The sequence below is a fragment of the Methylobacterium sp. Leaf104 genome, assembly GCF_001422885.1.
Taxonomy (GTDB): Bacteria; Pseudomonadota; Alphaproteobacteria; order Rhizobiales; family Beijerinckiaceae; genus Methylobacterium.
This window is the reverse complement of record NZ_LMMZ01000038.1, coordinates 228,567-273,684: the sequence shown is the minus strand read 5'-3', so window position 1 is coordinate 273,684 and position 45,118 is coordinate 228,567. Positions and strand designations below refer to the sequence as shown.

Sequence of the window (45,118 nt, the reverse complement as noted above, 5' to 3'; positions counted from 1 at the left end):
GAGGCGGTGATGTTCAGGGCGCCCGTGCCGGCCGCCGAGGCGGTGTAGGCGGTGCCGGCCTTGAAGGCGACGGTGTCACCGGCCTGAAGCTTGAGCTTGTTGACCGCCTCCAGGCTGGTCAGGGGCGCGTCGGCCGACAGGCCGCTCCTGTTCGATCCGCCGGTGAAGGAGGAGTCGACGTAGTAGATCGTCATCGCGCTTTTCGCTCTGGATTAGGAAAATATCGGATGACCTGGAATTAGCGGCGATAAATTGAACTCCGGTCATGGGAATCACTAAACTTTGAAAGGTTAATAGAGGTTTGATTAACCATCGAATTCTAATTTAACATTTGTGATCGCGTAGGATCCATTACGGATAGAAATCCCCGCCGGCATTGCGCGCGGCGAGGGCGCGCGAAACCCGCGCGGCGCGGCGGCGAAATCGACAAATCCTTCCTGGGAAAGAGACATTCTGCGCGCCGACCGGATCTCGGACCCGCGACGGTGCCGGCAGGAGCGCGGTGCGATCGCGAACTCGGCGCAAGACCGCAATCCTGTGGATATCGCGATCACCCCGCGGCGCGCCGCCGGCCGCCGTCAGCATCGCATCGGCCTCGGTCTATTGATTGCCGATCGATGGACCGCCCGCGGCGCCGCCGGTGCCGGGGGGACCGCTGGTCGGCGTACCGCCGATGTTCACGCCCGGCGAGGAACCGGGGACGGAAGCGGGGCTCGGGTTGCCCGGAATGGCGGGCGCCGGGCGCGACGTCGGGCCGCCGGTCTCCGGAATCTCGCCGGGTCCGCGTCCCGGGGCCGTGACGCCCGTGTTGCCGGCGCCCCCCGTCGGCGCGAGGGGCTCGGCGTGAACGGGACCGCAGAGGCACAGCCCCAAGGCTGCCGCACGGATTCGGGTCCAAGAGGTCATCGATCCATCCGTTCCGTCGCGCTTCGTGACCCAACCGCCGAGAGCCGCGGAAGTTCACGACCTCGACAAGCGCTCGTGGTCGACCGAGCGCGTCGGGACAGGACGGTAGCGCCTCAGGCGGGGCGCGGCCCGTGCGGTCCGTCGCCCGACGGCCGCTTCAGGTGATGGGTCAGGATCGCGGGATCCGCGACCACGCCGTTGGCTTCGAGATCGCCGCGGACGCGTTCCACGAGGTCCTGCTGCGGGACCCCTTGGATCACCGCGGCCAACAGTTCGTCCGCATAGGCGGTGGCGCTGTGCTGGTCGACGCCGAGCGCCTCGGCGGCATAGCCCGCCAGAGACCGGACGCCCTGGCAATGCGTCAGGAACCGGGACTCCTCGGCGCGGACAAACAGCATTTCGGCCGCGCGTTCCCGCTCCTCGAAAAATCGGGCCATGTCCGCCTCCTCCCTCTGCATGAGCTGCCAAGCTTTGTTCGTCGAATATTGGAGCTAGAATTACGATCGCGACAGTCGATCCGCTTTCACAAAGATCAAGATCCAGCTTAGTCGCAGCGAAATCCTTCGAACACCCGGGAGATGCGCCGTTTTGGGAACCGAATGCCGGCGGCAGCGGCTCCATCATCGGCGAGGACGCCATGGGCCGGCGCGCGGTCCCTGGCCGCAAAATCCGGTTGCCCCAGCTTGGTGCTCGGGCGGACCTTGGCGTATGGCCCGGGGGGATCGCGGAGCGGGAGCGGCGTTGGAACAGGCATTGCTCTCATGGATCGGCGCCCTGACGTCGATCCGGACCGAGGTCTTCTGGGTGCTCGGCGCCACCCTTTCGGGCCTCGTCAGCATCCACGTCCTCCTGCGCAAACGCGAAGTCGGGGCGGCCATCGGCTGGATCGGCCTGGTCTGGCTGGCGCCCCTGTTCGGCAGCGCGCTCTACGCCCTGTTCGGCGTCAACCGGGTCACCCGCCGGGCGCAGAAACTCCGCATCAAGCCGTCCCAGGCAAGCCCGCGACGCGAGGAGAACGAGGCGCCCGCGCCCGTCCTGCCGGAGCGGTTCCAGCCCCTGGACCAGGCGGTGCGGCGCATCACGGCCCTTCCCCTCGAGGCGGGCAACCGGATCGCGCCGTTGCGCAACGGCGATGCGGTCTATCCCGCGATGCTGGAGGCCATCGGGAAGGCCCGGCACTCGGTCGCCCTGTCGAGCTACATCTTCCGCAAGGACGAGATCGGTCGCACCTTCCTCGATGCCCTGGAGGCGGCCCATCATCGGGGCGTCGCCGTCCGGGTCCTCGTGGACGGCATCGGCAGCGGCTACTTCTTCGCCTCGGTCTATGGCGGCCTTCGACGCCGGGGCGTGCCGGTGGGCCGCTTCATGCACTCGGTGCTGCCGTGGCGGATGCCCTTCCTGAACCTGCGCACCCACAAGAAGCTGCTCATCATCGACGGCGCGCTCGCCTTCACGGGCGGCATCAACATCGCCGACGAGAACCAGGTGGCGGCCCGTCCGCCCGAGCCGGTGCGCGACGTCCATTTCCGCATCGAGGGGCCGGTGGTCGCCCAGCTCGCGGCGGCCTTCGCGAGCGATTGGGCCTTCGTGATGGACCAGGAGCTGGAAGGCCCGGCCTGGTTCCCGCCGCTGCCCGTCCGCGGCGAGACGCAGGCCCGCGTCGTCACCTCGGGCCCGGACGCGGACCTGCGCAAGATCGAGCTCGTGGTGCTCGAGGCGATCACCTGCGCCCGGACCAGCATCCGCCTGATGACCCCCTATTTCCTGCCGAGCGAGGTGTTGGTGAGCGCCCTCTCGCTGGCGGCCCTGCGCGGCCTGACAGTGGACGTCATCATCCCGATGGACAGCGACCATGCGGTCGTCGACTGGGCGACCCGAGCCCACGTGGACCCGCTCCTGCGCAGCGACGTGCGGATCTGGCTCGACGACCCGCCCTTCGACCACGCCAAGCTCCTCGTCATCGACGATGCCTGGTGCTTCATCGGCAGTGCCAACTGGGACACCCGCAGCTTCCGGCTGAACTTCGAGCTGAACGTCGAGGTCTACGATTCCGGGCTCGCCCGGCACCTCGACGCCTTCATGCGGGAGAAGATGAACGTCCGGCTGACGCGCGAGCACCTGTCCCGGCGCGGTCTCCCCGTCCGGCTGCGCGACGCAGGCGTCCGATTACTCCTGCCATACCTTTGACGCGCTCCGGCTCCTCCGGCTCCCGCCGGATCACCTCGTGGGTGGGGGCGAGATGCACGATGATCGGGCGGTGGTCCGAAGCGCCCCGCGGCAGCACGCTGCGCCCGTGACAGGTCAGCCCGCGCACCAGGCAGCGGTCGAGCCGAAGGGGCACCACCCGCGCCATGGCGTGGGTCGGCAGGCGCGGGCCGACATCGCGGAACCCCGGCAGGAGGGTCGGCCCGACCAAATTGTAGTCGCCGATGACGGCGGCCCGGTCCGGCAGGCTCTGCTCGATGCAGCGCAATTGCCGCCTGTTGAGCATCTGCCCGTGCGAGAGGTGCACGTTGGCGACACCGAACTCGCCGAGATCGATCACCTGGCTCACCCGGTCGAACATCGCCCCCGCGGGCAGTTCGATCGCCTTCGGCGGCGTCGCGAAGGGCATCGGACTCCAGACGGCGAGTCCGTGGATGCGGCCTGGCATCTGCGCCCAGGCGTAATGGCCGCCGACCTTGGCCTGGAGGGCCTCGATATCCTTGGTCGCCTCCTGCATCAGCACGAGGTCGGGTTGCTCGCGCTCGATCAGCGCGGCGATGCCGGCGACGTTCGCGCCGACCCGCCGCAGGAGGTTCCAGCTGACGATCTTGCGAAGCCCGGGGCGGTCATGGCCTGGGCGCCCGTGGGAGTTCTGGAGAGCACGGGCGGTCAGGCGCGCGAGGCGGCGATCGTTCAGCATCGTCCCATAGGTGGGTCAGACACGCCCGGCGGAAAGCCCGGGTGGGAAAGCAGCCATCGGCTCTTGCGCCTCACGACTCCATGAGCACCGCGACATGCGCGGCCGTCGATTCGGCCAGACCCTTCAGGTCGTAGCCGCCCTCCAGAACGGAGACGATGCGCCCGTTGCAGGCCTGCTCCGCGATCTCCATAACCTGGCGCGTCGCCCAGGCGAAGTCCTCCGCTTCCAGCATCAGGTTGGCCAGGGGATCACGCCAATGGGCATCGAAGCCCGCCGAGATGATGATCAGATCGGGTCGGAAATCCTTGAGACGCGGCAGGATACGCGCGGTGAACGCCTCGCGGAAGCGCCCGCCATCGGCGCCGGGCTTCAAGGGCGCATTGACAATCGTGTCGTGATCGCCGGATTCCGAGACTGCTCCGGTGCCGGGATAGAGCGGCATCTGGTGGGTCGAGCAGAACAGCACCGAGGGGTCGGCCCAGAAGATGTCCTGGCTGCCGTTGCCGTGGTGCACGTCCCAGTCGACGATGGCGACGCGATCGACGCCGTGCACTGTCCTGGCATGGCGGGCGGCCACCGCCGCGTTGTTGAACAGGCAGAAGCCCATGGCGCGGGTGCGCTCGGCGTGGTGCCCCGGCGGCCGCATGGCCGAGAAGGCGTTCCGGGCTTGGCCCGTCATCACCGCATCGACCCCCTCGACCGCGGCGCCGACGCCGCGCAACACGCAATCGATGGTACCGGGCGACAGCACCGTGTCGGAATCGACGTGGACCAATCCCTCGCTCGGCGCCGCCGCCACCATCGCCCGCACCCATTCCTCCGGATGGGCCAGCGCCACGGTCTCCAAGCTCGCGGGCTCCGGCGCCCGGCGGTCGAGGGCCGCGAAGGCCTCTGTGCCGAGCGCCTCCTTAACAGCCTGCATCCGCTCGGGCCGCTCCGGATGCCCGTGCGGCGTCCGGTGCCCGAGGGCGGCGTCGTGGCTGAAGAGGATGGTCATGCGGCACTCCGAGCCTTCGTCTCGAGTTGGTATACCAGATGGCTCGCGGGAGGCCAGCGCCGCAATGGACCGATGCGATCGAACCCGCAGCCGGTCGCTTCAAAAGGTCGGCGGGGTGCAGGCGCTCACCACCTCGCAGGCGGTCGGGCCGACGCAGCGGAAGCGGTGCGGGCGGCGGCTCTCGAAGGAATAGGCGTCGCCGGGTCCCAGAATGCGGCGTTCGGCATCCACCGTCACCTCCAGGCGGCCGGACAAGACAATACCGCCCTCCTCGCCCTCATGGACCAAGGGCACCCGGCCCGTATCGGCCCCGGGCTCGTAGCGCTCCTTCAACAGTTGCAGGCCGCGCCCGAACAGGTTGTCCCCCACCTGCCGGTAGGAGATCGGTCCCTTGCCGATCTCGGTGAGTTCATCGGCCCGGTAGAATGCCTTGCGTGGGCGCTCCGGCTCCACGGCGAAGAACTCGGACAGGCCGATGGGAATGCCGTCGAGGATGCGCTTGAGTGCGCCGACCGAGGGGTTCACGCCATTCGATTCGATGAGCGAGATCGTCGAGTTCGGCACACCGGTGCGCTTGGCGAGCGCCCGTTGCGACAGGCCATGCAGCGTGCGGATGGTGCGCAGGCGCGCGCCAAGATCAATGCTCATCGAATCCCCTGGTGTCGCCCTTCGGGCGGGCCGCCCTGTTAGGGATGTTCAAGATTCACCGACATTGCTCCTGGCAGCCCCATCTTTTCAAGGACATCGCGGCGGTAAGAAAAGGACTTGTTCGCCGCGCGCAATCGGCGCCTCCTCCGGGTCCATAGACGTCCCCACGGGAGGATCGCCATGGATCATCACCACGCCGCCAATGCCCCTGGGCTCGACGCCTACTGGATGCCGTTCACGGCCAACCGGCAGTTCAAGGCCGCGCCCCGCCTGCTCGCCTCGGCCAAGGGCATGCACTATACGGCCACGGACGGGCGCAGCGTCCTCGACGGCACCGCAGGCCTCTGGTGCGTGAATGCCGGGCACGGGCGCCAGGGCATCGCGTCCGCCGTGGAGCGCCAGCTCACCACCCTCGATTTCGCGCCCTCCTTCCAGATGGGCCATCCGGCGGCCTTCGACTTCGCCGAGCGCCTCGCCGCCATCGCGCCGGGTGGTCCGGAGGCGGGCCTCGACCGGGTGTTCTTCACCGGTTCCGGCTCAGAGTCGGTGGACACCGCCCTGAAGATCGCGCTCGCCTACCAGCGCGCCATCGGCCAGGGCACGCGCACCAAGCTGATCGGGCGCGAGCGCGGGTATCACGGGGTCGGCTTCGGAGGCATCTCGGTGGGCGGCCTCGTCAACAACCGCCGCGTCTTCCCGCTGTTGCCTGGCGTCGATCACCTCCGCCACACTCACGATCCCGAGCGCAACGCCTTCTCGAAGGGCCTGCCCGCGCACGGAGCAGAACTGGCCGACGACCTCGAGCGCCTCGTCGCCCTGCACGGGGCCGAGACCATCGCGGCCTGCATCGTCGAGCCGGTTGCCGGCTCCACGGGAGTCCTGCTGCCGCCGACGGGCTACCTCGAGCGCCTACGCGCGATCTGCGACCGGCACGGCATCCTGCTGATCTTCGACGAGGTCATCACCGGGTTCGGCCGCCTCGGCACCCCCTTCGCCACCGACTATTTCGGCGTGGTCCCGGACCTCGTCACCACCGCCAAGGGGCTCACCAACGGCACCCTGCCGATGGGCGCGGTCTTCTGCGCGCGGCGCGTCCACGACGCGCTCATGCACGGCCCCGAGGCGGTGATCGAGCTGTTCCACGGCTACACCTATTCGGGACACCCGGTGGCCTGCGCGGCAGGCCTCGCCACCCTCGACATCTATGCCCAGGAGGGCCTGCTCACCCGCGGGGCCGGGCTCGCCGAGGACTGGGCCGGCGCCATGCACGACCTGCGCGGCGCAAAACACGTCATCGATATCCGCACCATCGGCCTCGTCGCCGGCATCGAGTTGGCGCCGCGGCCGGGAGCACCCGGCGCACGCGCCTACGACGTCTTCGTCGACTGCTTCGAGCGCGGCCTGCTCATACGGGTCACCGGTGACATCATCGCCCTGTCGCCGCCGCTCATCGTCGAGCGCGACCAGATCGACACCATGGCGTCGATCCTCGGCGACGCCATCGCCCGCGCCGCCTGAACTCTTTTCGCCTCTCGTCCGTCAGGATCCTCGATGCCCACCGCGATTTCCCACTTCATCGGCGGCCAACTTGTCGCAGGCACCGGCCCGCGCCACGCTCCCGTCTTCAATCCGGCCACCGGAGAGGAGACCGGTCGGGTCGCCCTCGCCGACGCTGCGGACGTGAACACGGCGGTGGCTGCGGCCAAGGCGGTCGCGCGCGACTGGGCCTTGACTCCGCCACTGCGACGCGCCCGCATCCTCAACGCCTTCCTGCGCATCGCCGAAGCACGGACCGACGAGCTCGCCGCCCTCATCACCGCCGAGCACGGCAAGGTGCTCTCCGATGCCCGCGGCGAGATCCAGCGCGGGCTGGAGGTGGTCGAGTTCGCCACGGGCATCCCGCAGCTCCTCAAGGGCGAGGTCACCGAGAACGTCGGCACCCGCGTCGACAGCCATTCCCTGCGCCAGCCTCTCGGCGTGGTCGCCGGCATCACGCCGTTCAACTTCCCCGTCATGGTGCCGATGTGGATGTTCCCTGTCGCGCTGGCCTGCGGCAACTGCTTCGTGCTGAAGCCCTCCGAGCGCGACCCCTCGCCCGCGCTGCTGGTGGCGGCCTGGCTCAAGGAGGCCGGCCTGCCCGACGGCGTCTTCAACGTGGTCCACGGCGACAAGGAGGCGGTCGACGCCCTCCTGCACCATCCCGACATCGCGGCGGTCAGTTTCGTCGGCTCGACGCCGATCGCCCGGTACATCTACGCCACGGCGACGGCCAACGGAAAGCGCGCTCAGTGCCTGGGCGGCGCCAAGAACCACATGATCGTGATGCCGGACGCCGACATGGATCAGGCGGTCGATGCGCTAATGGGCGCGGCCTACGGTTCGGCCGGCGAGCGCTGCATGGCGATCTCGGTGGCCGTGCCGGTGGGCGAGAAGACCGCCGACGCCCTGGTGGCCAGGCTGATCCCGAAAGTGCGGGCACTGAAGGTCGGACCCGGCACCGATCCCGATTCGGAGATGGGTCCTCTCGTGACGCAGGTCCACCGCGACAAGGTCAGCGGCTACATCGATGCCGGCGTGGCCGAGGGCGCTGAGCTCCTCGTGGATGGACGCGGACTGAGCCTGCAGGGCTACGAGGGCGGCTATTTTCTCGGCGGCACCCTGTTCGACCAGGTCACGCCCGAGATGTCGATCTACAAGGAGGAAATCTTCGGACCCGTCCTGGCGATCACCCGGGCGCCGGACTACGCGACCGCCGCCAGGCTCATCAACGAGCACGAATTCGGCAACGGCACCGCAATCTTCACCCGTGACGGCGACGCCGCGCGCGAGTTCGCGCACGGGATCGAGGTCGGCATGGTGGGCATCAACGTGCCGATCCCGGTGCCGATGGCGTTTCACTCCTTCGGCGGCTGGAAGGCGTCGCTGTTCGGCGACCATCACATGCACGGCCCCGAGGGGGTGCGCTTCTACACCCGCCTGAAGACCATCACGACCCGCTGGCCCACCGGCATCCGAGCCGGCGCCGATTTCGTCATGCCCACCATGGAATAGTCGCCCCGGCCCAGGAACCACCCGGCCGTCACGGCCGCGGCGCCTGCGATCCCGGATGCTGCCGCAGCATGAACAGCTTGCTCATCAGAGCGGCCGTCTCGCTCTGGCGGGCCACGCCGAGCTTCTCGAAGACCCGGCGCAGGACTGTGCGGGCGGTGTTCTCCGTAATACCGAGGGTGACCGCCGCATCGGCCAGCGCCGCCCGGATCCGACGAGGGCGGCCAGCCGCGCCTCGCCCAGGGTCAGGTGAAACAGGTCGCGAACGACGGCCGGGTCGAGAACGGGCAGCTCTGCGCCTGATCGGTCACAAGGACGATGACGCTCGCCGTCTGAAGGGCCGGCCCCTCGATCGTCGTCTGGAGCGGGACGATCTGAAGAATCAGGCTTCGATCGCCGTTGGGCAGGATCAGCGCCGGGCCGACACGCCCGTCTCCGGCACCGCCATTCTCGACGCGGCCGAGTTGCTGGGCCAGAGCACGCCGGACCGCCCCGTCGCCGAGTTCGAGCCGCCCCGCCACGATTGAGAGGCCGCCGCCAACGAAGTCCTGCGCCGTCTGGTTGGCGAAGAGAACTTGGCGATCGCCGGCGAGGACGAAGACGCCGCAATCGATCCGGTCCAGCGCCCGCGAGAAGCCGATCCGCTCGGCCTCGGCATCCATGAGCCGGATCGACAGACTCAGGTTATGCTCCACATGCCGGCTGAGCGCGAAGAGCTGCTCCTGCAGTGCATCGGAATAGGCCGGTTTGTCCCGATCCCGCAGCAACGAAAGGATCACGCTCACCTCCGGATAGGGCGAGACCGGCACCGCCATGCCCCAGAGGATTGCCGTGGTGCAGCAGGAGATCCTGGTAGATCGGCAGGGTGGCGATCTCATCGGCGGTGAAGAGCTGATGGTCGGCCTGTACGTCGCGGTGACCGTTGGCAATGGCTTGGAAGACCCGATCGGCGCGGACGTCGAGGTGCTGCCAGCTCTGCTGGTATTCCTGCAGCATCGATGCGAGCGTCGGCGAGACGATCGCTCCGAATCGGTGGTTCCGGTGCTGGTACAGAAGCAGCACGCCTCGTGAATCCAGCAGTTCAGCAATTGCCTGAAGTGCGTCCGGCCAACGGTCTGGCGCGGACGCTGCTGCATAAATGGTTTCGATGACGACATTCCAGGCCGCGAAACACATCGTTCGTCCAGATAAAAAACCTCTCCCGGGAAGCGCCAACTCTCACGCCATTGGGACCAAGAGGATAGATCATACTTTCGACTGAGAGAATTCAACTTTAGTTCCGTGCGGAGCCAATGTTCAGACGCTTTGCACCCGGCAAATCCTGATCGCTCGGGAGCGCTGTCCGTGACGCACGACCGGAGTGGGCACACGGAATGATCTGCGGCAGCCTTCGAGGAAGGTGCGACGCGTCGGCCGAGGCCGGGATCAAACAGGCCCTCGTGATTTGGCATCCTCCGCGGGATGCGGTTTGGTTTGATTCTCGTAGACGAAGCAGCTCGTCCGTGCCGCCATCGCGCGGAACGCACGAAACCGAGATGGAACGCGCGGCGGATGAACCAGGCGTTGGGGATGATGTGTGGGGCCGCTCCCGCGCGCGCCTACGGCGTCGGTAACGTCAACGGAGGGGCGAGGACGGTCCAATCCAGGCGCTTCATATCGAAGTTCGAACTGGTGCCTGCCGGTGTCGGACTTCCCGCCTCGGCAGAGCCGCGTTCTGCGAGCACGATCACGCGCTATTCCGACCAGCCCAAACGCAGCGGGAGCGCTCTGAAATGACCGGCGCGGTGGTGATCGGCGCCTCCGGCGGTATCGGCCGCGCCCTCGTCGATGCGCTCGCGGCCGAAGGGGGGGGCCGGACGGTCTTCGCGTTCTCCCGCTCGGGCTCGTCGTTCTCTCGTCCGATCCACTCGGGGCAGATCGATCTGGCTGACGAGACTTCGATTGCCGCAGCAGCCGAAGCCGTGGCGCGGGTAGGTCCTCCCGATCTCGTCATGATCGCCAGCGGGATCCTCCACCAAACCGGCGTGTCGCCAGAGAAATCACTCAGGAGCCTTGACCCAACGGCCATGGCGACGGTGTTCGCCGTGAACACGATCGGGCCGGCACTCGTGGCCAAGCACTTCTTTCCCCTGATGCCCCGGACCGGCCGAAGTGTCTTCGCGGCCTTGTCGGCGCGCGTCGGGTCGATCGAGGACAATCGCCTGGGAGGCTGGTACACCTATCGCGCATCGAAAGCCGCCTTGAACCAAATCCTGCGCACCCTCGCCATCGAGGCCAGGCGCACGCACCCCGATGCGATCGTCGCCGGACTTCATCCCGGGACGGTGGCGACGGCACTCTCCCGTCCGTTCCGACCAGACACGGATGCGCCGGGGCTGTTCACGCCCGAAGTCAGCGCGTCGCATCTCCTGAGGGTCCTCGCAGACCTGAAACCGGGAGATTCCGGCAGGGTCTTTGCCTGGAACAGGCAGCAGATCTCGGCCTGATACGGAGTGCTGATTTTACCTATCAGTACGGTCCGCAGGGTTATCCCCTGCCCGAAAACGTCCCTGGCCTGCGTCAGCGACCGGGCTGCCCATTCGGAACGACGTGCTTCGTGGATCCGTTGGGATCAGGACAATCCCATTGCGCCCCTCACTCGGTGCGAAAGGACGATATCGTCATGCTGGTCTTTCTTCGCTTCCTGCGCGCATGGACACTTCTGTCCATTCCGGCCGGCATCGTGATGGGAAAACTGCTCAAGGCGAACCGCAGGGCGATGGAACAGCGATCCCGTCGGCCGTGAGCGGCCGGGGCTTCGACTGGCTCCTGTCATTCGAGGAGAGGGTCCGAGAGGGGCTGTGGAGGTCTCCGACCGCAATCCTGTCTCGAACGCCGTTGGGCTATCGGTGCGGTGGCAAGGAAGACCTTACACCTGCAGGCCGCTTGGCTTCATCCAACTCAGTGAGAGTTCGGGAGCATCGCACAAGGCGCTATGGCGATCGCCGCGACTGGAGACCCAGTCTCGCCACATTCAGCCGAAGTTGGCTCGCATCGCTTCGGAAGCCTCGTCGCAAACACCGGACACGCGCCCTGTGTTCACACCCTTCTTGCCGCGTAGACGCCCGAGAAAGCCTAGCGATCCGTGCCGCGCCCAGCCATCATGGATGGGCTTCGGAATGCGCCTTCGCTCGACACCTCTGAATTCGCCGACGGCACTGCGATCCCGCACGCTTGGCAGTAGGCCTGGATCAACTTGGGCACCTGATGGTGCCAGGACAGGCTGTTCACGACACGCTCGCGACCAATCTCGCCCATGGCGGCACGCTTGTCGGGGTCGTCGAGCAGGGAGACAATCTTCTGCGCGAAGTCGATGGGATCATTGGATTTCGCGTAGAGTGACGAGCCTTCCGCGGACCGGCGTCCCTCCGTGACGTCGAACTGAACGATCGGCTTCGCAAGCGCCATGTACTCGATGATCTTGTTCATGGTCGACTTGTCGTTCATCGTGTTTACCCTGTCAGGGTTCACGCAAACATCGGACGTGGAAATGATTTCAAACAGATCCTGATCTGGAATGCGCCCCGTGAACACGACGTAATCTTCGAGACCCATCCTTCGGGCCTGATCCTGCAGAGCCTTCAGGCTCGACCCACCGCCGACGAGACAGAACAGGACGTCCTCTCGCCCCATGGTGAAGATCATGTGCGCTGCGGCTTCTAGCAGGAGGTCGATGCCCTCCTGGTCACCCATGACGCCGAGGTAGCCGACCATATGCTGGCGCCCGCGACGCAGAGCGGCATTTGGGGGAAGCACCTGAAGGCGCCGCAGGTCGGGCCCGCTGCGGACGATGAAGACCCGGTCGGGCGCCATTCGGCCGCGTTCGATCGCAATCTGCTTGTAACTCTCGTTCGTTGCGATCGAGACGTTCGCGCATGCGAAGGTCAATCGCTCGAACAAGATCATCAGGCGCCAGAAAAACCCGCGCCGGCCGAACTTGGCTTCGTAAAGTTCAGGATTGATGTCGTGATGATCGAAAATGAAGGCCTTGCCGAGGACCTTGAATTGCAGGGCGACAAGGAAGATCAAATCCGGTGGATTACAAGCATGGATGACATCGAAGCCATGCTTGAACAGAATCTTCCAGGCCAACCGGCTTTCATGAAACAGGGCAACGCCGTATTCCCGAAGGTAGCCCAAGGCGTTTTCGGCATCGGATGGAAGGTGATGCCGATAGACATGCACGCCCTCGATGCACTCATAGGGCGCCTCGTATCCCTTGCCCATGGGGCTGATGATCGAGACGACCGCTCCTGCCTCGTTGAGCGCACGAGCTTCCTGCCAAACGCGACGATCGAACGGCACTGGCAGGTTTTCGACGACGATGAGGACGCGCTTGCCTTGAAGCTGCATGGCCTTCTCAACTCCCAACCAGATCTCGGATAAGCCTCAGGAGGGACTTATTTCAGTCGACTGATGTCGACGACAATGGGGTCACGGAGCGTTAGATCCGAACCTTTTCCATTCGTGTCGATCACGATATCGAATTGCTCCCGCTCCGCGTATTCACGCGAAACGAGGATATTTGGCAGTTCAGGCAAATAGGAAACGGCATACCCGAGATTCTGACCGACCAAGTTGTTCGGCTTCAGAAAGGGATCGTAGACAGCAAGTTCGTATCCGCCCTGGAGCAGTTTGCGTGCGAGATCGATGTGAGGGCTCTCGCGAAGGTCATCGCTGTCGCTCTTGAAGGCCAATCCCAACATCAGAACCTTCGCACCGGGCCTCAATCCCTGCGTGCAATACGTGAACAGGAAGTGCTTGTGGGCCTCGTTCGACCGGATCAAGGCGTCGACGACAGGCGTGTTCGCGCCAACGTCGCCGGAGATGTACTGAAGGGCTCGCACATCTTTGGGCAGACAGGATCCGCCGAAGGGGCCACCCGGACGGAGATAGTAGGGAGAGATGTTGAGCTTCGTGTCGGACACGAAAATTTTATGCACCAAGCGCGTATCGATGTTCAATTGGACACAGACGCGGCCAATCTCGTTTGCGAATGCGACTTTCAGCGCGTGGAAGGTGTTGTCGACGAACTTCGTGAATTCCGCATCACGGAAGCGCGTGTAAAAAGTCGGCGCGGTGATGCCTTCATTCATCTGTTCGAGGCGTGCGCAGGGTTCGCCGTCCACCGTACCGACCACGATCTTCGGCGGATCGAAGTAATCCTCGATCGCGGTTGACTCACGCAGGAACTCAGGGTTGTAGACGAGCTCGACGGCGTCCGCCTTGTCACCCAGCATGAACTTGAAGATCGGCTGGATCAATTCGTCGATCGTGCCGGGGCGGATGGTGCTCCGGTAGACGACCGTCAAAGGGGCGACCCTTTCGGACCGGAGCGACGTCGCGATCTGGCGAGACACCTCCGCGATGTAGCTCATATTGTGGGATCCGTCCGCGGCACTCGGCGTGCCGACGCAGACGATCGCGATGTCGCACTGATCGAGCTCAGAGCCGACAGCGGTTACGCACTTCAATCGGCCGTCCTTCAGAGCCGCCTGAAGAAGATCTTCGATGCCAGGTTCCAGAATAGGCGATCGCCCTTCATTGATCTGACGCACCTTGTCACTGCTGACATCGATCCCAATAACCTCGTGCCCTTGCCGCGTCAGGCAGGCCGTTGTCGTCAATCCAACGTAGCCAAGTCCAAATACAGCAATACGCATCAGGCCGCTCCAACAATCTTCGAGTCGCAACTCGACATTGCATCAAATCTCGATTTCTTTTCTTTGATCTCGCATCCCATAGGCGAAGGCTCTTGGGAATGCAAAAGACAAATTTCCCTAGCGCAGCATGGACAACCGAGACCTGTTCCTATGGCCTCGGTCACCACTTCCCTATGAGTCTAAAAAGCAGCTTATACGGTATGTCACGTCTGTATCTCCGAACGATGACGTAGCGGTCCTCAACCGGACCGAGGTGGCTCAGCAAAATTCGCGCCAGCACGCCTGAACATCAAAGACAACCCTCAACACAGCATTTGTCGCATGGTATTAGATTATAAATCGATCGATACGCCTCCCGGCGCAGAAACGATACATTGTATTTTCACAGCAGACATGCGAATCTAAGCTGCTTCCTCGATCCTCTACACTTGAGAGGCGAGTCCCTCAGGATGATACACGCCAGTAAAAATCGTCTCGATCGACCAATCTAAGTCCCCCGCCTTCGATAGCTTAGCGACACACCACGGTTGTTTGCCCTGCGCCAGACTCGGAAGGCGCTCATCGAGCTTTCGACGAGGCAAAGACCGAATGGATCTATCCCTCGGAGTCGATGCCCTGCGGGAGGCCCTCATAGATGCGCGGAACGTCTCGCCGCGCTACGATGAGTTGCTTCGCATTCTCAAATCATCGGCATCTATTCAGGATTTCCTTCCCTAAATGCTGATGGGATTTTGCCTTACGGGGTCCGAGATTTGAATGCCGTGTGCGGCTATGCGTCTGCATATTCAGCTAGCAGTTTTTTTTCACTCCGGCAATGCATTTGGTGCGCCGCAACACTTGCCGTCCTGGCATGCCCCTCTTGTCCGGATGACCAGGTGATATTGGGCCTCCGATACGCCTCACTGAATGAGCGTTCGATGCGAACCTCAAATCAGAGGAAGACATCAGACGCTCGGTGCACCGCGACCGTCTCCAGATCATAAAGATTTTTACGGATTAAATTCCGACAGAGTCGCGATGAAGCATCAGTCCGTTGCTTAGGAAATCCTGCCTTCCCCGAGCGTTGTGTTGTGAAGCACGTATCGACACTTCCAAATACCGGGTTGGAATTCGTGATGTCGGCCGTGGCTCGCCGATGGCACCACTGGTAGATCAAATTCGCGCAGGCAAAGTCGTCCGAGCGGCGTCCGCGTCATCGATCGGGACTTCGATTGCGCTGGAGCCGCTCCGTTCTGATTCGGCTCAGCTTGCGATGCTGATGTCGGACCATTCCGATTCCGTGTCCGGTGCTCTGCTTGTGAAAGCTGCTTCGTGCTCACGTCGAACGTACCGGCGGGGCTCGACGCGACCTTACGAGCAATGCGCGGCGACGCCGTAGCCCCGGCAGCAGAGGCGGGTGTCGGTCACTCCCGGTGCTCAACGAACTGGTGAGAAACGCGCGGTATACAGGGCCTGACATACACAGCGCGTTCGTCGAGGTCGCGCCATCCGGACAGGGAGATTGCGGGTGAATGCCGCTCTAGCGTCATCGATCGGGGCCGCGACGCCCACCGACCGGCTGCCTGAGCTGTCGCGGTTGGCCGCCCTCTTCGCGCGGACCGTGCTGGAGGCCCAGATTCAGGGCCGCCCGGTCCCCGACGACCAGATCCGGTTCCTCCTCGACGCGGCCCTGCTCCTGAACGAGTACGGCATGGACCTGCCGTCCCCTCTCGATCAGATCATGCAGGATGCAAGCGCACCGAAGGAGCCGGTCGCCCACAAGCCGGCGCGGACGGAGACTCAGGACGACGATGCCGGCCGCCTCGCCTGGCTGCTGCGCCCGTTTCAGGGTGCGAAGGGCTGAAGGCGCCGGCTCAGGGCAGGCTGTAGCCCGGCTTCTTGAAGAGGGTTTCCGGCCGGCCGACGATCTCGGGGCGGTAGACCTGCGACTCCCAATCGGTCTGGGCCACATCCTCGATCGACACCGAGACGGCCCGCTCGGCGGCGCCGGCGCTGGCCATGAGGGCGGCCGCGAGGGCCTCGGCGATCTCCGCCTTCTGCGCGTCGGTCTTGCCCGGGTACATCTTCACGATCACGTGCGGCATGGGTGCGGTCCTGCAGTCGGATGGCGGGAGGGCCGCCCCGGGCGGCCGCTAGGGTCCATGCCAGGGCCGAATCGGGCCGGCAAGGCGCCCCCGATCATCCCGTCAGGCCACGATACGGACCCTCATCGATGCCGTGCGCGCATCGATCGATCCGCCCTTCGCATTGGACGCCCCCCATCGGCGCCGGTACCCCTCCCGTCAAACGAGTCTTCGCTCGACGAAGTCCGGCATCGATAAAAATCGGGTGGGAACGATGGCGCTGGCTCTACCGCTGGAGGCGCGCGCGCAGGGTCGCGTCCGCTGGGGCATTCTGCTGATGCTGTTCATGACCACGGTCGTGAACTACGCCGATCGCGCCATCATCTCGATCGCCGGCACGCCGATGTCCCAGGAACTCGGCCTGACCCCGGTGACCCTGGGCTACATCCTCTCCGCCTTCAGCTGGTCCTACGTCGCCGCACAGGTGCCCGGCGGCTGGATGCTCGACCGCTACGGCTCCAAGTGGGTCTATGCCGGCGGCATCTTCTTCTGGTCGCTGTTCACCTTGGCTCAGGGTTGGGTCGGCTTCCTCGGCGGCGGCGCCGTGGCCGCGCTCTTCATCTTGCGCTTCCTCGTCGGCATCGCCGAAGCACCGTCCTTCCCCGGCAACGCCCGGATCGTCACCGCCTGGTTCCCCAGCGCCGAGCGCGGCAAGGCCAGCGCGATCTTCAACGCCGCGCAGTACTTCGCCCCGGTGCTGTTCGCGCCCCTGACCGCCTGGGTCACGCACGAATACGGCTGGCGCTACGCCTTCATCGTCATGGGGGTCATCGGCATCGCGCTCGCGGCGATCTGGGTCCGCGTGATCCACGATCCGGCCGACCACCCCACCGTGACGAAGGCCGAGCTCGACCACATCGCCTCCGGCGGCGCGCTCCTGGCCCTCGATGCGGGAAAGCCCGCCGCGCAGAAGGGCTTCGACTGGGGCGTCGTGCGCCAGCTCCTGTCCAACCGGATGCTGGTCGGCATCTACGTGGCGCAGCACTGCATCAACGTGATGACCTACTTCTTCCTGACCTGGTTTCCGATCTACCTGGTCAAGCAGCGCGGGCTGACCGTGCTGCAGGCCGGCTTCGTCGCCTCGCTGCCGGCGCTCTGCGGCTTCCTCGGCGGCGTCCTGGGCGGCGTCATCTCGGACGCGATCCTGAAGCGCACCGGCTCCCTCACCCGGGCCCGCAAGATCCCCATCGTCGCCGGCATGCTGCTCTCGATGTCGATCATCGCCTGCAACTACGTCGACTCGCCGGCCCTCGTCATCGGCTTCATGGCGCTCGCCTTCTTCGGCAAGGGCATCGGGGCGCTGGGCTGGGCGGTGATCTCCGACACCTCGCCCAAGGAGGCGGCGGGCCTCAGCGGCGCGATCTTCAACATGTTCGGCAACACCGCCGGCATCACCACGCCGATCATCATCGGCTACCTCGTCCAGGCCTCGGGCTCGTTCAACGGCGCCCTGGTCTTCGTGGGCTGCAACGCGCTGATCGCGATGATCGCCTACCTCGTCATCGTCGGCGAGATCCGGCGGGTCGAGCTGCGCAAGGCGTGAGGAGAACAACCATGCTCGGTGAACCGGAGACCCCCTCCGACCGGACCGGCGACACGCCCCGGACGCTGCGCCTGCACCCGGACGACAACGTCGCCATCGTGGTCAACGCCTTCGGCCTGCCCGCCGGCACCGTCTTCGAGGACGGGCTGACCCTGGTCGAGTTCGTGCCGCAGGGCCACAAGGTGGCGCTCGTCGACATCCCGCCGGGCGGCAGGGTGGTGCGCTACGGCGAGGTGGTGGGCATCGCCCTGCGCCCGCTGCCGCGCGGGTCCTGGGTCGAGGAATCCAGCGTCGAGACCCCGGTGGCGCCCGACCTCGACGCCCTGGAGAAGGCGACCCGCGTGCCCGCCCCCCTGCCGCCGCTGGAAGGCTATACCTTCGAGGGCTACCGCAACCCGGACGGTTCGGTGGGCACCAAGAACATCCTGGCGATCTCGATCAGCGTGCAATGCGTGGCCGGCACCCTCGACGTCGCCATCCGGCGGATCAAGCAGGAGCTGCTGCCGCGCTTCCCCAACGTCGACGACGTCGTCGGCCTCACCCATGCCTATGGCTGCGGGGTCGCCATCAACGCCCCCGAGGCGGTGATCCCGATCCGCACCCTGCAGAGCCTGGCCCGCAACCCGAATTTCGGCGGCGAGGTCATGGTGGTCGGCCTCGGCTGCGAGAAGCTGGTCTCGGAGCGCCTGCTGCCGGAGGACTCCGCGGCGGCCGACGGCGGCGTGGTGCGCCTGCAGGACGAGCGCCACGAAGGCTTCGGCATGATGCTCGACAGCATCCTGGCCATGGCGGCGGCGCGCCTGGAGGTGCTGAACCGGCGCACCCGCGAGACCTGCCCGGCCTCCGATCTCGTGGTCGGCCTGCAATGCGGCGGCAGCGACGCCTTCTCGGGCGTCACCGCCAACCCAGCGCTGGGCCACGCCGCCGACCTCCTGGTCCGCTGCGGCGCCACCGTGCTGTTCTCCGAGGTGACGGAGGTGCGCGACGCCATCCACCTGCTCACCCCCCGGGCCGCCAGCCCCGCGGTCGCCGATGCGCTGATCCGCGAGATGGCCTGGTACGACGACTACCTCGCCAAGGGCGGGGCCGACCGGCGCGCCAATCCGTCCCCGGGCAACAAGAAGGGCGGCCTCAACAACATCGTCGAGAAGGCGCTGGGCTCGGTGGCCAAGTCCGGCTCCTCGGCCATCGCGGGCGTGCTCGCCCCCGGCGAGCGGGTCCGCGACAAGGGCCTGATCTTCGCCGCGACGCCGGCGAGCGACTTCGTCTGCGGCACGCTCCAGCTCGCTTCCGGCATCACCCTCCAGGTCTTCTCCACCGGGCGCGGCACCCCCTACGGCCTGGCGCATGCCCCGGTGATCAAGGTCGCCACCCGCACCGAGCTGGCGGAGCGCTGGTCCGACCTCATCGACCTCGATGCCGGTCGCATCGCCACGGGCCACTCCACCATCGAGGAGACCGGCCGGGACCTGTTCCACCTCATCCTCGACGTGGCGAGCGGGCGAAAGCGGCCCTGGTCCGATCGCTGGGGCCTGTTCAACGACCTGACGCTGTTCAATCCCGCCCCGATCACCTGAGGCCGAGGTTTCGGGCGCCGTCCCGCTGCCGGGGTGGCCCCTCCCGGCGCCCTGCCGGCGAGCCCGGAGCCGGAGGAGTCCCGCGGCAGGCGGATGCCGGGCCGTCGTCCGAGACGGCGCGGGAGTGGAGGCCGGGGCGCGGATGCTCCGCCTCGCGGTGCCTCCGACGGACGGGCTATGTCTCGGATCGGCCGAGGGCGGCTGCGGCCGGGGCGCCCGATCCGGCCCGGCCGGCGAGGCGGCGCGCGACGTGGCGGCCGCGCGCGATGGCGGGGGCTTCGATCCAGCGATACACCACGGCCGCGACGGCGATGGTCGCGAGGGCGGTCGCGGCGGCGAACAGGTGGATCGGGACGACCGATTCGTATCCGGCCAGGGCGCGCTCGATCACCACCTGAACCACCGGGCCGAACAGGTAGATCGAGTAGCTGATCGCGCCCAGATAGGTGAAGACCCGTCCCTCGATCCGCAGCTTCAGGGCGAGGAGGGCGAAGAGCGCCATCGCGAGCCAGTAGGTGACGACGTACTTCACCCAGTTCTCGTGAAAGCCCATGTCGCGCCCGTAGGCCAGCACCGAGATCACCGGAACCGCGCAGACGAGCACGCTCGTGACCCATGTCAGCGCGGAGCCCCAGCCCGGCCGCTTCTCCAGGACGTGGTAGCGCAGGCACAGACCCCAGAACATCACGGCCAGCGACAGGGGCACCGCCACGGGAAACTTCCGCTCGAAATAGAAGCGCAGGAAGGCCAGCGTGACGGCGGCCGCGATCAGCGCGAGGGCCGAAAGCACGACACCCTCGCGATCGTCGAGGCGGCCGAGCGCGAAGAGACCCACGCAGAGGACGTAGAAGATCAGCTCGATCTGCAGCGTCCAGTACAGGCTGATGACGTTCTCGACGCCGACGAACTGCTGGAGCATCGTGATGTTGGCGGCCACGAGCAGGGCCGGAACGTCCCGCCCCGCCCAGACGAACAGCACGAGCAGGCCGCACGGAATCGACAGCCAGTAGGCGGGATAGAGGCGGAAGAACCGCGAGACGGCGAAGGCCAGGATGGGCCGGTCTCCCGCCTTGAACAGCGAGAAGGGCACCACGAATCCGGACACCGCGAAGAACAGCGTCACGGCGATCTTGCCGATGTCGACGTACTCGGTCAGTCCGGCCAGGGCGACGCGCTCGAAGGAGGACGGCCCGAGCCGCACCTTGAGCCCGAACTCGACGGTATGCGCGTAGATGACCGCCAGGGCGGCCAGACCGCGAATCGAATCGATACAGTGCAGGCGATGCATGGCCGGAGGTGGGTTGCGCCCTCGACGGCGAGGGCCATCCAGGGATTGCAGGGGCGGCCCCATTCGACAAGGCCCTTCGCGGCGTGTGGTAAATGGCCCGGGACGCCGTCGATCCGATCGTTCCGCCGATCCCGGTCGCGGGTCGGAGCGGGAAGTCCCGATCCGGAGCCGACCTCCGGGAGAGGGCCGGCATCCCGACGCTCCCCACGAGGCTCCCGGCATCCTGTCTCGCCCTCCTGCGCCTGGAACGGCGCTCCGGCGCACGGACAGTTGCCGCAAGAGCGGGCGCGGTGCACGGCGCCAGGGGCCGGGACACGCGACCTCCTTCCGGAAGCCGGCAGCGGTGGGGAACCCGGCCGGCCCATCCGCATTACAACCGCAGGTCGTCGTCAGCCCCATCCGGGCCGACCCGCCACCGGAATTCGGGGCCAGATCGGGAGATGCCCATGTTCGGCCGAATCGCTCTCGCAGCCTGCTGCGTACTGCCCGCCCTCGCGGCCACCGGTGCCCGGGCCGGCGAGGAGGAACAGGCCGCCCTGTGCCGCGGCGACGTCATGCGCCTGTGCCTGAGCGCGGTGCCGGACCGCGACCGGATCGTGTCGTGCATGCAGGTGCACCGGGCGAGCCTCAGCCCCGGCTGCCGCACGGCGTTCGACGACGGCACCCGTGCCAAGGGCGGCACCCGTGCCAAGGGCGGCACCCGCGCGGCCGCGCTGCGCTGACCGGGGGCCGCCACGGGGCGCGGACCCGACCCGGTTCCGCCTGCGGCTCGGTTGTGTCCCGGCCCGGTCCTTGTAAAGGAGGGGCCATGCAAGCCCCTGTTCCGCGCCGGCGGCCCTTCTCCGCCTTCCGGTCGATGCTCACCAGCGAGGCCGGCGGCGGGCTCGTCCTGATGGCGAGCGCGGCCCTCGCGCTGGTGGTCGCGAACTCGCCCCTGGCGGCGAGCTACTTCGCGGCCTTGCAGGCCAAGGTCGGGGGCCTGAGCGTCGTGCACTGGATCAACGACGCGCTGATGGCGCTGTTCTTCGTGCTCGTCGGCCTCGAGATCAAGCGCGAGATGCTGGACGGGCGGTTGCGGACCTGGCCGGACCGGATCCTGCCCGGCCTCGCCGCGATCGGCGGCATGGCGGCGCCGGCCCTGGTCTACGTGGCGGTGAACCGGCACTCGCCGGAGACCCTGCGCGGCTGGGCGATTCCCGCCGCCACCGACATCGCCTTCGCCCTCGGCATCCTGGCCCTGCTCGGCTCGCGGGTGCCGGTCTCGCTCAAGGTCTTCCTGACCGCCCTGGCGATCATCGACGACCTCGGCGCGGTGCTCATCATCGCGCTGTTCTACACCGCCGACCTGTCCCTGCCGATGCTGGGCGGGGCGGCCGTGACCCTGGCGGTGCTCTACGGCCTGAACCGGGCCGGCATCCGCCGCCTGTCGCCCTATCTCGTCCTCGGCGCGGTGCTGTGGTTCTTCGTCCTGAAGTCCGGGGTGCACGCCACGGTGGCCGGCGTCCTGCTGGCCCTGACGATTCCCCTGCGGCTCAGCCTCGGCCGGCCGGACGACCCGACCTCGCCCCTGCACCGGCTCGAACACGCCCTGCACCCCTGGTCGGCCTACCTGATCCTGCCGATCTTCGGCTTCGCCAATGCGGGCGTGTCGCTCGCGGGCTTCACGCCGGGGATGCTCCTCGACCCCGTGACCCTCGGGGTCGCCCTCGGCCTCATCGTCGGCAAGCAGATCGGCGTGTTCGGCCTCGTCCTCGCGGCGGTGAAGCTCGGGCTCGCCCAGCGGCCGGCGGGGGCCGGCTGGATGCAGGTCTACGGCGTCTCGCTCCTCTGCGGCATCGGCTTCACCATGAGCCTGTTCATCGGCCTCCTGGCCTTCGCCGACGCGCCCGAGCTCGAATCCGAGACCAAGGTCGGCGTCCTGGCCGGATCGATCGTCTGCATGGCGGCCGGCGCCCTCGTCCTGCTGGTCGCACCCCGCCGGGCGCCGAACCGCGCTGTCCCGTGAGGACCGCCCGACGGCGATTCGGCGACGGCCGACCGAAGCGCGAACATCGAGGACGGGGACGGGGATCGACGAGGGAATGGTGGACGGTGCAGGGATCGAACCTGCGACCTTTCCCGTGTGAAGGGAACGCACTACCGCTGTGCTAACCGTCCTGACCCGCCTTCCGCCGGCTCGGTGAACGTCCGTTCGACCAAGGCCGCGATCGCGGCGAAAGACCGTCCGGCCGGGCTGTGCCGCCGGATCGATGGCCTTCTAGGGCGAGGGGCGCGGCGGCGTCAAGCGCTGATCGGCAGGTTCTGCGCCGGCTTCCGTGCGCGGGGTCCCGAGCCGGAGCAGGATCACCACGGGCACCAGCCCGACCGCGACGATGAGGAGGGCCGCCACGGTTCCGTCCTCGTAGGTGCCGCGGGCGGCCTCGCCGTAGAGGTGGGTCGCCAGGGTCTCGACGTTGAGGGGGCGCAGCAGCAGGGTCGCGGGCAGTTCCTTGACGCAGTCGACGAAGACCAGGAGCGCGCCGCTCAGCACCGCCGGCCAGGCCAGGGGAAACTGGACCCGCCACAGGGTGGCGCCCGGCCCGCGCCCGAGCATCCGCCCGGCATCGGGCAGGCTGCGGGGCACGCGGGCCAGGCCGGCCTCGCAGGTGCCGATGCTGACGGCGAGGAAGCGCACGAGGTAGGCGGTGACGAGGGCGCCCCCGGTGCCGAGGCCGATCAGGGCCGGGGCGACGCCGAAGAGCTTCGTCGTCCCGGCCGAGAGGGCGGTGTCGGCGAGGGCCAGGGGACCGAGGAGGCCGATGGCCAGGATCGCCCCCGGCAGGGCGTAGCCGAGGCTCGCCACCCGGATCAGCGCCTCGCCCCAGCGGCGCGGGACGAGGCGCGGACCCGCCGCCACCACGAAGCCGATGGCGGCGGCGATCACGGTCGCGGCGCCCGCGTAGAGCAGGGTATGGCCGATCTCGGAGAGGATCGTCTCCGGCAGGCCGCTGCGCAGCACCCGTCGGACCGCGGAATGGACGAGGTAGCTCGCCGGAATCGCGAAGCCGATCGCCACGGGCACCAGCCCGAGGGCCAGGGCGGCCACGGCCCGCAGGCCCGTCAGCCGCTGGCGGGCGAGGCGGCGCGGGCGCTGGGCGCCCCCCGAGAACCCGCGTCCGGCCCGGGCCCAGCGCTCCAGGGCCACCAGGGCGACGACGGCCACCAGCATGACGAGGGCGATCTGGGCCGCGCCGGCGAGGTCCGAGCGGTTGACCCAGGTGGCGTAGACCTGGACCGTCAGGGTGCGGACCCCGAGGAATTCCGCCGCGCCGATGTCGTTCAGCGCCTCCATCAGGGCGAGGCTCGCCCCGAGGGCGATGGCCGGGCGTGCCATCGGCAGGGCGACCCGCAGGAAGATCGCCGAGGGCCGGCGCCCAAGCATCCGGGCCGCCTCGATGAGGTTGGCGGCCTGCATCAGGAACAGCGCCCGGGTCGGCAGGTAGACGTAGGGGTAGAGCACGAAGCCGAGGAGCAGGATGCAGCCGGGCAGCGAGCGGATCTCGGGCAGCACGAGATCGCGCGGGCGGGCATAGCCGAGGAGGTCGCGCAGGGTGGTCTGCACCGGGCCGATCGGATGCATCAGGTCGAGATACGCGAAGGCGACGATGTAGGTCGGCACCGCCATCGGCAGCAGCAGCCCCGCCTCGAGGAGGCGCCGGCCGGGAAAGTCGTAGGCCGCCACGAGCCAGGCGGAGCCCGCCCCGAGCACCACCACCAGCACGCCGACGCCGGCCAGCAGCAGGGCGGTGTCGCGCAGGGCCTGCGGCAGCACGTGGGCGACGAGGTGCGGCCACAGCGCCGCGCCCGCCCCGCCCCCGATCCCGTCCCCGGCCGCGACCACGAGGGCGACGACCGGGCTCAGCACCAGGGCGCAGAGCGCCAGGGCGGCCGCGCTCCAGGCGAGTCCGCGGGGTCGGCCGAGGAGCGGCAGGGCGGGGACGGCCGCGGTCACGCGGGTCTCAAGGGCGCATTTCGCAGGACCGGGGCGCAGGCCGCCCTCAGTGATCGAATCCCACCGTGTCGAGGAGGAGGCTCGCCGCCTTGCGGTTGCGGGCGATCTCCACCAGCGGCACGGAATCGATGGTCAGGGGACCCAGCGCCGTGAGGAGCGGATCGATCGGTGCGCCGGCCTTCACCGGGTACTCGTAATCGGCCTTGGCGTAGAGCCCCTGCGCCTCGTCGGAGACGAGGTATTCGAGGAGCTTGACCGCCTCGTCGCGGTTAGGAGCGTTCTTGGCCACCACCGCACCGGAGACGTTCACGTGGGTGCCGCCGCCCGCGAAGGTCGGCATCACCACCTTGATGCCCTCGCCCCACTTCTGCTGCTCGGGGCCGCCGCGGCCGGAGCGCATCAGGCCGACATAGTAGGAATTGCCGAGGCCGATCTCGCAGGTATCCGCGAGGATGTCGCGGGCGACGTCGCGGTCGCCGCCGGCGGGCTTGCGGGCGAGGTTGGCCTTCAGGGCGCGCAGCCAGGCCTCGGTCTTCTCCGGCCCGTGCTTGACGAGGTGATGGGCGATGAGCGCCGTGTTGTAGGGGTGCTGGCCCGAGCGCAGGCAGAGGCCGCCCTTCCATTTCGGATCGGCCAGCCCCTCGTAGGTGATGGCATTGAGGTCGGCGAGGTCCTTGTCGGCGTAGAGCACGCGGGCCCGCATGGAGAGGGCGAACCAGCGCCCCTCGGCATCGCGCAGGGTGGCGGGCACCGCCGCCTCCAGCACGCCCGAGCGCACCGGCTGGGCGAGGTCGCGGTCGACGAGGTCGATGAGGTTGCCGACGTCCACGGTCATCAGCACGTCGGCCTTGGCGCGGGCGCCCTCGGCCGCCACGCGCTCGGCCAGCCCCTTCTCGACGAAGACCGTGTTGACGGTGACGCCGCTCTTGGCGGTGAAGGCGTCGAGCAGGGGCCGGATCAGGCCGGGCTCGCGGGTGGTGTAGAGGTTCACCTCGGCCGCCGAGGCCGTCCCGATCAGGGCTGCCAGCGCGAAGCCCGCCAACCCGATTGCCTTGATCCCACCCGCCATGGTCGACACCCTTCACGTTCGAACGTGGCGGGTGTTCAGAAGCATCGGCGAGAAAAACACAAGCGCGATGTTCTGGAGTTAAAACAATTCAAAACTAAAGCCGCGCACTCAATAGAACTTCACACCCCGTCGATCTTTTAATCCGCCTCCCGGGCAAAAATAAAGCAGCGCTGCGGGTCGAAGGTCAGGCCCACGGTCTCGCCCGCACGATGCGGGTCGTCCGCGCAGACGGGCAGGCGCAGGGGCTCGGGGAGGCCCTCCACCGCCAGGGTCAGGAGGGCGCCCGCTCCGAGGAAGCGGCGCGCACGCACCACGGCCCGCAGGGGCGCGCCCGGCGCATCGAGGCGGATCGCCTCCGGGCGCAGGCCGAGGGTGATGGCGGCGCCCTCCGCCTGGCCCGGCGTCGGGACGGGCCCGAACGGCGTCGCCACGGCGCCGTCGCGGCAGGTGCCGTCGAACTCGACGCAATCGCCGAAGAAGCGGGCCGCGAACCGCGTCGCGGGGCGGAGATACAGGTCCGGTCCGGTGCCGACCTGCACGATCCGTCCCCGCCGCATCAGGGCGATGCGGTCGGCGAATCCCAAGGCCTCCTCTGGGTCGTGGGTGACGAGGAGCGTGGTGGCGCCGCTGGCGCGCAGGACCGCCAGGGTATCGTCGCGGACCCGGTCGCGGGTACGCCGGTCGAGATTCGAGAACGGCTCGTCGAGGAGGAGGACGCGCGGCCCCGGGGCCAGAGCGCGGGCCAGGGCCACGCGCTGGCTCTCGCCGCCCGAGAGCGTGCCGGGATAGCTCCTGGCCCGGTCGGCGAGGCCGACCTGCTCCAGCCGGGCCTGCGCCAGGGCGCGGGCCTCGGCGGCGGGCTTCCCGTGCAGGCCGAAGCGGACGTTCTCGGCCACCGTGAGGTGGGGGAACAGGGCGTAGTCCTGGAACATCAGCCCGACGCCCCGCGCCTCGGGGGCGACGCCGCGGCCGCCCTCGCTCACCAGGGCGCCGTCGAGGCGGACCGTGCCCGTCTCCGGCTGCTCCAGCCCGGCGATGGCCCGCAGCAGCGTGCTCTTGCCGCAACCGGAATCGCCGAGCAGGGCGAGGATCTCGCCGGGCCGGACCTGGAGCGAGACGTCCGCGAGCGCCCGCACCGCGCCGAAGCGCAGCCCGATGCCGTGCAGGTCGAGGCGCGGCAGGTCGAGGCGCGGCAGGTCGAGGGACGGCGGGTCGATCGCTGAGGGCTCGGCAGGACGGGTCATCGGATCCGGGTCGATGCGGGGTTGCGCTGCTTAGGAGCCAATGCGGCTCGGAGGCAATCCACCTGCACCATCGCGTTGAGGCCCGGTTGCACCTATATTCCGGTTATGTTCCGTCAAAGCCCCGCCCGATGCCCTGCGTCGCCGAGATCCTGATCCCGCTGGCGCTGGACAGCGCCTACAGCTACGCCGTGCCGGCCGGGCTCGACCTCTCGGTCGGCGAGGTCGTGCAGATCCCCCTCGGGCCGCGCGAGACCGTGGGGGTGGTCTGGGGCGTGCGCCAGAGCCCCGGCGGCTCGAACCTGCGCCCGGTCACCGGCCGGATCGACGTGCCGGCCCTGCCGGATGCCCTGCGCGAGCTCGTCGACTGGCTCGCCCGCTACACCCTGGCGCCGAAGGGCTCGGCGCTCGCCATGGCCCTGCGCCTGCCCGACGAGGCCGCCCTCACCGAGACCGTGCGGGTCGGTGTCCGGGCCTCCGGCAAGGCCCCGTCCCGGCCGACCGCGGCCCGCACCAAGGTGCTGGCGGTGGCGGCCGACGGGGCGATGCGGGGCAAGAGCGCGCTCGCCAAGGAGGCCGGCGTCTCCCTGAGCGTCGTCGACGGTCTCATCGATGACGGCGCCCTCGAGGCGGTGGCCCTGGCGCCCGAGCCCGTCGCCCTGCCGCCGGACCCGGACCATGCCCGCGTGCCCCTCTCGGAGGCGCAGGAGGCGGCGGTGCGGGACCTCGTCGCGCTGATGAACCCAGGCCCCGACGCGCCGGCGCCCACGGACGCCATCGGCGATCCCCTGCCGGCGCCCGCCGCCGCGGACGGCAAGGTGCCGCCGCCGGGGGCCGAGGCGAAGGCACCCACCGTCCTGCTGGAGGGCGTCACCGGTTCGGGCAAGACGGAGGTGTATTTCGAGGCGGTGGCCGATTGCGTCCGCCGCGGCCATCAGGCCCTGATCCTGATGCCCGAGATCGCCCTGACGGCGCAGTTCCTCGACCGCTTCGCCGAGCGCTTCGGTGCGCGCCCGGCGGCCTGGCACTCGGGCATCGGGGCCAAGCGCCGCGAGCGCATCCGGGCCGGGGTCACGGCGGGCGAGATCGCCGTGGTGGTGGGCGCGCGCTCGGCCCTGTTCCTGCCCTTCGCCGATCTCGGCCTCATCGTCGTCGACGAGGAGCACGAGGCCGCCTACAAGCAGGAGGACGGGGTGCACTACCACGCCCGCGACATGGCGGTGGTGCGCGGGCGGATCGAGAACTGCCCGGTGGTGCTGGCCTCCGCGACCCCTTCCATCGAGACCCGGGTCAATGCCGAGCGGGGCCGCTACCGCCGCATCGCCCTGCCCGAGCGCTTCGGCGGCCGGCGCCTGCCCGACATCGCCGCCATCGACATGCGGGCCGACAAGCCCGAGCGCGGACGCTTCATCGCGCCGGCCCTGGTGGCGGCCGTGCGGGAGACCGTGGACTCGGGCGACCAGGCCCTGCTCTTCCTCAACCGGCGGGGCTATGCGCCGCTGACCCTGTGCCGGGCCTGCGGCCACCGCTACCAGTGCCGCAACTGCTCGACCTGGCTGGTGGAGCACCGCTTCCGCCGGGCGCTCGTCTGCCACCAGTGCGGCTATGCCGAGCGGCGCCCGGATTCCTGCTCGGAATGCGGCACCTTCGACAACCTCACCCCCTGCGGCCCCGGGGTGGAGCGCATCGCCGAGGAGGTGGCCGAGCTCTTCCCGGAGAAGCGCGTCATCGTCCTGTCGAGCGACTTTCCCGGCGGGGCCGAGCGCCTGCGGGCCGAACTCCAGACGGTGGCGGAGGGCGGCTGCGACATCGTCATCGGCACGCAGCTCGTGGCCAAGGGCCACAACTTCCCGCACCTGACCCTGGTCGGCGTCCTCGACGCCGATATCGGCCTGACCTCCGGCGACCCGCGGGCGGCCGAGCGCACCTTCCAGCTGCTGCAGCAGGTGACGGGGCGCGCCGGGCGCGGCGAGAAGCCGGGACGCGCCCTGCTCCAGACCTACCAGCCGGAGCATCCGGTGATCGCCGCGCTGCTCTCGGGGGATTCGGAGCGCTTCTACGAGGAGGAGATCGGCGCCCGCGAGGCCGCCGGCCTGCCGCCCTTCGGGCGCCTGGCCGCCCTCATCGTCTCGGCGAACGAGCGCGAGGTCGCCGAGGCCCACGGGCAGGCCCTGGCCCGGGCCGCCGAGCCGCCGGAGGGCGTGATGGTGCTGGGGCCGGCCGAGGCGCCGCTGGCGCTGATCCGCGGGCGCTATCGCTTCCGGCTGCTGGTGAAGACCGAGCGCGCCGTCGACCTACAGAGCTACCTGCGCGACTGGCTGGCGCGCGGCCCCAAGGTTCGCGGCAACGTGAAGGTCGCCATCGACGTGGACCCGCAGAGTTTCCTATAACGCTGCTTCGACGTTCGCTCGGGTCGCGTTCGACCCTTCAGGAGTGCCACACGTGCTGACCTACACCAAGAAGCCGGATTCGAGCGTCGCCGAGATCGTGGTCGATGGCCAGATCACCGATGCCGAGATGAACACCGTGATCTCGGCCATGCAGGCCGACCTCGACAAGGGCGGCAAGATCAAGCTCCTGGAAGACGTGCGCGATTTCAAGGGCATGGAGCCGGCCGCCTTCTTCAAGGACCCGCGCTTCGGCCTCGCCATGATGAAGGGCGTCAGCCACGTCGCCCTGGTGACCGACGCCTCCTGGCTGCGGATGATCGCCGACACCTTCGGCAAGGTCTCGCCGGCCCAGATCAAGACCTTCGACCGCGCGCATATCGACGAAGCGCGCCAGTGGCTGGCGGCCGCCTGACGAGAAGGGATGCCCAGGGGCCGCGCGGCCGAGGCTCGCTCGCCTCGGGACGCGGTCCCGCCCGGCCCTACTCCGCCTGGGCGGTCCGCGTCGTGTGACGACGGGCCGTCCAGCGGCCCGAGCACAGGGACGAGACCTTCCAGGTGCCGCCGCCGCTCTGGGCCTGGAGCCGGCCCGAGACCGCGCCCGAGGCGGTGCCGTTCGAGACGTTGAGGCCGACCGTGCCGTCCGGCCCGACGCGGCCGTTCAGGGTGGCGCCGGCCGCCGCGGAGGTGAGGCGCACCTGCCCCTCCTGCACCGAGACCCCGTAGGTGTAGCGGCTGTCGCAGACCATGCCGCTCTCGGTGACGAGTTCCACCGACCAGGTCCCGTTGAAGTTTCCGCCGTCTCGGGCGGCGGCCGGGATCATCGCGGGCGAGGACAGGCCGGCTCCGAGCGCCAGAACCACCGCAACTTTGGACATGCATCATCCTTCGGCAATAAGCGTCCGCCCGAGCCGCGGCCGCAGGGCGGCGCAACGGCTGTGCAAGCAGACGATGGAGTGAGAATGCCCTGATCATATCCGCCGAAGCGGCAAGATTATGACAGGCCCCACAATTCGATGATGAGACTTATTGCCGAGGGTGCCTGAACGGGCCATGACCGCGGCAGAGCTTGGCGTTATCGGTCGTAATACGCCTGCAATGCTTGGCGGTAGCGCGTGACCGGCAGGGCGAGCAGCGCCAGGACACGGGCCTTGTCCGGCGTGAGATCGTCGGCGAAGACCGCGCCGGCCGCGCGCAGCGTGCTGCCACCGCCCTTGAAACCGTAGACCGGGAGCGCCCGGCCGTGGGGAACCTGGCTCGCCACCACGACGGTGACGCCGGCGGCGATCGCCTCCACCACCGCGTCGTACAGGGCCTCGTTGACGTTGCCGAAGCCGTAGGCGGCGATCACCACGCCCTCGGCCCCGTCCGCCACGGCGTGGCGGAGCTGGCGCCCGTCGCCGCCGGCCGCCATCGCCACGATCTCGACCCGGGCGAGCCGGTCGGGCAGCGGCAGGGTCTGGCGGCGCAGGGACCTGCGGGCGAACACCACGCGGTCCTCGTCCACGTGGCCGAGGAAGCCGGCCTCGCCGGACTGGAAGGTCTCGACGTTGTTGGTGTGGGACTTGCGCACCTCGCGGGCCGCATTGATGTTGTGGTTGAGCGTCACCGTCACGCCCAGCCCGCGCAGATCTTCGCGCGCGCCCTGGGCCAGGATCTGCCGGACCGCGTTGAGGAGGTTGCGCGCGCCGTCGGCATCCGCCTCGGAGGCGTTGCGCTGGGCGCCCACCATCACCACCGGCTTGTCGCTCGTGAGCGTCAGGTCGAGGAAATAGGCGGTCTGGTCGAGGGTGTCGGTGCCGTGCAGGACGATCGCGCCCGCGATGTCCGAGCGCGCCAGCAGGCCCGCCACCGTGCGGCTGAGGTCCGGCCAGAGGTCCGGGCCCATATAGGCGCTCGGCAGGTTGGCGAATTCCACCACCTCGATCCGCGCGAGGTCGTCGAGCCGCGGCACCGCGGCGGCGAGGTCGGCCCCCGTCAGGGCGGGGACCGGAGCCCCCGTGACGGGATCGTTCTTCATCGCGATGGTGCCGCCGGTGGCGACGATGGCGACGGTCGGGCGATCGGTCATGCCGGCGGACCCGGTCAGTCGGTCAGCGCGCGCGCCTCTTCCGGCAGCATGATCGGGATGCCGTCGCGGATCGGGTAGGCGAGGCGCGCCGAGCGGCTCACCAGTTCCTGGCGGCCGGCATCGTACTCGAGGGTGTCCTTCGTCAGCGGGCAGACGAGGAGTTCGAGGAGCTTGGGGTCGACGCGGGTGGCCTCGACGGGGCTCGGGGTGTCATCGGCCATCTGGGGCGTATCCTTCGCGGAACGGGGTCACTGCAGGGTGGGCTCGGAGCCCGACCCGCGCACCAACTCCATTTCGGTGACCGCAATCAAGACCTCGGCCCGCGTCTTGAGGTCCGCCGCCTCCAGCATGGCCTGCTTCTCGCGGGCGCCGAAGGGGCTCATCATGCAGAGGGCGTTGACGAGCGCCTCGTTGGGCGCCTCCTCGATGCCGGCCCAGTCGACCTTGAGGTCGTTGACCTCGACGAAGTCGCGCAGGGCCTTCAGCACGCCCTCGCGGTTCACCGCCTCCTCCCCCGCCCGCGCCTCGAAATCGGTGGCGAAGTCGTCGTAGGAGACCTGGCAGCGGCGGTAGCGGGTGGTGGTGGCGAGCTCGCTCTCGACCCGGAACCGACTGATGCCGGTGAGCGAGATGAGGTAGCGCCCGTCGCCGGTCTCGGCGAACTGGGTGATCCGCCCGGCGCAGCCGACGCGGAAGAGCTTCGGCGTCATCGGCGACGAGCCCGCCTCCACGTCCGGCTGGATCATGCCGATGATCCGGTCGCTCCGCAGGGCGTCGTCGATCATGGCGAGGTAGCGCGGCTCGAAGATGTTCAGCGGCATCTGTCCGCGCGGCAGCAGCAGCGCACCGGGCAGCGGGAAGACCGGAATCACTCCGGGGCAGTCGGCCGGTCCCTTGTAGCCCGCATGCGTGCTCATCGTGTTCCCCTGCGGTTGGTTCGCGGCCTCACGCAAAGACCAGGGTCGACAGGCGTCGCCGCCCGCGGATCGAGGCCTTGTCCATCAGGCCCCAGGCCTCGAAGAAGGTGAGGAGCTGCTTGCGCGCCGCACCCTCGTTCCAGGTCCGGTCCCGGCGCTCGATCTCGATCAGCTGGTCCACCGCCTCGTCGCGCATGTTGCGGCCGTTGAGGCCGAGCGCGAGGTCGAAGCGGGCCTGGAAATCGTTCGGGTCGGCCTCGATCCGGGCCTGGAAGGTGCCGAGGTCGCCGAGGGCCGCCGCCTGCTCGGCGAGCTCGATCGCCGCGCGCACGCTGGCGAGGCCGGCATGGGAGGCCTTCTCGGGCGGCGCCATGGCGACGAGCTGCTTGGCGTTCTCGAGGTCGCCGAGGTCGAGCTGGATCTTGGCGAGCGCCGCGATGGCGTCGACGTTCTCGGGCTCCTCGGCGAGCACGGCGGCGTAGAGCTGGGCGGCCTGCGCCACGTCACCGACGCCGAGGAGCGCCTCGGCCTCCGACATCGCCTCCTCGATCGGGGTCGGGCCGGCCGGGCCTGCGAGCCGCGCGATGAATTCCTTGATCTGGGCCTCGGGCACCGCCCCCATGAAGCCGTCCACCGGCTGGCCCTTGTCGAAGGCGATCACGGCGGGAATCGACTGGATGCCGAGCTGTCCGGCGATGGAGGGATGCTCGTCGATGTTCATCTTGACGAGCTTCACCTTCCCGGCCGAGCCCTCGACGACCTTCTCCAGCACGGGGGCGAGCTGCTTGCACGGGCCGCACCACGGCGCCCAGAAGTCGACCAGCACGGGCTGCTGCATCGACTCGGCGATCACGTCCTGGCGGAAGCTCGCCGTGGTCACGTCCTTGGTGGTCCCGCCCGGCACCGGCGCATCGTTCAGCATAACGTCCTCAAGGCCTTCGTATGGATCCGTGGGAGGGTCCGGGTCTGGCCACCCGTCCCGTCCTGCGTCAAGAGATGGGAACTCCGCGCGCTCGGACCAGAGCGGACGTCCACACGCGATCGCACCCGTGTCCCGGCCCGGCCCGTCTCCGGCTTCCTCCGGACGGGCTCGGCCCCGCCCGGCGAGGGACCGGCCTCCCTAGCGAGGGGCGCTCCCGCCGGTCCGGCCCGCATCCGGCGCCTTGGCATCCGGCGCCTTGGCATCGGTCACGAAGACCCCCTGATAGGTGCCCTTGGCGGCGTTCGCCTCGCAGGTGATCGCGGTCTTGCCCGGCTCCGGCGTGCTGAAGGCGCAGGACCCGACGGCGACCAGCGGACCCTGGGCCACGCCGTCCTTCGTCGTCTCGCTCGGGATCACGAGGTTGATCGGCTGGAGCGGGTCGGTCTCCTCCGTGCGCTCCTGCTGGGCGCCGTTGCCGCTGAAGCTGAGCGCCCGGCCCTCGGCCGCGAAGTCGAAGCTCGTGCGGTTGCGCGAGACCGTGTTCATCAGCGTGTTCTTGCAGGTGCCCGAGACGTCCTTGCCGGCGATCACGAGCTTCTCGCAGCGGCCCTCGAGCTTGACGGCCGTCTGGGCGAGGGCGGGAGCGGCCGCGAGCAGCGGGGCGGCGGCGAGGACGAGGCGGGCGGGCGAGAGGCGCATCATGGTTCCGATGTAAGGCTGCGGGTCGGTTCGTCGAGGGTCTGCGGACGCGCAGGGTCCCGGGTTCTGGCGGGCCGGGTCCGGCGTTCAGGCCGGGAAGCGCGCGGCGCGGTCGTTCGGGGCCTCGAAGTCGAGGGCCGGCCCGAGGGGCACGATGCGGGTCGGGTTGATGGTCGGGTGGCTCTCGTAATAGTGCCGCTTGATATGGCTGAGGTTCACCGTCCGGGCGACCCCCGGCAGGGCGTAGAGGTCGCGCAGATAGTTCGACAGGTTGGGATAGTCGGCGATGCGCTGCCGATTGCACTTGAAGTGCCCGACATAGACGGCGTCGAACCGCACCAGGGTGGTGAACAGCCGGATGTCCGCCTCCGTCAGCCGGTCGCCGCAGAGGTAGCGCGCCGTGTCGAGGCGGGCCTCCAGGGCGTCGAGCTCGGTAAACAGCGCGGTGAAGGCCTCGGCATAGGCGTCCGGGTCGGTGGCGAAGCCCGCCTTGTAGACCCCGTTGTTCACGGCGTCGTAGACCCGGGCGTTGACCGCGTCGATCGCGTCCGCGAGGTCGGCCGGGTAGAGGTCCGGCCCGGCGCTCCCGAAGGCGCCGTCGAGCATGCGGATGATCTCGGCCGACTCGTTCGACACGATGGCGCCGCGCCGCCTGTCCCACAGCACCGGCACGGTGACGCGGCCGGTGAAGCCGGGATCGTTCTTCAGGTAGACCTCGTACAGGCGGGTCGCGCCGTTGACCGTGTCGGGCGTGGCGCCGGGTGACTCGCCGAAGACCCAGCCCTCCCGGCCCATGTGCGGATCGACCACCGAGACCGAGATCGCCTCCTCCAGGCCCTTCAGGGCGCGCACGATCAGGGTGCGGTGGGCCCAGGGGCAGGCCAGCGAGACGTAGAGGTGGTAGCGCCCGGCCTCGGCCGGAAACCCGCCCTCCCCGCTCGGACCGGGGGATCCGTCGGCGGTGATCCAGTTCCGGAACTTGGCGTCCGTGCGCTTGAAGCGGCCACCGGTCTCCTTGGTGTCGTACCAGGTATCCTGCCAGACGCCGTCGACGAGCAGCCCCATGATACATCCTTCCCGCGATCCCGATGCGCGGAAAGATGGGCGCTCAGGCCTCGGCGGACAGTCCCTCCGGTGCGGCGGCGGGCGCGGCGGCGTCGAGATGGACGCCCTTCTGGTAGGTCGCGATGTCGAAGGTGTCGTCGGGCAGGCGGGTGACGAAGCGCTCGGCCATCTCGAACACGAGGAGATCCGGCCGCACGCGCTCGACGTAGCCCCAGTCGATGCTCGACGACCAGACGAAGTGAACCTCGCGGAAGCTCTCGGCCAGGATGCCGGTGAGCATGATCGGCGCGAAATGCGCGTAGGAATCGCCGAACAGCACCAGGGTGCGCGGATCGACGTCCGGCCGCTCGTTCCGGAAGCAGACATGGGCGCCGACATGCAGGTCCGGGGCGCGGCCGGCGGCCTCGTAGGCGGCCACCAGCGGGCTCGCATAGGTCCGGTGGGCGTCGCGGTCGAGCACCGCGTGGCTCGCCGTCTCGATCGGCTTCTCCGGGATCTTCTCGCCCAGGTCGCGCACCCGGGTGGTCTCGTAGCGCTCGCGGGCGTCGAGATCGGCCGGGGGCACGGCGCCGCAGGCCCGCATCAGCACCCCGTAGGCGAGGCGGCAGCCCTCGTAGTTCCAGTGGGTGTCGGTGCGGTAGTAGAGCGGCACCGCGCCGTCGCGCGCGGCCCGCATCGGCGCCAGCAGGTCGACGTAGTGGGGGTTGTTGATCAGGCGCCGGGCCAGCACCCGGGTGGGCGCCCGGCGCGGATCGAAGCGCAGGTCCTGGGTCCGGTCGTCGTAGACCGACAGCTTCTCTGGCACGACGACGTGGACGTAGCGGATGCCGAGCGCCCGGGCCCGGGCGGCCCGCGCCTCGATGAGCCGGACCCAGCCGCGCAGGCGCCACCACCGGGACAGGGTGGCGCGGTACTGCTCGAGGACACCGTTCGTGCCTCCGATCAGGAAGAGCCAGCCTTCGCGCCCCACATGGACGATTTCCCGGTGTTTGCGCCGCATCGGGGCTCTCTAGCCGGCCCGGGCGGCCCTGAACAGGCCGGGCGGCGGGCCCGAGTCGCGGGTCCGGGTCCTGGACGCGCCTCCCACCCGCGCCATCTCCCCTGCCTCACGCCGGATCGGACCATGACAGACCGCACGCCCACGCCCGACCCGCTGATCCTCACGCTCGCGATGGATCCCGATACCTTCGCGCGGTTCGACGCCCTGCGCCGCCGGCACTTCCCGCAGGCGCTCAACCACATCCCCGCCCACGCGACCCTGTTCCACCACCTGCCCGGTCCCAACGAGCCCGGCATCGTCGAGACCCTGTCGGCGATGACCCGGACCCAGGCGCCCCCCGAGGTCGCGGTCACAGGCCTGCGCTTCATCGGGCGCGGCGTCGCCTTCGTGCTCGCCTCCGACGCCCTCTCGGCCTTCCGGGCGCGGCTCGCCGACGCCTTCGAGACCTCGAGCGAGGGTCTGACCGCGCAGGACCGGCAGGGCTGGCGCCCGCACGTCACGGTGCAGAACAAAGTCGATCCCGCCACCGCCCGCGCGCTCCACGCCGCGCTGGAGGCGGAGTTCGTGCCGTTCCGCTTCACCGCGCCCGGCCTGCTGCTCTGGCGCTACCTCGGCGGCCCCTGGGAGCGACGCGCCAGCTTCGCGTTCGGGTAGTGCCGAGCCCGCTCCGACGAAGGCCGCCCGGATGGAGGCCGCACGGATGGAGACCGCCCCGCCGATCCGCTATGCCGGGCCGATCCGGCTCCCCCAACGACGCATTCGCGAAGACGCCCGCATGAAAGCCCTGCCCTCCGGCTACCGCAACAACCCGCTCGTGACCCGGGCCAATGCCTTGCGCCTGGCCCTGCGCCTCAACGAGGTCGGCCCGGTCCTGGCGCTGCTGGCGGTGAGCCTCCTCGGCTACGGCTTCTTCGCCCTGGCCAACGAGGTCGGCGAGGGCTCGACCGAGGCGCTGGACCGCAAGGTCCTGCTGGCCCTGCGCAACCCGGCCGACCTCTCCGACCCGATCGGACCGCGCTGGCTCGAGGAGACCATGCGCGACATCACCGGACTCGGCAGCGTCTTCACCATCGTGTTCGTGACCACGGCGGCCTGCGCCTACCTGGCGATGACCGGGCGCCGGCGCATCGCCGTGTTCGTGATCGCCGCCATCGGCGGCGGCGAGATCGCCTCGACGGTGCTCAAGCTGTTCTACCACCGGCCCCGCCCCGACCTCGTGCCGCACGGGATGGAGGTGTTCACCGCGAGCTTCCCCAGCGGCCATGCGATGATGTCGGCCATCGCCTACCTCACCCTGGCGAGCCTGATCGCCCGCGTGGACCGGCAGCGCGGGGTGAAGATCCTCGTGCTCACCGTCGGCGTCTCGATGACGCTGCTGGTGGGCATCAGCCGGATCTATCTCGGGGTGCACTGGCCGAGCGACGTGGTCGCCGGCTGGTGCGTCGGGGCCGCCTGGGCCGCCCTGTGCTGGTTCGTGGCCCTCGTCCTGCAGCAGCGCGGGGAGGTCGAGGCCCCGACCCGGCATGGGGAGCCGGAGCGGACGCCTTAACCATAGCGTCGGATTTCGCGGCCCGTGCCGCCTGCGGAAGGGCACCGACCCCTCACAACCATGTTATCGAAGGATACAACCTCCGGAGATGACCCCATGTTTCTGGGACAGCAGGAACGGCGCGCCGGACAGCGGCTGCGGAGCCTCCTCGGCGCCGATATCCGCATCGCTTCCTTCGCTTCCGACACCGCCTGCCTGGTGCGCGACAGCGGTCCGGACGGTCTCCGTCTCGCCTTGAGCGACGGCGTGCCCCTGCCGGAGATCTTCGATCTCCACATCCGCAAGACCCAGGAGACGCGGGCGGTGCGCCTGATCTGGCGCGGCGACGACTGCGTCGGCGTCCGGTTCGTGCCGGACCCGCCCGCCGCGGTGCCGATCCCCATCGGCCTGATGCGCGACCTTCGGGCGGCGCACGCGGAGATCGCGTCGCTGCGGGCCCGCCTGGCCGCGCGGGGCGACGGGGCATGAGCGCCCCAGCGGTCCGGTGGCGCAGGCCCCGGCACCGCCGGAACCGCGTTTCTCGCCGTGACGTTCCCGAGGGAGTAGGCCGTCGGCTCCCCACCCGCGGCCCCTGTCCCGCCGGAACCGACAGCGAGCTTCATGACGGATGAAATCCCCCTCTCCCGCCGCAACCTCCTCCGCACGGGCAGCGCGACCCTGACCGGCCTCGCCCTCGGGGCGACGGGCGCGGGCGCGCAATCGGGGCCGCCGGGGCCCTCGGTCCCGGCCGATACCGGCGCGGTGCAGGGCGGCAAGGTGATGTTCCCGAACTGGCGCGGCCCCGGCGACCGGGCGCCCCCGCCGCCGCCCGCCCCGATGCCGCCGGGCCAGCGCGTCGGCTTCGCCATCGTGGGCCTCGGGCGCCTCAGCCTGGAGGAGATCCTGCCGGCCTTCGGCGAGGCGAAGCGGGCCCGCCCGGTCGCGCTGATGTCGGGCACCCCCGCCAAGGCGAAGCTCGTGGCCGAGCAGTACGGGATCGCGCCGGAGGCGGTCTACGGCTACGACGATTGGGACCGGCTGGCGCAGAACCCGGCGGTCCAGGCGGTCTACGTGGTGACGCCGAACGCGGTGCATCGCGGCGACGTCCTGGCGGCGGCCAAGGCCGGCAAGCACGTGCTCTGCGAGAAGCCGATGGCGGCCTCCTCGGCCGAGGCGCGGGACATGATCGCGGCCTGCGCGGCGGCCAAGGTCAAGCTGATGATCGCCTATCGCTGCCAGTACGAGCCCTACAACCGCGAGGTCGTGCGCCTCGCCCGCTCCGGGGAGGTCGGCCGGATGCGGATGATCCAGGCCTTCAACGGCCAGACCACCGGGCTGCCCCAGCAATGGCGCCTGAAGAAGGCCCTGGCCGGCGGCGGGGCCCTGCCGGATATCGGGCTCTACTGCCTCAACGGCGTGCGCGCGCTCACCGGCGAGGAGCCGGTCTCGGTGGAGGCCCAGATCCACTCGCCCGCGGGCAATCCGAAGTTCGGCGAGGTCGAGGAGACGGTCTCCTTCACCCTGCGCTTCCCCTCTCAGGTCATCGCCCAGTGCATGACGAGCTACGGGGTGCACGAGTCGCGCCGGCTCCAGGTCCACACCGACAGGGCGGACATCGACCTGCAGAACGCCTTCGCCTATCGGGGCCAGCGCCTGGTGGTGGCGCGGCCGGACGGGCAGGCGGAATCGCAGGACACGCGCATCCTGACGCAGAAGAACCAGTTCGCCCTGGAGATCGACCACATGGCCCGCTGCATCCAGGAGGATCGGCGCCCCCGCACCCCCGGCGAGGAGGGCCTGCAGGACCAGGTCCTGATGGAGGCGATCTACGAGGCGGCCCGCAGCGGCCGGCCCGTCACGGTCGGCCCGCCGCCGGACGCGCCGGGCGGCCTCGACGTCACCCGCGGTCCGGAGCTCGACGCCGCCAGCTGATCCCGCGCGCCGGGCAGTTGCCTGGGCGTCACGCAACCCGTCTAGTGTGCCACGGGGGCGGCACGGGACCGCCCTCGGATCGCCCGGACCCTTGACCCCATCGCCCCGCCCCTCTGCCCCGCGACGGCTCGGCGCCGCCGTCCTCGCGCTCATCGGCGTGCCGGCGGGTCCCGCCCTCGCCGAGACCCCGGCCGAGATCGCCGCGCGCCTCGCCCTGGAGGGACGCGCCATCGGCTCGCCGCGGGGTGCGGGCGGCGACCCCCAGACCTCGGTCGCCCAGTCCGTCACCTCGTCGCGTCCGTCCGCCAACCTCGACACCTCGATCCAGGACCAGCTCGGCCCCTTCGGCGACCCCTTCGGCTTCCGGGCCTTCCTGAAGGAACGTGGCGTCACCTACAGCCTGACCTATATCGGCGAGAGCCTCGGCAACGTCTCGGGCGGCCTGCGCCGGCGCGGCATCGCCGAGGGCCTGCTCGACCTCGAGATCGACGTGGACCTCGGTCCCCTCGTCGGCTGGACCGGGGGCGCGCTCCACACCAACCTGTTCCAGATCCACGGCGCCGGCCTGTCGCGCAGCGCGGTGGGCAACCTCATCACGGTCAGCGGCATCGAGGCCCTGCCGGCGTCGCGCATCTACGAGCTGTGGTTCGAGCAGAAGGTCTTCGGCGACCGGTTCGGCCTGAAATTCGGGCAGATCGCCGCCGACACCGAGTTCGCCGTGACCCAGACCGGCACGGTGTTCGTGAATTCCACCTTCGGCTGGCCCAACAACATGGCCGTGGTGATCCCGAGTGGCGGGCCGATCTATCCCCTCGCGGTGCCGGGCATGCGCGCGAAGGTCGTGCCCAACGCCAACCTGTCCTTCCAGGTCGGGCTGTTCGACGGCGATCCGGCCGGGCCGGTGCGCGGCGACGGCGCGTCCGACCCGCAGCGGCGCAACCGCACGGGGACCAACTTCCGCACGAACGACCCGCCCCTGGTGATCGCGGAGGCCTCCTACGCCTACAACATCGCGCCGGGCAGCACGGGCGAGGCCGGGACGGTGACGCTCGGCGGCTGGTACCATCTCGGCCGCTTCGACAGCCTGCGCTTCGACGGCGCCGGCACCTCCCTGGCCGCGCCGGAGAGCCGCGGCATCGCCCGCCGCTTCCGCGGACAGGCGGGCCTCTACGGCCTCATCGACCAGACCGTCTACCGCGAGCCCGACGACCCCAACGACGGCGCGAGCGTGTTCCTGCGCGCCTCCGCCTCGCCGGCCGACCGCAGCCTCGTCGACCTCTATGCCGACGTGGGTATCGCCTATAAGGGCCTGCTGCCCGGCCGATCCGACGACACCGTGGGCCTCGCCTTCGGCTATTCCCGGATCTCCGCCCAGGCACGCGGGCTCGACACCGATACGATCCTGGCGACCGGCGTCGCGACGCCCCGGCGCAGCAGCGAGGCGGTGCTGGAGGCGACCTACCAGGCGGTGCTCGGCCCCGGCGTCACCCTGCAGCCGGACGTCCAGTACGTGTTCCGGCCCGGCGGCGGCGTCCCCAACCCGCGCGACGCCAGCGGCGCGCGCATCCGCAACGCCGCGGTGTTCGGGCTGCGGGGGACCATCCGGTACTGAGGGCTACTCCGCCGCCGGCGTATGCAGGGACAGGAGGCGGGCCGTGCGGGCGTGATCCACGGCGCGGCCGCTCTCGGTGGCGCCCGCCCCGAGATTGCGCCGCTCGTCGTTGATCGCGGCGTGGACCGCGTCGATGGCGAGGATGAGGGCGCTCACGGTGCGGTTGTCGATGTTGCGCTCGCGGGCGTGCTGGACGACGTCGGCCACGAGGTCGTCGGTCTCGCGCACGAGGCCGTCGAGATCGGCCTTGCAGGTGGCGGCGCGCACCTCGCGCAGGATGTCGAGGAGCCGGTCGAGGACGATGTCGATGCGCTCGCGGCGCTTGCGGGCGAGGCGCTGGGCGATCCAGGCGACGCCGGAGCCGACGGTACCGCCGAAGAACGCCAGCAGGTAGATGTAGTCCTCGTAGCGCTCGAACATCGTCTGCTGTTCGCGCTCGAAGTAATCCACCGCGCCGGGATGGTTCGGCAGCCGGGCGCTGGTGGCCGCCACGGTGGAATCGAAGTCCGGCGCCTTCATCAGGTTGGCGATCGGCGCCAGGGGCGCCAGCTTCGAGCGCCACTCGAACAGGTGCTGGGTCACCGAGGCGACGGTGAAGCGGCTGACGCCCCCGCGGGCCATCAGCCGGTAGGACGCGCCCACCGTCTTCACGTCCTCGTCCGGGCGCTTGGGGCGGCCGCCGAAGGTGCCGGCCGGAATCGTCACGGACTGCAGCTCGGGCATCCGCTGGATGATCGCCCCGCCATCCGGCACCGCGACGAAGTTGATCTTCTTCTCGGCCGAAGCGGCCTCGACCGCGCGCACCGTCGAGATCGCCGCCTTCGAGGCCGGAGCGGCGATGACCGCCACCGCGTCGACCCGGCCCTCCGCGATGGCGCTCGTGACCTCCTGGGGCGTGAGCGGCACCAGGGCGACCCGGGCCGGGCCGAGGCCGCCCTCGGGCACCGGCTCGGCCGCCGTGTGGGCCGCGAAATCGTAGAAGGCGAGGAGGTTCGTCAGGAACGGCAGGTCGGCGGCGTGCCGCTCGACCACGCCGAGGCGCTTGCGCGCGAGGTCGGGGAAGTTCTCGATGCCGGCCGCCTCGGGGGCGGCGATCAGCAGGGCCTCGTCGTGCAGGATCGCCAGGGTGAGCCCGTTCTCGGGCAGGAGCACATCGGGCCGGACCACGGCGAGATCGGCCTTGTTGCGCTGGAGCGCCTCGGCGCTGTCGCGCACGTCGTCGTAGAAATTCAGTTTGAGGCGGACATCCTCGCGGCCCCGGGCGAGGGCCTGGGCATAGGTCTGCAGCAGAGTCGCCTCGGCGCCGTCCCGGGGGCCCACCGCCACGGTCAGCGTGGTCGGGCGCGACAGGTAGACCAGCATCCCCGCCACCACGGCGAAGCCGAGAGCCAGGAGGACGAGAAGCCACTCGCGTCTCACGAGAAAGGCCGGCATGGCAGGAACGAGCCTTTGTCCAGCGTGATCACCATATCTGCGAGACCGACCCCCGAACCCCGTCCGGATCGTGAAGAACCGATGACACCGCGAAACGTTGCGTCCCGCCGCCCCGCCGGAGCTGCCTCGGATGGCCGGGCCGAGGCGAAGCCGCCGCCGCCCGTCACGCCCGCCTATCTCGAACGGGCGGCCCTGCATTACCTCGAACGCTACAGCGCCTCCGTGGCGATGCTGCGGCAGACCCTGAAGCGGCGGGTCGACAAGCGCTGCCGCCTGCGCGGCGAGGATGCGGGCGCTTACGCCGAGGCGATCGAGGCCACGGTCGCCCGCGCGGTCGGCGCCGGCCTCGTGGACGACGCCCGCTTCACGGCCGGGCGTCTCGCGGCCCTGCGCCGGCGCGGCGCCTCCGCCCGCGCCCTGTCGGCCAAGCTCGCCGCCAAGGGCGTGTCGCGCGAGCAGGTGGCCAGCGCGATGGAGAACGAGCGGGAGACCGCGGACGAGGGCGTCGACCTAGAGGAGGAAGCGGCCCGGGCCTATGCCAGGCGGCGGCGCCTCGGCCCTTGGCGCAGGCCCGGGACCCGCGAGGCCCATCGTGACCGCGATCTCGCCGCCATGGCCCGCGCCGGCTTCCCTTACGGCCTCGGACGCCGGGTCATCGAGGTCGAGCCCGACACCGATCCGTTCGAGACGGACACGTGAGGTCGAGGCTCCGGGCTGCGACATCGCGGCGGCGGAGAAAGTCCGGATTCGCGCGCGAAAACTTGAACGAAACACGAACGAGGCGCATCTCTTCGTCATGGACGAAATGTTCGCCAAGAAGCTGCGCATCCTCGCCGATGCCGCCAAGTACGACGCCTCCTGCTCGTCCTCCGGGGCGCCGAAGCGCACGGCCGGCAAGGGCGAGCTCGGCTCGACCACGGGGGCCGGCATCTGCCACGCCTACACGCCGGACGGGCGCTGCATCTCGCTCCTGAAGATCCTGCTGACGAACTATTGCCTGTTCGACTGCGCCTACTGCGTCAATCGCCGCTCCTCCAACGTCCAGCGGGCGAAGTTCTCCGTCGAGGAGGTCGTGACCCTCACGGTGGAGTTCTACAAGCGCAACTACATCGAGGGGCTGTTCCTCTCCTCCGGCATCATCAAGTCGCCCGACCACACCATGGAATTGCTGACGCGGGTGGCCAAGTCCCTGCGGCGCGACCACGGCTTTCGCGGCTACATCCACCTGAAGTCGATTCCGGAAGCGAGCCCCTGGCTGATCGAGGAGGCGGGCCTCTACGCCGACCGGCTCTCGATCAACGTCGAGTTGCCCACCGAGGCGAGCCTGGAGCGCCTGGCGCCCGAGAAGGACGGCGCCGTCATCCAGCACGCCATCGCGCAGATCGGCGAGCGGATCGTCGAGGCCAAGGCCGAGAAGCGCCGGTTCTCGCCCGCCGGGCAGTCGACGCAGGTCATCGTCGGAGCCGACGCCACCACCGACGAGGCGCTGATCCGCAAGAGTGCGCTCCTCTACGGCTCCTACAACCTCAAGCGGGTCTACTACTCGGCCTTCAGCCCGATTCCGGACGGCTCGACCATCCTGCCGCTGACATCGCCGCCGCTCCAGCGCGAGCACCGCCTGTACCAGGGCGACTGGTTGCTCCGCTATTACGCCTTCACGCCGGACGACGTCGCGGACGCCACCGAGGACGGGATGCTGTCCCTCGACATCGACCCGAAGCTGGCCTGGGCGCTGAAGCACCGCCACCGCTTCCCCGTCGACGTGAACGCCGCCGACCGCGAGGCGCTGCTGCGGGTGCCGGGGCTCGGTGCGCGGGCGGTGGACAAGATCATCCGGGCGCGCCGGCATACGCGCCTGCGCCTCGACGACGTCGCGCGGCTGACCTCGGCCCTGAAGCGGGCGCGGCCCTTCCTCATCGCGGCCGATTATCACCCGGCCGGCGGGCTCACCGACCGCCTCGACCTGCGGGCGCGCCTGGCCGACCCGCCGCAGCAGCTGAGCCTGTTCTGAGATGGGCGTGCCGCCCCCAGGTCTTCCCCCCTGCGCGGAAGGGGCAGGGTCATGTTCCGGTACGCTCGAGGCCGTCGACCTCTCCCTGGGCGCCGACCTCGACGGCTTCCGTGCCGCCGCGCGTCGCCTCGCCGGCCGGCGCGTCCCCCCCGAGCGGGTCCTGTGGTCCATCGGCGAGGCGCCGGGATTGTTCGGGACCCCGACGCCGTCCCCTGACGACGAGGCGCCTCTGAGCCTGCCGCGCGGGGTGGGCGCGATGGTCGCCCGGGTGGTGCTCCACCGCGATCCCGAGCGCTATGCCCTGCTCTACGAGCTGATCTGGCGCAGCCTGCACGGCGAGCGCCGGCTGCTGGAGGTGTCGAGCGACCCGCTGGTCCATCGCCTGGAGCGGATGGCCAAGGCCATCGCCCGCGACCTGCACAAGATGCACGCCTTCCTGCGCTTCCGGCGGGTCGAGGCGCGCGAGCCCGAGCGCTTCGTCGCCTGGTTCGAGCCCGACCAC

General features: G+C 69.3%; 42 protein-coding genes, 1 tRNA gene and 1 pseudogene (1 of these 44 running past the window's edge). 21 read left to right on the top strand and 23 right to left on the bottom strand.

Features of this window, described 5'->3' with window-relative positions:
• A pseudogene (locus tag ASF49_RS19660) lies at nucleotides 1–194 on the bottom strand (right-handed parallel beta-helix repeat-containing protein); the annotation flags it as partial.
• 825 nt (nucleotides 195–1,019) lie between these two features.
• Complete coding sequence (locus ASF49_RS19655; protein ID WP_243214358.1) at nucleotides 1,020–1,364, bottom strand: ATPase inhibitor subunit zeta; 345 nt, start codon at nucleotides 1,362–1,364, stop codon at nucleotides 1,020–1,022.
• Between the two features lie 283 nt (nucleotides 1,365–1,647).
• Between ASF49_RS19655 and ASF49_RS19650 the strand changes: the two genes are divergently transcribed.
• Nucleotides 1,648–3,093, top strand: coding sequence for a phospholipase D-like domain-containing protein (locus ASF49_RS19650; protein WP_056477039.1), 1,446 nt, complete (start codon nucleotides 1,648–1,650; stop codon nucleotides 3,091–3,093).
• On the opposite strand, the gene ASF49_RS19645 is transcribed toward ASF49_RS19650, so the two are convergent.
• The 3 genes from ASF49_RS19645 to ASF49_RS19635 form a co-directional block, all read right to left on the bottom strand.
• A complete protein-coding gene (locus ASF49_RS19645; protein WP_056477036.1) occupies nucleotides 2,984–3,811 on the bottom strand; it encodes an endonuclease/exonuclease/phosphatase family protein in 828 nt (275 codons plus the stop codon). The two genes, ASF49_RS19650 and ASF49_RS19645, sit on opposite strands and share 110 nt — an antisense overlap.
• 70 nt (nucleotides 3,812–3,881) lie before the next feature.
• On the bottom strand, nucleotides 3,882–4,808 hold the full coding sequence (locus ASF49_RS19640) for a histone deacetylase family protein (RefSeq protein WP_056477033.1): 927 nt from the start codon (nucleotides 4,806–4,808) through the stop codon (nucleotides 3,882–3,884).
• A gap of 99 nt (nucleotides 4,809–4,907) precedes the next feature.
• Nucleotides 4,908–5,456: a cupin domain-containing protein gene (locus ASF49_RS19635; protein ID WP_056477030.1), complete on the bottom strand. Its 549-nt coding sequence runs from the start codon at nucleotides 5,454–5,456 to the stop codon at nucleotides 4,908–4,910.
• 180 nt (nucleotides 5,457–5,636) lie between these two features.
• Here ASF49_RS19635 and ASF49_RS19630 point away from each other — a divergent pair, with 180 nt between their 5' ends.
• Together ASF49_RS19630 and ASF49_RS19625 are read left to right on the top strand one after the other, a co-directional pair.
• On the top strand, nucleotides 5,637–6,974 hold the full coding sequence (locus tag ASF49_RS19630) for an aspartate aminotransferase family protein (RefSeq protein WP_056477027.1): 1,338 nt from the start codon (nucleotides 5,637–5,639) through the stop codon (nucleotides 6,972–6,974).
• A 33-nt stretch (nucleotides 6,975–7,007) separates the two neighbouring features.
• Nucleotides 7,008–8,507: a CoA-acylating methylmalonate-semialdehyde dehydrogenase gene (locus ASF49_RS19625; protein WP_056477024.1), complete on the top strand. Its 1,500-nt coding sequence runs from the start codon at nucleotides 7,008–7,010 to the stop codon at nucleotides 8,505–8,507.
• A gap of 242 nt (nucleotides 8,508–8,749) precedes the next feature.
• Here the strand turns inward: ASF49_RS19625 and ASF49_RS19620 are convergent, their stop codons facing one another.
• Nucleotides 8,750–9,283, bottom strand: a complete 534-nt coding sequence (locus ASF49_RS19620; RefSeq protein ID WP_156653103.1) for a hypothetical protein — start codon at nucleotides 9,281–9,283, stop codon at nucleotides 8,750–8,752.
• Between the two features lie 55 nt (nucleotides 9,284–9,338).
• On the opposite strand from ASF49_RS19620, the gene ASF49_RS19615 reads away from it, so the two are divergent.
• The 3 genes from ASF49_RS19615 to ASF49_RS24780 all read left to right on the top strand — a co-directional run bounded on the left by ASF49_RS19615 (nucleotide 9,339) and on the right by ASF49_RS24780 (nucleotide 11,289).
• Nucleotides 9,339–9,575 (top strand): hypothetical protein, encoded by a 237-nt coding sequence (locus ASF49_RS19615; RefSeq protein ID WP_156653102.1) that lies wholly within the window; start codon nucleotides 9,339–9,341, stop codon nucleotides 9,573–9,575.
• A gap of 701 nt (nucleotides 9,576–10,276) precedes the next feature.
• Nucleotides 10,277–10,990 (top strand): SDR family NAD(P)-dependent oxidoreductase, encoded by a 714-nt coding sequence (locus ASF49_RS19610; protein ID WP_056477016.1) that lies wholly within the window; start codon nucleotides 10,277–10,279, stop codon nucleotides 10,988–10,990.
• A gap of 176 nt (nucleotides 10,991–11,166) precedes the next feature.
• Complete coding sequence (locus ASF49_RS24780) at nucleotides 11,167–11,289, top strand: hypothetical protein (protein ID WP_272481516.1); 123 nt, start codon at nucleotides 11,167–11,169, stop codon at nucleotides 11,287–11,289.
• A 329-nt stretch (nucleotides 11,290–11,618) separates the two neighbouring features.
• On the opposite strand, the gene ASF49_RS19605 is transcribed toward ASF49_RS24780, so the two are convergent.
• Together ASF49_RS19605 and ASF49_RS19600 are read right to left on the bottom strand one after the other, a co-directional pair.
• Complete coding sequence (locus ASF49_RS19605; protein ID WP_082511422.1) at nucleotides 11,619–12,896, bottom strand: glycosyltransferase family 4 protein; 1,278 nt, start codon at nucleotides 12,894–12,896, stop codon at nucleotides 11,619–11,621.
• Between the two features lie 47 nt (nucleotides 12,897–12,943).
• Nucleotides 12,944–14,206, bottom strand: coding sequence for a nucleotide sugar dehydrogenase (locus tag ASF49_RS19600; RefSeq protein WP_056477013.1), 1,263 nt, complete (start codon nucleotides 14,204–14,206; stop codon nucleotides 12,944–12,946).
• Nucleotides 14,207–15,782: 1,576 nt separating this feature from the next.
• On the opposite strand from ASF49_RS19600, the gene ASF49_RS19595 reads away from it, so the two are divergent.
• A complete protein-coding gene (locus tag ASF49_RS19595; protein ID WP_056477010.1) occupies nucleotides 15,783–16,049 on the top strand; it encodes a hypothetical protein in 267 nt (88 codons plus the stop codon).
• Between the two features lie 10 nt (nucleotides 16,050–16,059).
• On the opposite strand, the gene ASF49_RS19590 is transcribed toward ASF49_RS19595, so the two are convergent.
• Nucleotides 16,060–16,290, bottom strand: coding sequence for a tautomerase family protein (locus ASF49_RS19590; protein WP_056477007.1), 231 nt, complete (start codon nucleotides 16,288–16,290; stop codon nucleotides 16,060–16,062).
• Nucleotides 16,291–16,543: 253 nt separating this feature from the next.
• On the opposite strand from ASF49_RS19590, the gene ASF49_RS19585 reads away from it, so the two are divergent.
• Entirely contained in the window at nucleotides 16,544–17,872 is a 1,329-nt protein-coding gene (locus ASF49_RS19585) for an MFS transporter (RefSeq protein WP_056477005.1), read from the top strand.
• A gap of 11 nt (nucleotides 17,873–17,883) precedes the next feature.
• Nucleotides 17,884–19,449: a galactarate dehydratase gene (gene garD / locus ASF49_RS19580; RefSeq protein WP_056477002.1), complete on the top strand. Its 1,566-nt coding sequence runs from the start codon at nucleotides 17,884–17,886 to the stop codon at nucleotides 19,447–19,449.
• A gap of 175 nt (nucleotides 19,450–19,624) precedes the next feature.
• On the opposite strand, the gene ASF49_RS19575 is transcribed toward garD, so the two are convergent.
• On the bottom strand, nucleotides 19,625–20,737 hold the full coding sequence (locus ASF49_RS19575; protein ID WP_056476999.1) for an acyltransferase family protein: 1,113 nt from the start codon (nucleotides 20,735–20,737) through the stop codon (nucleotides 19,625–19,627).
• Between the two features lie 446 nt (nucleotides 20,738–21,183).
• On the opposite strand from ASF49_RS19575, the gene ASF49_RS19570 reads away from it, so the two are divergent.
• Both ASF49_RS19570 and nhaA read left to right on the top strand, forming a co-directional pair.
• Entirely contained in the window at nucleotides 21,184–21,459 is a 276-nt protein-coding gene (locus ASF49_RS19570) for a hypothetical protein (RefSeq protein WP_082511419.1), read from the top strand.
• Nucleotides 21,460–21,545: 86 nt separating this feature from the next.
• Nucleotides 21,546–22,742, top strand: a complete 1,197-nt coding sequence (gene nhaA, locus ASF49_RS19565) for a Na+/H+ antiporter NhaA (RefSeq protein WP_056476996.1) — start codon at nucleotides 21,546–21,548, stop codon at nucleotides 22,740–22,742.
• Nucleotides 22,743–22,819: 77 nt separating this feature from the next.
• On the opposite strand, the gene ASF49_RS19560 is transcribed toward nhaA, so the two are convergent.
• The 4 genes from ASF49_RS19560 to ASF49_RS24775 form a co-directional block, all read right to left on the bottom strand.
• A tRNA-Val gene (locus tag ASF49_RS19560) sits at nucleotides 22,820–22,894 on the bottom strand.
• 100 nt (nucleotides 22,895–22,994) lie between these two features.
• The gene (locus tag ASF49_RS19555) at nucleotides 22,995–24,728 is read right to left on the bottom strand and encodes an ABC transporter permease (protein ID WP_056476993.1); all 1,734 of its coding nucleotides are present in this window, start codon (nucleotides 24,726–24,728) and stop codon (nucleotides 22,995–22,997) included.
• Nucleotides 24,729–24,774: 46 nt separating this feature from the next.
• Complete coding sequence (locus ASF49_RS19550; RefSeq protein WP_056476990.1) at nucleotides 24,775–25,797, bottom strand: extracellular solute-binding protein; 1,023 nt, start codon at nucleotides 25,795–25,797, stop codon at nucleotides 24,775–24,777.
• Between the two features lie 137 nt (nucleotides 25,798–25,934).
• A complete protein-coding gene (locus tag ASF49_RS24775) occupies nucleotides 25,935–27,041 on the bottom strand; it encodes an ABC transporter ATP-binding protein (protein WP_082511418.1) in 1,107 nt (368 codons plus the stop codon).
• A gap of 128 nt (nucleotides 27,042–27,169) precedes the next feature.
• Between ASF49_RS24775 and ASF49_RS19540 the strand changes: the two genes are divergently transcribed.
• Both ASF49_RS19540 and ASF49_RS19535 read left to right on the top strand, forming a co-directional pair.
• On the top strand, nucleotides 27,170–29,428 hold the full coding sequence (locus ASF49_RS19540) for a primosomal protein N' (protein WP_056476987.1): 2,259 nt from the start codon (nucleotides 27,170–27,172) through the stop codon (nucleotides 29,426–29,428).
• 52 nt (nucleotides 29,429–29,480) lie between these two features.
• Complete coding sequence (locus ASF49_RS19535; protein ID WP_056476984.1) at nucleotides 29,481–29,840, top strand: STAS/SEC14 domain-containing protein; 360 nt, start codon at nucleotides 29,481–29,483, stop codon at nucleotides 29,838–29,840.
• 67 nt (nucleotides 29,841–29,907) lie between these two features.
• Here the strand turns inward: ASF49_RS19535 and ASF49_RS19530 are convergent, their stop codons facing one another.
• The 8 genes from ASF49_RS19530 to ASF49_RS19495 all read right to left on the bottom strand — a co-directional run bounded on the left by ASF49_RS19530 (nucleotide 29,908) and on the right by ASF49_RS19495 (nucleotide 36,099).
• Nucleotides 29,908–30,303, bottom strand: coding sequence for a hypothetical protein (locus ASF49_RS19530; RefSeq protein ID WP_056476981.1), 396 nt, complete (start codon nucleotides 30,301–30,303; stop codon nucleotides 29,908–29,910).
• Nucleotides 30,304–30,500: 197 nt separating this feature from the next.
• Nucleotides 30,501–31,496: an asparaginase gene (locus tag ASF49_RS19525; RefSeq protein WP_056476978.1), complete on the bottom strand. Its 996-nt coding sequence runs from the start codon at nucleotides 31,494–31,496 to the stop codon at nucleotides 30,501–30,503.
• 14 nt (nucleotides 31,497–31,510) lie between these two features.
• A complete protein-coding gene (locus ASF49_RS19520) occupies nucleotides 31,511–31,717 on the bottom strand; it encodes a Trm112 family protein (protein ID WP_056476974.1) in 207 nt (68 codons plus the stop codon).
• A gap of 27 nt (nucleotides 31,718–31,744) precedes the next feature.
• On the bottom strand, nucleotides 31,745–32,413 hold the full coding sequence (locus ASF49_RS19515; protein ID WP_056476970.1) for an LON peptidase substrate-binding domain-containing protein: 669 nt from the start codon (nucleotides 32,411–32,413) through the stop codon (nucleotides 31,745–31,747).
• A 28-nt stretch (nucleotides 32,414–32,441) separates the two neighbouring features.
• Nucleotides 32,442–33,335 (bottom strand): thioredoxin, encoded by an 894-nt coding sequence (trxA, locus tag ASF49_RS19510; protein ID WP_056476967.1) that lies wholly within the window; start codon nucleotides 33,333–33,335, stop codon nucleotides 32,442–32,444.
• 198 nt (nucleotides 33,336–33,533) lie between these two features.
• Nucleotides 33,534–34,034, bottom strand: a complete 501-nt coding sequence (locus ASF49_RS19505) for a hypothetical protein (RefSeq protein WP_056477119.1) — start codon at nucleotides 34,032–34,034, stop codon at nucleotides 33,534–33,536.
• 87 nt (nucleotides 34,035–34,121) lie between these two features.
• A complete protein-coding gene (locus tag ASF49_RS19500; protein WP_056476964.1) occupies nucleotides 34,122–35,099 on the bottom strand; it encodes a glutathione S-transferase family protein in 978 nt (325 codons plus the stop codon).
• Between the two features lie 43 nt (nucleotides 35,100–35,142).
• Nucleotides 35,143–36,099, bottom strand: coding sequence for an alginate O-acetyltransferase AlgX-related protein (locus ASF49_RS19495; RefSeq protein WP_056476959.1), 957 nt, complete (start codon nucleotides 36,097–36,099; stop codon nucleotides 35,143–35,145).
• A gap of 123 nt (nucleotides 36,100–36,222) precedes the next feature.
• Here ASF49_RS19495 and ASF49_RS19490 point away from each other — a divergent pair, with 123 nt between their 5' ends.
• From ASF49_RS19490 to ASF49_RS19470, 5 genes are all read left to right on the top strand, one after another.
• Complete coding sequence (locus ASF49_RS19490; RefSeq protein WP_056476958.1) at nucleotides 36,223–36,753, top strand: 2'-5' RNA ligase family protein; 531 nt, start codon at nucleotides 36,223–36,225, stop codon at nucleotides 36,751–36,753.
• 121 nt (nucleotides 36,754–36,874) lie between these two features.
• Nucleotides 36,875–37,648: a phosphatase PAP2 family protein gene (locus tag ASF49_RS19485; RefSeq protein ID WP_056477116.1), complete on the top strand. Its 774-nt coding sequence runs from the start codon at nucleotides 36,875–36,877 to the stop codon at nucleotides 37,646–37,648.
• Nucleotides 37,649–37,744: 96 nt separating this feature from the next.
• Nucleotides 37,745–38,116 carry a hypothetical protein gene (locus tag ASF49_RS19480; RefSeq protein WP_056476956.1) on the top strand — a complete coding sequence of 124 codons (372 nt, stop codon included), beginning with the start codon at nucleotides 37,745–37,747 and terminating at the stop codon, nucleotides 38,114–38,116.
• 132 nt (nucleotides 38,117–38,248) lie between these two features.
• Nucleotides 38,249–39,559: a Gfo/Idh/MocA family protein gene (locus ASF49_RS19475; protein ID WP_056476954.1), complete on the top strand. Its 1,311-nt coding sequence runs from the start codon at nucleotides 38,249–38,251 to the stop codon at nucleotides 39,557–39,559.
• A 91-nt stretch (nucleotides 39,560–39,650) separates the two neighbouring features.
• Nucleotides 39,651–41,171 carry a carbohydrate porin gene (locus ASF49_RS19470; protein ID WP_056476952.1) on the top strand — a complete coding sequence of 507 codons (1,521 nt, stop codon included), beginning with the start codon at nucleotides 39,651–39,653 and terminating at the stop codon, nucleotides 41,169–41,171.
• A 3-nt stretch (nucleotides 41,172–41,174) separates the two neighbouring features.
• Here the strand turns inward: ASF49_RS19470 and ASF49_RS19465 are convergent, their stop codons facing one another.
• A complete protein-coding gene (locus ASF49_RS19465; RefSeq protein ID WP_056476949.1) occupies nucleotides 41,175–42,605 on the bottom strand; it encodes a TAXI family TRAP transporter solute-binding subunit in 1,431 nt (476 codons plus the stop codon).
• An 81-nt stretch (nucleotides 42,606–42,686) separates the two neighbouring features.
• Here ASF49_RS19465 and ASF49_RS19460 point away from each other — a divergent pair, with 81 nt between their 5' ends.
• From ASF49_RS19460 to ASF49_RS19450, 3 genes are all read left to right on the top strand, one after another.
• A complete protein-coding gene (locus ASF49_RS19460; protein ID WP_056476943.1) occupies nucleotides 42,687–43,304 on the top strand; it encodes a regulatory protein RecX in 618 nt (205 codons plus the stop codon).
• Nucleotides 43,305–43,401: 97 nt separating this feature from the next.
• The gene (locus ASF49_RS19455; protein ID WP_056476936.1) at nucleotides 43,402–44,616 is read left to right on the top strand and encodes a putative DNA modification/repair radical SAM protein; all 1,215 of its coding nucleotides are present in this window, start codon (nucleotides 43,402–43,404) and stop codon (nucleotides 44,614–44,616) included.
• A gap of 1 nt (nucleotide 44,617) precedes the next feature.
• On the top strand, nucleotides 44,618–45,118 hold the beginning of the coding sequence (locus ASF49_RS19450) for a UdgX family uracil-DNA binding protein (RefSeq protein WP_056476933.1). The gene runs 978 nt beyond the window's last position; 501 of the gene's 1,479 nt are visible here — the first part of the coding sequence; its start codon is at nucleotides 44,618–44,620; its stop codon lies beyond the right edge, outside the window.

Bases quoted from the DNA above. Each gene is read 5' to 3' on its own strand.
- ASF49_RS19655 (WP_243214358.1), bottom strand. From the start codon at position 1,364: ATGCAGAGGGAGGAGGCGGACATGGCCCGATTTTTCGAGGAGCGGGAA.
- ASF49_RS19645 (WP_056477036.1), bottom strand. From the start codon at position 3,811: ATGCTGAACGATCGCCGCCTCGCGCGCCTGACCGCCCGTGCTCTCCAG.
- ASF49_RS19640 (WP_056477033.1), bottom strand. From the start codon at position 4,808: ATGACCATCCTCTTCAGCCACGACGCCGCCCTCGGGCACCGGACGCCG.
- ASF49_RS19635 (WP_056477030.1), bottom strand. From the start codon at position 5,456: ATGAGCATTGATCTTGGCGCGCGCCTGCGCACCATCCGCACGCTGCAT.
- ASF49_RS19630 (WP_056477027.1), top strand. From the start codon at position 5,637: ATGGATCATCACCACGCCGCCAATGCCCCTGGGCTCGACGCCTACTGG.
- ASF49_RS19625 (WP_056477024.1), top strand. From the start codon at position 7,008: ATGCCCACCGCGATTTCCCACTTCATCGGCGGCCAACTTGTCGCAGGC.
- ASF49_RS19610 (WP_056477016.1), top strand. From the start codon at position 10,277: ATGACCGGCGCGGTGGTGATCGGCGCCTCCGGCGGTATCGGCCGCGCC.
- ASF49_RS24780 (WP_272481516.1), top strand. From the start codon at position 11,167: ATGCTGGTCTTTCTTCGCTTCCTGCGCGCATGGACACTTCTGTCCATT.
- ASF49_RS19605 (WP_082511422.1), bottom strand. From the start codon at position 12,896: ATGCAGCTTCAAGGCAAGCGCGTCCTCATCGTCGTCGAAAACCTGCCA.
- ASF49_RS19600 (WP_056477013.1), bottom strand. From the start codon at position 14,206: ATGCGTATTGCTGTATTTGGACTTGGCTACGTTGGATTGACGACAACG.
- ASF49_RS19590 (WP_056477007.1), bottom strand. From the start codon at position 16,290: ATGCCGCACGTGATCGTGAAGATGTACCCGGGCAAGACCGACGCGCAG.
- ASF49_RS19585 (WP_056477005.1), top strand. From the start codon at position 16,544: ATGGCGCTGGCTCTACCGCTGGAGGCGCGCGCGCAGGGTCGCGTCCGC.
- garD (WP_056477002.1), top strand. From the start codon at position 17,884: ATGCTCGGTGAACCGGAGACCCCCTCCGACCGGACCGGCGACACGCCC.
- ASF49_RS19575 (WP_056476999.1), bottom strand. From the start codon at position 20,737: ATGCATCGCCTGCACTGTATCGATTCGATTCGCGGTCTGGCCGCCCTG.
- ASF49_RS19570 (WP_082511419.1), top strand. From the start codon at position 21,184: ATGTTCGGCCGAATCGCTCTCGCAGCCTGCTGCGTACTGCCCGCCCTC.
- nhaA (WP_056476996.1), top strand. From the start codon at position 21,546: ATGCAAGCCCCTGTTCCGCGCCGGCGGCCCTTCTCCGCCTTCCGGTCG.
- ASF49_RS19550 (WP_056476990.1), bottom strand. From the start codon at position 25,797: ATGGCGGGTGGGATCAAGGCAATCGGGTTGGCGGGCTTCGCGCTGGCA.
- ASF49_RS24775 (WP_082511418.1), bottom strand. From the start codon at position 27,041: ATGACCCGTCCTGCCGAGCCCTCAGCGATCGACCCGCCGTCCCTCGAC.
- ASF49_RS19540 (WP_056476987.1), top strand. From the start codon at position 27,170: ATGCCCTGCGTCGCCGAGATCCTGATCCCGCTGGCGCTGGACAGCGCC.
- ASF49_RS19530 (WP_056476981.1), bottom strand. From the start codon at position 30,303: ATGTCCAAAGTTGCGGTGGTTCTGGCGCTCGGAGCCGGCCTGTCCTCG.
- ASF49_RS19525 (WP_056476978.1), bottom strand. From the start codon at position 31,496: ATGACCGATCGCCCGACCGTCGCCATCGTCGCCACCGGCGGCACCATC.
- ASF49_RS19520 (WP_056476974.1), bottom strand. From the start codon at position 31,717: ATGGCCGATGACACCCCGAGCCCCGTCGAGGCCACCCGCGTCGACCCC.
- ASF49_RS19515 (WP_056476970.1), bottom strand. From the start codon at position 32,413: ATGAGCACGCATGCGGGCTACAAGGGACCGGCCGACTGCCCCGGAGTG.
- trxA (WP_056476967.1), bottom strand. From the start codon at position 33,335: ATGCTGAACGATGCGCCGGTGCCGGGCGGGACCACCAAGGACGTGACC.
- ASF49_RS19505 (WP_056477119.1), bottom strand. From the start codon at position 34,034: ATGCGCCTCTCGCCCGCCCGCCTCGTCCTCGCCGCCGCCCCGCTGCTC.
- ASF49_RS19500 (WP_056476964.1), bottom strand. From the start codon at position 35,099: ATGGGGCTGCTCGTCGACGGCGTCTGGCAGGATACCTGGTACGACACC.
- ASF49_RS19495 (WP_056476959.1), bottom strand. From the start codon at position 36,099: ATGCGGCGCAAACACCGGGAAATCGTCCATGTGGGGCGCGAAGGCTGG.
- ASF49_RS19490 (WP_056476958.1), top strand. From the start codon at position 36,223: ATGACAGACCGCACGCCCACGCCCGACCCGCTGATCCTCACGCTCGCG.
- ASF49_RS19485 (WP_056477116.1), top strand. From the start codon at position 36,875: ATGAAAGCCCTGCCCTCCGGCTACCGCAACAACCCGCTCGTGACCCGG.
- ASF49_RS19480 (WP_056476956.1), top strand. From the start codon at position 37,745: ATGTTTCTGGGACAGCAGGAACGGCGCGCCGGACAGCGGCTGCGGAGC.
- ASF49_RS19475 (WP_056476954.1), top strand. From the start codon at position 38,249: ATGACGGATGAAATCCCCCTCTCCCGCCGCAACCTCCTCCGCACGGGC.
- ASF49_RS19465 (WP_056476949.1), bottom strand. From the start codon at position 42,605: ATGCCGGCCTTTCTCGTGAGACGCGAGTGGCTTCTCGTCCTCCTGGCT.
- ASF49_RS19460 (WP_056476943.1), top strand. From the start codon at position 42,687: ATGACACCGCGAAACGTTGCGTCCCGCCGCCCCGCCGGAGCTGCCTCG.
- ASF49_RS19455 (WP_056476936.1), top strand. From the start codon at position 43,402: ATGGACGAAATGTTCGCCAAGAAGCTGCGCATCCTCGCCGATGCCGCC.